Genomic DNA, 56,219 nt, shown 5'->3' with positions numbered 1-56,219 from the left:
GTTGGCCAGGGCTTTTGCGTGTCACGGCGGCGATCAAACGCCGCCGGTCCCTGCCGTCCGGCTAAGGGATGGGAACAGGCGTGACGCCCAGCGGCACTAGGTGCTCCGCGCCGCCGTCGGGGGCCGAAAGGACCCAGATGCCCTTCTCATGCACCGCTACCGAATGCTCCCACTGGCAAGACCGCTTGCCGTCGGTGGTGACCACGGTCCAGTCGTCGTCCAGGACCGCCGTGTCGATGCTGCCGCGAACCAGCATCGGTTCGATGGCAAGGCATAGGCCCGGCTTGATCTTGGGGCCGCGGTGGTTGGTGCGGTAGTTCAGCACGTCCGGGGCCATGTGCATCTCGGAGCCGATGCCGTGGCCCACGTAGTCCTCCAGGATGCCCAAGGGCTTGCCCGGTACGGAGGAAACGTAGTCGTCGATGGCGGCACCGATGTCACCCACATGGCTTCCTGTGGCCAGGGCTGCGATGCCACGCCACATCGCCGCCTGGGTGACGTCGGAGAGCCGCTGGTCCTCGGGATCCGCGGTTCCCACGATCACGGTCCGGGCGGAGTCGGAGTGCCAGCCGTTGACGATCGCTCCGCCGTCGATGGAAATGATGTCACCGTCCTGCAGGACCCGGCTGCCCGGGATGCCGTGGACCACTTCCTCGTTCACCGAGGTGCAGATGGTGGCCGGGAAGCCGTGGTAGCCCAGGAAATTGGACTTGGCACCTGCTTCGTTGAGGACCGCCGCGAAAACGTCGTCCAGGTGCTTGGTGGTGACCCCCGGTACCGCGGCGGCGACGGCGGCGTCCAACGCGCGGCTGAGGACCAGTCCGGCTTCCTGCATGGTGCGCATCTGGGCATTGTTCTTGAATTCGATGCGGGGTTGGCCGAAGGCCATGATGTGTCCTTTCAAATGGCTGAGGCTCCTCCCGGATTCCGGGAGGAGCCTCGATAACCGTGGCGCCTTGGGTCAGGCTGCCTGTGCGGCCTTGATGGCCTGCATCACGCGGTTCGTAACTTCGTCAATGGGACCGATCCCGTCCACCTGGGTCAGGATGCCGCGCTCGGCGTACTTCGCCACCACGGCCTCCGTCTGCTCGTGGTAGAGGTCAAGGCGGTGGCGGATGACGGCTTCGTTGTCGTCGCTCCGGCCCGTTTCCTTGGCCCGGCCCAGGAGGCGCTGGACCAGCTCTTCGTCGTCGGCCGTCAGCTGCAGCACCACGTCGAGCTTCTCGTCGCCGTCGGCGAGGATCTCGTCAAGGTAGTCAACCTGCGCGGTGGTGCGCGGGTAGCCATCGAGCAGGAAGCCGTTGTCGACGTCGGATTCGCCCAGGCGGTCACGGACCATTTTGTTGGTCACGCTGTCCGGAACGAAGTCGCCGTTGTCCATGTACTTCTTGGCCTCGATGCCGAGCGGGGTTTCGCCCTTCACGTTGGCACGGAAGATGTCGCCGGTGGAGATGGCCACAACGCCGAGGCGTTCTGAAATCCGCTCCGCCTGCGTTCCTTTTCCGGAACCGGGAGGTCCAATAATCAGCATTCTCGTCATCGCAAAAGCCCTTCGTAGTGACGTTGTTGTAGCTGCGCATCAATCTGCTTGACGGTCTCCAAGCCAACGCCCACCATGATCAGGATCGAGGTGCCACCGAACGGGAAGTTCTGGTTTGCGTTGATCAGTACCAGTGCCACCAGCGGAATCAGTGCCACGAAGCCCAGGTAGAGGGCGCCGGGCAGGGTGATCCGTGACAGCACGTACTGCAGGTAGTCCGCGGTCGGCCGGCCGGCGCGGATACCTGGAATGAAGCCGCCGTACTTCTTCATGTTGTCCGAGACTTCTTCAGGGTTGAAGGTAATCGCGACGTAGAAGTAGGTGAAGAACACGATCAGGAGGAAGTAAACCGCCATGTAGATCGGGTGGTCACCGCGGGTCAGGTTGTTGTTGATCCATTCAACCCACGGCTGGAGTGACTCGCCATTCTTGGGCTGGTTGAACTGTGCAATCAGCCCGGGAATGTAGAGCATGGAGGAAGAGAAGATCACCGGGATAACACCGGCCATGTTCACTTTGATGGGGATGTAGGTACTGGTGCCGCCCACGGTGCGCCGGCCGATCATGCGCTTGGCGTACTGGACCGGAACACGCCGCTGGGACTGTTCGACGAAGACCACCAGGGCCACGGTGAGGAGGCCAACCACCAGGACGAGGAAGAAGGTCCCCGGTCCCTGCGAGGTCCAGATCGCGCCAAGAGAGGTGGGGAACTGCGCTGCGATGGAGGTGAAGATCAGCAGCGACATGCCGTTGCCCACCCCCTTTTCGGTGACGAGCTCGCCCATCCACATGATCAGGCCGGTGCCGGCCGTGAGGGTGATGATGATCAGGATGGTGGTGATGATGCTCGTGTCCGGGATCACCGGGAGCTGGCAGCCAGGGAGCAGCTGGCCGGAGCGGGCCAGGGACACCAGGGTGGTGGCGTTGAGCAGGCCCAGGGCAATGGTGAGGTAGCGGGTGTACTGGGTCAGCTTGGACTGGCCCGACGCGCCCTCGTCGTAGAGCTCCTGGAACCGGGGAATGACCACCCGGAGCAGCTGAACGATGATGCTGGCCGTGATGTACGGCATGATGCCCAGGGCGAAGATGGACACCTGGAGCAACGCGCCGCCGCTGAAGAGGTTGACAAGCTGGTACAGCCCGCCGGCAGTCTGACCGTTATGCAAGCATTGCTGGACATTCTGGTAGTTCACACCAGGCGAGGGAATGAACGCACCCAAGCGGAAGATGGTGATGATTGCCAGCGTGAACAACAACTTGCGTCGCAGATCAGGCGTGCGAAAGGCCCGGCCAAATGCGCTAAGCAAGCGTCCTCCTGTGGTGTCAATAAGAGTGGGGTTGCGGAATTTGATAAATCCCGACATCCGAGTCTAACGGTTGGATGCGCCATGCGAACAATCCGTACCGGCCAGGGTGCGCCGGAAGGCAGGAAAAATTCGCCCGGCGGATATGAAAAACTCCCGGTATCCGGGGCCGAAGCCCGCGGATACCGGGAGTCCAACAGCTGGCGCCGTCCCTTTAGAGGGCGGTGGTGCTTCCGCCTGCTGCAGCAATCTTTTCTGCGGCGCTGGCCGAGAATGCGTGGGCGGTGACGTCAACCTTGACGGTGATGTCGCCGGTGCCCAGCACCTTGACGGGCTGGTTCTTGCGAACGGCACCCTTTTCGACCAGGTCCTCCACGGTGACTGCGCCACCTTCCGGGAACAGCTCGTTGAGCTTGTCCAGGTTTACAACCTGGAACTCAACCCGGAACGGGTTCTTGAAGCCGCGCAGCTTCGGCAGGCGCATGTGCAGCGGCAGCTGGCCGCCGGCAAAGCCAGCCTTCACCTGGTAGCGGGCAGCCGTACCCTTGGTGCCACGACCGGCGGTCTTACCCTTGGAGCCTTCACCACGACCAACACGGGTCTTGGCGGTCTTGGCACCCGGAGCGGGACGCAGGTGGTGAACCTTCAGGGCGTTCTGCTTCTCAGCAGCCTGCGCCTTATCAGCAGTGTTCTCTGCCATTTACTTCGCCTCCTCTACCTTTACCAGGTGCGGAACCGTGTTGATCATCCCGACGGTCACGGCGTCGGCGGTGCGGACAACGGTGTGTCCGATCCGCTTCAGGCCGAGGGACCGCAGGGTGTCGCGCTGGTTCTGCTTGCCGCCAATGGCGGACTTGATCTGAGTGATCTCCAACTGAGCGTCGGAGGGGACCAGGTTCTTAGCCATGACTAGGCACCTGCCTTCGGTGCGAGAAGGGCCTTCACCAGTGCCGCCGGGGCAACCTCGTCCAGCGGCAGGCCGCGGCGTGCTGCCACGGATGCCGGCTCTTCGAGGCGCTTCAGGGCATCAACGGTCGCGTGAACGATGTTGATGGCGTTGGAGGAACCGAGCGACTTGGAGAGGATGTCGTGGATACCCACGCACTCCAGTACTGCACGGACCGGACCACCGGCGATAACACCGGTACCGGCGGAAGCCGGACGCAGCATTACGACGCCGGCAGCGGCTTCACCCTGAACGCGGTGCGGGATGGTGTTGCCAACGCGGGGAACGCGGAAGAAGGACTTCTTGGCCTCTTCAACGCCCTTGGCGATAGCAGCGGGAACTTCCTTGGCCTTGCCGTAGCCGACGCCAACCATGCCGTTACCGTCACCAACGACCACCAGAGCGGTGAAGCTGAAGCGACGACCACCCTTGACGACCTTGGAAACGCGGTTGATGGTGACAACGCGCTCTACGAACTGGTTCTTCTCGGCTTCACGGCCACCATCGCGGCCACCACGGCCACCGCGGTCGCCGCGGCCCTGGCCACGGTCTCCACGCTCGCCGCGACGGGCGCCACCACGGCGGTCATCGGCAGCGGGGGCAGTGGTCTCAGCAGCTGCGGCTTCGGGGGCCTTCTGATCTGCAGACACAGTGTCCTTTTCCTTGTTTGCTTCGGTCACAGTGACAGCCCACCTTCGCGTGCACCGTCGGCGACAGCGGCGATCCGGCCGTGGTACTTGTTACCACCACGGTCGAAAACGACAGCCTCGACGCCGGCAGCCTTGGCACGTTCGGCAACGAGCTCGCCAACGCGCTTGGCCTTGGCAGTCTTGTCACCGTCGAATGCACGGAGGTCGGCTTCCAGAGTGGACGCGCTTGCTACGGTCTGGCCAATGGTGTCATCGACAACCTGGACAAATACGTGGCGTGCGGAACGGTTGACCACCAGACGGGGGCGGACAGCCGTACCGGAAATGCGCTTGCGGATACGAAGCTGGCGGCGGCTGCGACCAGCAGCCTTGCTCTTGTTCGTACGCTTCTTGTTAATGGAGATGGCCATGGTTACTTACCAGCCTTTCCGACCTTGCGGCGGATGACTTCGCCTGCGTAACGGATGCCCTTGCCCTTATAGGGGTCCGGCTTCCGCAGCTTACGAATGTTGGCAGCAACTTCGCCGACCTGCTGCTTGTTGATGCCTGAGACAGAGAGCTTGGTCGGACCCTCTACTGCAAAGGTGATGCCGGCCGGAGCAGAAACGCTGACCGGGTGGCTGTAGCCGAGAGCGAACTCAAGGTCTGATCCCTTGGCCTGAACGCGGTAACCGGTACCGACGATTTCAAGCTTCTTCTCGTAGCCTGCGGTGACGCCCTGGATCATGTTGGCGATCAGGGTGCGGGTCAGGCCGTGGAGTGAACGGGAGGCGCGCTCATCGTTCGGGCGGCTAACGGTCAGGGTGTTCTCGTCCAGGGCAACCTCGATGGGGCTGGCCACAGTGTGGCTCAGCTCCCCCTTGGAACCCTTGACGCTGACGACAGAGCCGTCAACCTTGACCTCAACGCCGGCAGGAACGGTGATGGGGAGACGTCCAATACGTGACATTATTCTCTTCCTTTCCCGTTACCAGACGTACGCGAGGACTTCGCCGCCCACGCCCTTCTTGCCGGCCTGCTTGTCAGTCAGGAGGCCGGAAGAGGTGGACAGGATTGCGATACCCAGGCCACCGAGCACGTGCGGGAGGTTGGTGGACTTCGCGTAAACGCGGAGACCCGGCTTGGAGATCCGGCGTACACCGGCGATGGAACGCTCGCGGTTCGGACCGAACTTGAGTTCGAGGGTCAGCTTCTTGCCAACCTCAGCGTCCTCTTCCTTCCAGCCGGCGATGAAACCTTCGGCCTTGAGGATGTCGGCAACGCGTGCCTTGAGCTTGCTGTACGGCATAGTCACGGAGTCGTGGTACGCCGAGTTTGCGTTACGCAGTCGCGTAAGCATATCTGCGACAGGATCTGTCATTGTCATGTGGGCTCATGCCCTTCCTCGTAACGGTTTCCGCCGGTCCGTCCCTTGGGGAGCGGAGCAGCCGGACCTTTTACGTAGTTAATTAAGCTTCGGTTTTGAACGGGAAACCAAGCGCCTTGAGCAGCGCGCGGCCTTCGTCATCGGTCTTGGCAGTGGTGACGACCGTGATGTCCATACCGCGGACGCGGTCGATCTTGTCCTGGTCGATTTCGTGGAACATAACCTGTTCGGTCAGACCGAAGGTGTAGTTGCCATTGCCATCGAACTGCTTGCCGCTGAGGCCGCGGAAGTCGCGGATACGGGGCAGTGCCAGGCTGACCAGGCGGTCCACGAATTCCCACATGCGGTCGCCACGCAGGGTTGCGTGCGCACCGATGGGCATGCCTTCGCGCAGCTTGAACTGTGCGATCGACTTGCGGGCCTTGGTAACCTGCGGCTTCTGGCCGGTGATCTGGGTGAGGTCGCGGACAGCGCCGTCGATCAGCTTGGAGTCCTTGGCGGCATCTCCAACACCCATGTTCACAACGACCTTCACCAGGCGGGGTACCTGGTTCACGTTCGAGTACTTGAATTCATCCTGGAGCTGGCCCTTGATGGTTTCGGCGTACTTGGTCTTCAGACGAGGAACGATCTTCGTTGCCGGGGTCTCGATAGTCTCGGTCATTAGATGTCCTTCCCGGTGCTCTTGGACACGCGGATGCGGACGGTCTTCTTGACGCCGTTCTTCTCCACAGTGTCGAGGCGGAAGCCCACGCGGGTCGGCTTCTTGGTCGACGGGTCAACCAGGGCCACGTTGGAAACGTGGATCGGGGCCTCTACGACCTCGATGCCGCCGGTCTTGGTGCCGCGCTGCGACTGTCCAACCCGAGTGTGCTTGGTGACGCGGTTGACGCCCTCAACCAGCACGCGGTTGGTGTCGGTGAAGACACGCAGAACCTTGCCCTGCTTGCCGCGGTCGCCGCCGCGCTCAGCCTTGGCGCCAGTGATGACCTGAACCAGGTCACCCTTCTTGATCTTTGCAGCCATGGACTAGAGCACCTCCGGAGCCAGAGAAACGATCTTCATGAACTTCTTGTCACGCAGTTCACGACCAACCGGTCCGAAGATACGGGTACCGCGGGGGTCACCGTCGTTCTTCAGGATCACAGCTGCGTTCTCGTCAAACTTGATGTAGGAACCATCCGCACGGCGGCGTTCCTTCTTGGTACGGACGATGACGGCCTTGACCACATCGCCCTTCTTTACGTTGCCGCCCGGGATTGCATCCTTGACGGTGGCGACGATGACGTCACCGATGCCTGCGTAGCGACGGCCGGATCCACCGAGAACGCGAATGGTAAGGATTTCCTTAGCACCCGTGTTGTCGGCGACCTTCAGTCGCGACTCCTGCTGAATCACTATTTACTCCTTGCGTCGCGCCGGTTCTCAGGCCGTGGTCTTGCTACGGAATGAGCCTTGCGGAACGGTTGATCGGGGTGTCTCTTGACCTGCCTGGATTTTGCCAGACCAGGCCTAAACGCCCGTGCCAGAAGCAGTTGCTCCCATCCGGTCCGGGACGGATCCCGGGCGCACAGGGGCACTATGCTGTGGCACGCTTGTTTACGAGGTTGATGACGGCGCACGAAAGGCGCCATACAAACTCAATATCCTAGCACGTTTTCCGCCAGTCCCCATATCACCACCCTCCCCCGCCCCGCAACCGCCGGCCCCTTCCCCGCAGGACGGACGACGGCGTCACGCACGGCAGCCTTTCAGCCCACCCAAAGTGCCGTTCCCCCGCAACCCCGGGTCCCGGCGTCGTCCGTTCTTGGGAAAACCTGCCTGGCGTGACGCGCGCGTTAAACGAGGAAGCCCCCGCTCCCGAGAAGGGAGCAGGGGCAACAGCGAAGCAGCAGGTGCTACTTGGCCTTCTCGAGGATTTCCACGAGCCGCCAGTTCTTGGTGGCGGACAGCGGACGGGTCTCGGCGATGACTACGAGGTCGCCAATGCCGGCGGTGTTCTCTTCGTCGTGTGCCTTGACCTTGGAGGTACGGCGGATAACCTTGCCGTACAGGGCGTGCTTTACGCGGTCCTCAACCTCGACAACGATGGTCTTTTCCATCTTGTCGGAGACCACGTAGCCGCGACGCGTCTTGCGGTAACCGCGCTCCCCAGCCTTGGCGGCGGTAGCAGTTTCCGTCACGTTCTCGTCCTTTTCACTCACTTGGCATCCTCCTCGGTCTCAACCGTTTCAGCCTTGTCGGCCTTCTTGGTTGCAGCCTTCTTGGACTTCTTTTCTTCCTTGGCTTCCACAACCGGTGCGGCAACCTCGGCACGAATGCCCAGCTCGCGTTCGCGGAGAACGGTGTAGATGCGGGCAATGTCCTTCTTTACTGCACGCAGGCGACCGTGGTTCTCCAGCTGTCCGGTGGCGGACTGGAAACGCAGGTTGAACAGCTCTTCCTTCGCCTTGCGGAGTTCTTCAACGAGACGCTCGTTGTCGAAACCGTCCAGCTGCGCGGGAGCCAGATCCTTGGATCCTACTGCCATTTCTACTCACCACCTTCGCGACGCACAATGCGTGCCTTCAACGGCAGCTTGTGGATTGCCAGGCGCAGGGCCTCGCGAGCTACCTCTTCATTGACACCGGAGAGTTCGAACAGAACCCGGCCCGGCTTGACGTTGGCGACCCACCATTCCGGTGAACCCTTACCGGAACCCATGCGGGTTTCGGCCGGCTTCTTGGTCAGGGGACGGTCCGGGTAGATGTTGATCCAGACCTTACCGCCACGCTTGATGTGGCGGGTCATCGCGATACGGGCAGATTCGATCTGACGGTTGGTGACGTATGCCGGGCTCAGAGCCTGGATACCCCACTCACCGAACGAAACCTCGGTGCCGCCCGTGGCAGCGCCGGAACGACCCGGGTGGTGCTGCTTACGGTGCTTGACTCGACGTGGGATAAGCATTTAAGCCTGTCCTCCTTCTGCTGCTGCAGGTGCAGCTTCAGCTGCCGGAGCTTCGGCAGCAGGAGCTGCGTCAGCGGCCGGGCGGTCGTTGCGACGGCGGCGGTCACCGCGGTCGGCGCCACCCGGACGGCCGGGACGGTCGCCACGGTTGCCGCGGGACGGTGCCGAGGCAGCCTGGGCGGCCAGTTCCTTGGCAGTGACGTCGCCCTTGTAGATCCAGACCTTCACACCGATGCGGCCGAAGGTGGTCTTGGCTTCGTAGAAGCCGTAGTCGATGTTCGCGCGGAGGGTGTGCAGGGGCACACGGCCTTCGCGGTAGAACTCCGAGCGGGACATTTCAGCGCCACCGAGGCGGCCCGAGCAGGCGATACGGATACCCTTGGCACCGGCACGCTGTGCGGACTGCATGGCCTTCTTCATCGCACGGCGGAATGCCACGCGGGAAGTGAGCTGCTCTGCAACGCCCTGGGCAACAAGCTGGGCTTCCATCTCGGGGTTCTTGACCTCGAGGATGTTCAGCTGGACCTGCTTGCCGGTGAGCTTTTCGAGCTCGCCGCGGATGCGGTCTGCTTCTGCTCCACGGCGGCCGATGACGATGCCGGGACGGGCCGTGTGGATATCCACGCGGACACGGTCACGGGTGCGCTCGATTTCAACCTTGGCGATACCGGCGCGCTCCATGCCCGTGGACATGAGCTGGCGAATGCGGATGTCTTCGCGAACGAAGTCCTTGTACCGCTGGCCGGCCTTGGTGCTGTCAGCGAACCAGTGCGATACGTGATCGGTGGTGATGCCGAGTCGGAACCCGTGCGGGTTTACTTTCTGTCCCACTTAGCGAGCCTCCTCTTTCTCCGGGGTAGCGACTACCACGGTGATGTGGCTGGTGCGCTTCTTGATCTGAAATGCACGACCCTGGGCACGCGGCTGGAACCGCTTCATGGTCGGGCCTTCATCAACAAACGCTTCGCTGATGATGAGGTCACCTTCGTCAAACGCCACGCCGTCGCGGTCCGCGAGGACCCGGGCGTTGGAGATTGCCGACTGAACTACCTTGAATACCGGCTCCGAAGCTGCCTGGGGGGCAAACTTCAGAATTGCCAGAGCCTCATTCGCTTGCAATCCACGAACAAGGTTGACGACGCGCCGGGCCTTCATAGGCGTTACGCGGATGTGGCGCGCAATTGCCTTGGCTTCCATTGCTTTCCTTCTCTCGTCTTTGACGTAAACGCAGGCGCCTAGCGGCGCTTGCCCTTACGGTCGTCCTTGACATGGCCGCGGAATGTCCGCGTGGGAGCGAATTCGCCGAGCTTGTGCCCGACCATCGACTCAGTGACAAACACCGGGATGTGCTTGCGTCCGTCGTGTACGGCGATCGTGTGCCCGAGCATGTCGGGGATGATCATCGAACGGCGGGACCAGGTCTTGATGACGTTCTTGGTGCCCTTTTCGTTTTCCCTGGCGACCTTCACAAAGAGGTGCTGGTCAACGAAAGGACCTTTTTTCAGGCTGCGTGGCATGTGTCCAGGCTCCTATCGCTTGTTCTTGCCAGTACGACGGCGACGCACAATAAGCTTGTCGCTCTCTTTGTTCGGGCGGCGGGTGCGGCCTTCACGCTTACCGTTCGGGTTGACGGGGTTACGTCCACCGGACGTCTTACCCTCACCACCACCGTGCGGGTGGTCGACCGGGTTCATGGCGACACCACGGACGGTCGGGCGGACGCCCTTCCACCGCATACGGCCGGCCTTGCCCCAGTTGATGTTCGACTGCTCGGCGTTGCCGACCTCGCCGATGGTGGCGCGGCAGCGCACGTCAACGTTGCGGATTTCGCCGGAAGGCAGGCGCAGCTGGGCGAAGCGGCCTTCCTTGGCAACGAGCTGGATGGATGCACCGGCGGAGCGGCCCATCTTGGCGCCGCCGCCCGGACGCAGTTCAACTGCGTGGATGACGGTACCCACCGGGATGTTGAGCAGGGGCAGGTTGTTACCGGGCTTGATGTCAGCACCGGCACCTGCCTCAACAACGTCACCTTGGGAGAGCTTGTTGGGGGCGATGATGTAACGCTTGGTGCCATCAACGTAGTGCAGGAGGGCGATGCGAGCCGTGCGGTTCGGATCGTACTCGATTTCGGCAACGCGGGCGTTGACGCCGTCCTTGTCGTGGCGACGGAAGTCGATCAGACGGTACTGGCGCTTGTGTCCACCACCCTTGTGGCGGGTGGTGATCTTACCGGTGTTGTTACGGCCGCCCTTTTTGGGCAGCGGACGTACCAACGACTTTTCCGGCGTCGACCGCGTGATTTCGATAAAGTCCGCTACGCTCGAGCCGCGACGGCCCGGGGTAGTCGGCTTGTACTTACGGATTCCCATAATTTATTTCCTCGTTAAAGTGGTCTCCGCTACGCGAGCGGACCGCCGAAGATGTCGATGGTGCCTTCTTTGAGGGTGACAATCGCACGCTTGGTGTTCTTGCGGGTACCCCATCCGAATTTGGTGCGCTTGCGCTTACCGGCACGGTTGATGGTGTTGATCGATTCGACCTTGACGGAGAAAATCTTCTCCACGGCCAGCTTGATCTCGGTCTTGTTCGAACGGGGGTCCACCAGGAAGGTGTACTTGCCCTCGTCGATCAGGCCGTAGCTCTTTTCCGACACGACGGGTGCAAGCACGACGTCGCGGGGATCCTTGATGGTGGCTGCGCTCACTTGGCATCCTCCTCGTTCTTGGCTGCCTTGGCGGCCACGAATGCTTCGTAGGCTGCCTTGGTGAAGACAACGTCATCGGAGACGAGAACGTCGTAGGTGTTCAGCTGGTCTGCGTACAGAACGTGAACGCCGGCGAGGTTGCGCACGGACAGTGCGGCAACGTCGTTATCGCGCTCGATGACGACCAGCAGGTTCTTGCGGTAGGAAACACCGCGGAGCGTTGCCAGTGCGGTCTTGGCGGAGGGCTTGGAGCCTTCAACCAGTTCAGCGACAACGTGGATGCGTCCGTTGCGGGCCCGGTCGGAGAGTGCGCCGCGCAGTGCAGCAGCAATCATCTTCTTGGGGGTGCGCTGGCTGTAGTCACGCGGGGTGGGACCGTGGACAACGCCACCGCCGGTCATGTGAGGAGCACGGATGGAACCCTGACGGGCGCGGCCGGTACCCTTCTGCTTGAACGGCTTGCGTCCTGCACCGGAAACTTCAGCGCGGGTCTTGGTCTTGTGGGTTCCCTGGCGTGCAGCAGCGAGCTGGGCAACGACAACCTGGTGCAGCAGCGGCACGTTGGTCTGGACGTCGAAGATCTCTGCAGGCAGGTCAACCTGGACAGTGTTAGCCATTGAACTAGGCTCCCTTCACGGCGGTGCGTACAAAGACGACCTGGCCGCGGGCACCGGGAACGGCACCCTTGATCAGGAGCAGCGACTTCTCGACGTCAACCGCGTGAACGGTGAGGTTCAGCGTGGTGTGACGAACGGCGCCCATGCGGCCGGCCATTTTCATGCCCTTGAAGACGCGGCTCGGGGTGGATGCGCCACCGATTGAACCGGGCTTACGGTGGTTCTTGTGGGCACCGTGGGAAGCTCCAACGCCGTGGAAGCCGTGACGCTTCATAACACCGGCGAAGCCCTTACCCTTGGTGGTGCCGATGACGTCGATCTTCTGGCCGGCTTCGAAGACCTCTACGGAGAGCTCCTGGCCCAGCTCGTACTCGGCAGCATCTGCGGTACGGAGTTCGACGACGTGGCGGCGAGGCGTGACGCCTGCCTTTTCAAAGTGACCAGCCAGCGGCTTGGTGACCTTGCGGGGATCGATCTGGCCGTAGCCGATCTGAACGGCGACGTAGCCATCGGTCTCAGCGTTGCGCAGCTGGGTGATGACGTTCGAGTCTGCCTGGACCACAGTGACGGGGATGAGCTTGTTGTTCTCGTCCCAGACCTGGGTCATGCCGAGCTTCGTGCCCAGCAGGCCCTTTACGTTACGGGTTGCGGTCATAGTTTCTCAGCACCTCCCTACAGCTTGATTTCGATGTTCACGTCAGCCGGCAGGTCGAGACGCATGAGCGAGTCGACGGCCTTCGGCGTGGGATCGATGATGTCGATAAGACGCTTGTGCGTGCGCATTTCAAAGTGCTCGCGGCTGTCCTTGTACTTGTGCGGAGAGCGGATCACGCAGTACACGTTCTTCTCCGTCGGCAGCGGCACGGGGCCAACTACCGTTGCGCCTGCGCGCGTGACCGTCTCAACGATCTTCCGTGCTGAAACGTCAATGACCTCGTGGTCGTATGACTTCAGCCGGATGCGGATTTTTTGTCCCGCCATGTCGCCTGACTCTCTTTCAGTCTGTGCTTCCCCGGTTTAGGGCTGCCCTGTTCACTTACCTGTTGTATGGCTGCCGAAGCATTTGAGGTCGTAACCACCATCCGCCGCACAAACTGAATCCGGATAAATCCGGGTTCCTCACCTTGCCGGCGTAACCGACCCCCGCGGTCGGGCGTGTCGCGCTGGGCGCGCATATGAATCCGCAGTTCCTTGGGGGTGGGTTATGTTTGGTCTTCAGCTTGGACCCTGCACCCGGCATTATCCGGATCGGGACGCGAAGAAGCGCTTGAACAACTCATCTAGTATGCCGGAAAACCGGGCCAGAAGCGAATCGCCGCTTTTCAGGCCCGTGAACTGCCATTGCCGTGCGCGGGACGGCACAGGAAGATAGGGGCATGACCATGGAAGGCACGGAATCGGTGACCGAACTGGCCGGGCGCGTGCCGCCGTCGTTCACCCTGGGTGTTGCGGCAGCGGCGTTCCAGATCGAAGGCGCACTGAAGGCGGACGGCCGGGGACCCTCCGGGTGGGACGCCTTCGCCGAAAAACCGGGGGCGATCCTGGACGGCCACTCCCCCGCCGTCGCGTGCGATCACTACAACAGGCTGCCCGAGGATGTGGCCCTGCTCAAGGACCTGGGCGTTGGCTCCTATCGTTTCTCCCTCTCCTGGCCCCGTATCCAGCCCGATGGCCAGGGCAGCTTCAATGCCCAGGGCCTGGATTTCTACGACCGCCTGATCGACCAACTCCTCGAAGCCGGCGTTTCGCCCATGGCCACCCTCTACCACTGGGATACCCCGCTGCCGCTCGAGCACCGGGGCGGCTGGTTGAACAGGGACACGGCGCATCGGTTTGCCGAGTACGCAAGGGCAGCCGGCGAGCGCTTCGGGGACCGGGTGGCGCAGTGGGTCACCCTCAATGAACCTGTTTCGGTGACCCTGAACGGCTACGCCCTGGGGGTGCATGCACCGGGGCGCCGCCTGATGTTCGATGCCCTGCCTGCCATCCACCACCAGCTCCTGGCACACGGCCTGGGCGTCCAGGCCCTGCGCGCGGCCGGGGTTGCCGGCGGGATCGGCCTGACCAACCTGCACTCTCCGGTCAGGCCCGCGTCAAGGAAGATCGGCGACCGGATGGTTTCCCACCTGTACGACCTTCTGATGAACAGGCTCTACGCCGATCCCGTCCTGCTGGGCCGCTACCCTACCCTGCCCCTGTACGCCAGGCCATGGCTGCGCTCCATTGGCAAAATCTCCGACGCGGACCTGAAGACCATCCACCAGCCGCTGGACTTCTACGGGCTCAACTACTACTTCCCCGTCAAGGTGGCGCTCGGGCCCGGCATCACGCCCCTTCCCGCGGACATACACCAGGAACTGGCCAAGCTTCCCTTCCATGAGGTGGGGTACCCGGAGTACGGCAGCACCGGTTTCGGTTGGCCGGTGGCACCGCACCATCTGGGCATCCTGCTGAAGGAAATGCGGGACCGCTACGGCGATGCCCTGCCGCCGGTGTACATCACCGAGGGCGGGGCGAGCTTCCCCGAGCCCGACCGCGTATCCGAGACATTGGACGACGCCGACCGGGTGGACTATCTGGCAGCGCACCTGGGAACTGCGCTGGAGGCCACGGCGCCCGGCGGCATTGCCGATGGCGTGGACCTGCGCGGCTACTACGTGTGGACGCTGATGGACAACTTCGAGTGGGCCGCCGGCTACTCGCAGCGCTTCGGCCTGGTGCATGTGGACTTTGAGACCCTGGAACGGACCCCTAAACGGTCCTTCTACTGGTACCAGGCCCTCTCGCGGGCCCGGGCACGCCGGGAGAGCTAGCGCAGGGCAGTCCGCCGCTGATCAGGCATGTCCGGACACTGTGAGGACAATCAGCACGCAGTTGAGTCCCACGATCAGCGCGGCGCTGGTCCAACCTGCAATCCGCAGCGGCTTGGAGTCCACATGGATGCCCATCACTTCCCGGCTGCCGGTGAGCCGGATCAGGGGGATCAGCGCGAACGGAATCCCGAAGCTGAGGAGCACCTGGCTAAGGACCAGGGCGAGCGTCGGTTCAATCCCCGCGCCCAGGACCAGCAGTGCCGGGATCAGGGTAATGATCCGCCGGACCAGGAGGGGCACCCTCATCTTCAGCAGGCCCCCCATGATCGTGGCCCCGGCGTAGCAGCCCACCGATGTAGAGGCCAGGCCTGAGGCCAGCAGGCCCACGGCAAAGACGACGCCGATCACGGGCCCGAGTGCCGACGTCACCGCGGCATGCGCCCCGGCAATGGTGTCGGTTCCCTCCACGCCGCGAAGGCTGGTGGCAGCCAGCAGCAGCATGGCGATGTTGACGATCCCGGCAAGAAGCAGGGCCCCGGCGACGTCAACCCGAGTGGCCTTGATCAGCCTGGACCTGACCCCGGGATCCGGCGAGAAGCCATGGCGGTCCCGCGCCAGGGCTGAGTGCAGGTAAATCGCGTGCGGCATAACCGTTGCCCCAAGCATGCTGGCGGCCAGCAGGACCGTATCCGTTCCCTCAAACCGCGGAATCAGGCCCGCCAGGGCACCCCCAGCGTCAGGCGGGCTGACGAACAGACCCGAGACGAACCCCACCGCTATGACACCCAGGAGCGCCAGAATGGCAACCTCGAAGGACTTCTGTCCGTGGCGTGACTGGAGGGCCAGCAACATCATGGAGGCCAGGCCAACGATGAATCCACCGGCGAGCAAAGGCACTCCGAAAAGTAGGTTGAGCGCCACTGCTCCGCCGATCACTTCGGCCATGTCCGTAGCCCCGGCCACAATCTCTGCCTGCGCCCAGTAAGCGCGGCGGCGCCGGGTGCCCAGCCGCTTGCCCAGGATTTCCGGCAGGCTCATGCCGGTGGCGAGCCCAAGCTTCGCGGACTGGTACTGGATCAGCACGGCCATGGCGTTGGCTGCCACGAGGACCCACACGAGAAGGTACCCGAAGTTGGCCCCGGCGGTCAGGTTTGCGGCAACATTTCCCGGATCCACGTAAGCGATGGCCGCCACGAAGGCGGGTCCGAGCAGCAGGAGCCGGGACCAGGCCTTGGGGGCGGCAGGTCCGGCCGTCAGTGTTGGAGCAGCCATCACGTGTCCTCGTCGTTGCGGGCATCAATAAGACGAGGATAGCGCCAATTTAGGCATACCGAAAAGTAGGACTACGGCGTACCGGCAAACCTGCCGTGGATTGTGTTACGGGTTCTTGTTGGACCTGTTGATCCGCTTGGCACGATCGATCTCGTGCCGGAAATACTTCTTGGCCCAGAACGCCCCGGCAACGACGGCAACCGCGATGATCAGGAAAATAAGCCACCCCATGATGGACTCCTTTCAGTGCTGAAACAGTATCAGGGGGCGTTCCGGGCCTTATCCGCCGCGGCCGTACTCCGATTAAGGCGCCAGACCGCGAAGGCAATAAGGCCGACGGCCACAACTGCCAGGAGCGCAAACGTGTACTGCCGCATTGCCCACAGGATGCAGACGGCAATCCCGACCGCACCCCACCTCACAAAGAGCCTGTCACCAATGACCAGCCCGGCAACCAGGAGAACGGCCAGCCATACCAGCAGCCACAACTGCCGGGGGGCGTCGCCGCCGAAGACGGTGCCCACCCCCGACAGGCTGAGCAGCCCGGCGGCCGCACACGCATAGCGCCGGCCGGTGGTGGGACTCCCCATCAGGTATCGCAGGCCGGCAAGCACAGCCGCCAGCAGCATGTACCACTGCGCCACCCAGAAGGGGTCAACGTGGGACACTGCATGCCACGGCTGGTGTCCCCCGGCGGCGCTGAACTCGAACAGGGCCGCCCGCTGGACAGCAGCCACGACAAGGATGGCGGCCATTTCCGCCGCAAGCCTGCGATGGCGGGGTGAAGCTTCGAAGACCGCAACAGCGGCGGCGGCACCGAGGGCGCCCACACCGGCCCACGCGGTGTCATCTCCGTATAGGCCCGCGAATGCGGCCAAGAGGAGGCCAACGACTGCACCGCCCGCCAGGGACCAGCGCCGGATCGGATCATCCGCCAGCGCGGCGGAGCGTGCCCGGCGCGCAGCGTAGAGCCCCGCTGCCGCCACGCCCAGTCCGGCCAACCACGGCAGATAACCAGCCCACTCCCCCGGGACATCGCTCCCTTGTTCTCCCAGCCAGGCGGTCGCCAGCAAGAACGCTCCGCCAAGGACGCCGGCCACCGCGGGCGGATAGAGGACCGGCCAGGCTTCCACATGGGAAGCCGTCAGCAGGACTGCGGCAACAGCCAGCACGGCTACGCCCGGAACCCAGTCAGCCGCTAGTGGCGACACAACCAATACCGCACCAGTGAACGTTCCTGCGGCGGCGAGCCACAGGCGGCGCTCCGGGGCCGCTGAGGTATTGCGCCGCCGCCACTCCGGACCGGTGGCAGTTGCCGCAAGACCCACGAGCAGAAGCACAACGGCTGTTCCGGTGAAGCTGAGCGCCGCCACGTCCCCGAAATAAACCACCGGGCTGAGGGACAAAATACCCAAAAGAAGCCCGTAAACGCCGAAGTAGAGCGCACCTCGGGCAACGAACAACCTGCGGGCCACGACAGCCGAAACCACCAGAAGGCCCAACTCAAGGAGCAATACCCAACGGCCGGCATCGCCCATCCCGCTGCCGCCGCCCGGCAGCGGAGTGCTGAAGTGCGTGCCACGCCACAAAGCCCCGTGCTGCGCAGCGTAGGCCAAAGGCAGAAGGGCCTGGCCTGCGAGGGTGATCCACACTGCGGCCTGCTGGAACGGCACGGCAGCGAGCCGATAACGCATCATCCAGCGGACCACATGCTGGGCGGCAAGGACGAGCGCAAACGTTACGGAGCCAGCCGTAGGTGACGCCGTCACGTCGTCACTGAGTACCAAGGCAAGGCTGGCGGTGAGTACGCGCGCGGCAACGAAGTACCACCCTTTGCTCCGGGCCTGCTGAACCGCCACCACCATGACGGCGGCGAAGACGGCGAAGACACCCAGCAATACCTCTACCACCCGGGCATTTCCCAGCGAGAGGCCCGCCAGGACCAGGAAGGCCACAGGGGCAAACACCACTGTGGCCGCCTTAGTCCGAAGGACGTAGGCCGCCACCGCGGCAGAAATTGCAGCTCCGGACACGACAGCGAGGTGCTGCCAGCTCCCGGAGGATTGCTGCGCCAGGACAGCACAGGCCGCAAACTGCAGCAGGATCACACCGGCGGCATCGGACACTACGCCCGCAGGAGCCCGCCTCAACAGTTGACCGCCCAGCGGCAGTGACAGCTGGACAAGAAGGGCGGCGAAGAGAACCGTGGCGGGATGCAGCACCTCCCCGCCGACAACAAGGCTGCCGCTGCTGTGCTGGAACTGCCGGAACGCTGTCAGCACCAGAACGGTTCCTGTTACCCGGGCTGTCCACCAATAGGCCCACCGGTGCTCTATTGCCGGGAGCCTGGATGCAGAAGCCACCAGGTACGCCAGCAGCAGCAGGAGCACCAGGTTGCCGGCGCCTTCGGTAAGCCTCACGAACGAAAAGGCCGCAAGGATCGCGGCCATCACCGGTGCGAGGATCTCGCCGACGCCGGGCCGCCAGTTGCGCCCGACCGTCGGTTTGCCGGTCAGCAACAGGCCTATGACGATGACAGTTGCCAGCTGGATCAGCACTGCCGCCCACGTCAGCCCTTGGGACCCACGGCCCTCAAATGACGAGATGGTGGCGATGCTTCCGAGGCCGACCAGTGCGAAGCCGGCCAGGCTCACGCCGGATGCGGGGGCGCTTATAGCGAGGCGCTGCATTGCGGCGGAGAGAAGTTGTTGCGCGGCGGCCGCGATCAACAACACGAACCATACGGCCCGGTCCTGCTCCGCGCCGTCGGTCACGGCTGCTGTCACGGCAGGACCCAGCAGCATGCCGGCCAGCCGCGCGTTCAGCACCATGCGGTGCCGCAATGGCCCCTCCGCAGCGTAGGCCCTGGCTGCCCAGAAGCCGGCGGCCAGGGCGAGGAGCGCCGCAAACACTCCCTCACCGATGTGATGGGTGACGCCGGCTGCCAGCAATAGGGCAGGAACCGGGGCGAGCTCTGCGCGGCCGCGGAGCCTGGCAGCCAGGGCAAAGCCCGTGACAAGGCTGAGCAGGACCGGAAGCCACAAGGGCACAGCAGTCACAGCCATCCTGGCCGGTAGGAGGAAGCCCGCGAGGACGACGGCCAGCGCAAAGGCGGCCGTGGCCGCGAACTGGACGCCGAACGTGACGAAAGCGTCACGGCGCCAGCGTGCCGTGCCGCCATGGGGACCGGCGCCGGCCACCGTCTGGTGCCCGCCCGATGCGACGGCAGCGCCTGCGAGCCACGCGTCCAAGCGCCCAGCCAGGAATACAACGGCTACTGATTGGGCGCCGGCCAGGCAGGCAAGCGTGAACAGGGCGTCTGTCCCGCGGCCTATCAGGTGCCAGATCCCGACGACGGACGCGACCGTCAGCGCCACCCTCGCGGCCCTGAAATAGGCCAGCCGAAGACCCACCGCCGCCACTGCAAACACGGCGAAGTATGCCCCACAGGCGCCGAGGACGAGCGCATACTCTGCCTTGCTCAACGCCGCGCCAGTCGGCAGGAACGGTGACAAGGTGGCACCGGCGGCGACACCTGGAACCAGATAGGGGTGCAAGACGGCAAGCGGCCCTGCGAAGAGTGCCGGGAGCCACGCCGGGCGCACGTGAGATAGAAGCGTGAAGGCCACGGCCACGCTGATTATGGCGGCGAAATACCAAACGAGTGCTCCCCCAAGGACCGCAACCCCCGACCAAGCACTCGACACCACGAACGTCAAGGAGAGGTATGTCAGGACTTTGCTCTCCAACCTGATGGCGGCCGCCACGTAGGCGGCGGTTCCCACCAGCGACGTCAGAAGCCAGGTGGCGGGCCCGTTATGCCACGCGAAGTTGTACAGCGCCAGACCCGAAACCGGCACCAGCGCCAGTCCGGTCCCCGTAAAGGCGACGGCGGCGGGCCTCAGGCGGGCGATCTTCGAATGCAGACCCATGCCCAGGCAGTAGAACATGGCGGTAAGGGCTCCGACGCCGGCAAAGCGCAGCATCGGGGGCAAGCTGCTGCCGACGAAGAGAGCCGCAGCCGCTACCAGGAGCAGGCTCGCGACGTAGAGCGTGATGTTGATGTTCTGCCGGTCCCGGCGTTCGCGCCGCGCCTGGCGCTCGGCCGGCGTTGCCCCTGGTGCCGCTGCACGGACACTTGATGCCACAGGCGCGGAGGGCCGTGGCCGCACCTCCCGTGCGAGGCCAACGACGTTTCCCGACGCGCCGGCGTCGGCTTGGCTGGTCCGGGCGGAGGGCGCCGGCACCGGCTGCCTGGCGGGGGCTGCCGGAGCGAATGCCGGGCGGGCTGGTGCAGGCGGCTGGATGGGTTGCTCCATAACGGCCTGCGCCAGGTTCACTCCCTCCGGCGCGGGCTGCTCAACTCCGGTCTCCTGCCGCATCCGGTCTATTTCCGCTATGGCATCCATCCACCCCTGGAAGTGTCCGGCGCGGTACCCTGCGGCATACGACTCGTCCCTCATGTCCGGCCTTCTTCCAACAGACAACGGTTACCCACAAATTAATCCAACGTCTGGATAAATGCTAGCAAAAGAAAACCCCGCTGCGCAGGGCAGCGGGGTTTTCTGTGGATTACCGAATCAATGATTCGGATGGTCCGTGATCAGCAGAAACTACTTGATGATCTTGGTGACACGTCCCGAACCAACGGTGCGGCCGCCTTCACGAATTGCGAAGCCGAGGCCCTCTTCCATTGCGATGGGCTGGATGAGCGCAACGGTCATCTCAGTGTTGTCGCCGGGCATAACCATTTCCGTGCCCTCGGGCAGGGTGATAACGCCGGTAACGTCCGTCGTACGGAAGTAGAACTGCGGGCGGTAGTTGGAGTAGAACGGGTTGTGACGTCCGCCTTCGTCCTTGGAGAGGATGTAGACGTTGGCCTCGAAGTCGGTGTGCGGGGTGATGGAACCCGGCTTGACGACAACCTGGCCACGCTCGACATCGTCGCGCTTCAGACCGCGGAGCAGGAGGCCACAGTTCTCGCCGGCCCATGCTTCGTCGAGCTGCTTGTGGAACATCTCGATACCGGTAACCGTGGTCTTCTGGACCGGGCGGATGCCGACGATCTCGACCTCGGAGTTGATGGCGAGGGTTCCACGCTCGGCGCGGCCCGTAACAACGGTGCCACGACCGGTGATCGTGAAGACGTCTTCGATCGGCATCAGGAACGGCTTGTCGCGGTCACGTACGGGGTCCGGAACGGACTCGTCGACAGCAGCCATCAGGTCCTCAACGGACTTGACCCACTCGGGGTCGCCTTCCAGGGCCTTCAGGCCGGAAACGCGGACAACCGGAGCGTTGTCGCCATCGAAGCCCTGCGAGCTCAGGAGCTCACGAACTTCCATTTCGACGAGGTCGAGGAGCTCTTCGTCGTCAACCATGTCAGCCTTGTTCAGCGCGACCAGCAGGTAGGGAACACCAACCTGGCGGGCGAGCAGAACGTGCTCGCGGGTCTGAGCCATCGGGCCGTCGGTAGCAGCAACCACGAGGATTGCGCCGTCCATCTGGGCAGCACCGGTGATCATGTTCTTGATGTAGTCAGCGTGGCCGGGGGCGTCAACGTGTGCGTAGTGACGCTTCTCGGTCTGGTACTCCACGTGGGAGATGTTGATGGTAATACCGCGCTGACGCTCTTCGGGTGCAGAGTCGATCGACGCGAAGTCACGCTTCTCGTTGAGAGTCGGGTACTTGTCGTACAGCACCTTGGAAATGGCGGCCGTCAGCGTCGTCTTACCGTGGTCAACGTGACCAATGGTGCCGATGTTGACGTGCGGCTTAGTCCGCTCGAACTTTGCCTTTGCCACAGGTTCCTCCTAGAACGTTTTCAAATGACATACCCTTCTGCCGCTCTTGTCGCGGCAGAAACTCAGGTAAGTCTACTTGGGGGGCTTTGGATTGGTGAAATTGCAGATTCAGGAACTAATACTAGTCCCTAGAGCCTGTTCGTGCAGATGGCCGGAATCCGGTCTGGACCGTAGCCGGCCATCTGCACCGGCTGTGCTTTCCGTTGCCGGCAAGCGCACCCGAGTTTGTTGCTTTGAGAAGTCCGGAGACTATTCGCCGCGGGTCTTCTGGATGATCTCGTCGGCAACTGCCTTCGGGACCTCGGCGTAGCTGTTGAAGGTCATGGAGTACACAGCGCGGCCCTGGGTCTTGGAGCGCAGGTCACCGATGTAGCCGAACATGCCGGACAGCGGAACGTGCGCGCGGATGACCTTGACGCCCTGTGCATCTTCCATGGACTGCATCTGGCCACGGCGGGAGTTGAGGTCACCGATAACTTCACCCATGTATTCCTCAGGGGTGCGGACCTCTACATCCATCAGCGGTTCAAGCAGTACAGGGTTCGCCTTGCGTGCAGCTTCCTTGAAAGCCATACGGCCGGCGATCTTGAACGCCATTTCCGAAGAGTCAACATCGTGGTAGGCGCCGTCAATAAGCGTGGCCTTGATGCCGACGACCGGGTAGCCGGCCAGGACGCCGTCGTTCAGCGCATCCTGGATACCCGCGTCAACAGACGGGATGTACTCGCGGGGAACGCGGCCACCGGTGACCTTGTTCTCGAACTCGTACAGCTCGCCTTCGGCAGTGTCCAGCGGCTCGATCGCGATCTGGATCTTTGCGAACTGGCCCGAACCACCGGTCTGCTTCTTGTGCGTGTAGTCGTGGCGTTCGACGGCGCGCTTGATGGTTTCGCGGTAAGCAACCTGCGGCTTGCCCACGTTGGCCTCGACCTTGAATTCGCGGCGCATGCGGTCCACCAGGATGTCCAGGTGGAGTTCGCCCATGCCGGCGATGATGGTCTGGCCGGTGTCTTCGTTGAGGGACACCTGGAAGGTGGGGTCCTCAGCGGAGAGCTTCTGGATGGCCGTGGAGAGCTTCTCCTGGTCACCCTTGGTGTTCGGCTCGATAGCAACCGAGATCACGGGCTCCGGGAAGCTCATGGACTCGAGCACGATCTGGTTGTTGGAATCACACAGGGTGTCACCCGTGGTGGTGTCCTTCAGACCGATGGCTGCGTAGATGTGGCCGGCGGTAGCGCCCTCAACGGGCATTTCCTTGTTGGCGTGCATCTGGAACAGCTTGCCGATGCGCTCCTTCTTGCCCTTGGTGGAGTTGACCACCTGGGCGCCTGCTTCCACGTGACCGGAGTACACGCGGATGAAGGTGAGCTGGCCGAAGAAGGGGTGCGCAGCAATCTTGAACGCCAGTGCCGAGAACGGCTCGTCGGCGGAAGGCTTGCGGGTCAGTTCCTTCTCTTCGTCGCGAGGATCGTGGCCGACCATCGGGGGGACGTCGAGCGGGTTCGGCAGGTAGTCCACAACTGCATCGAGCATGGGCTGAACGCCGCGGTTCTTGAAGGCGGAGCCACAGAAGATCGGGTACAGCTCAGAGTTGATGGTCATCTTGCGGATGCCGGCCTTGAGCTCGTCGATCGAGATCTCTTCACCCTCGAGGTACTTCTCCATGAGTTCCTCGGAGGACTCGGCGACCGTCTCAACGAGGTTCGCGCGGTACTCTTCGGCCTTTTCCTGGAGGTCAGCGGGGATTTCGCGGATCTCGTACTTGGCACCCATGGTCACGTCGCCCTTGGCGTCGCCCGGCCAAACCAGGGCACGCATGTAAAGCAGGTCGACGACGCCGATGAAGTCGTTCTCGGCACCGATGGGGAGCTGCATGACCAACGGCTTGGCACCGAGGCGGCTGATGATGGTGTCTACGGTGAAGTAGAAGTCAGCACCGAGCTTGTCCATCTTGTTGACGAAGCAGATACGCGGAACGTTGTACTTGTCAGCCTGGCGCCATACCGTCTCCGACTGCGGCTCAACGCCTTCCTTGCCATCGAAGACGGCGACTGCACCGTCGAGGACGCGCAGGGAGCGCTCAACCTCAACCGTGAAGTCCACGTGGCCGGGAGTGTCGATGATGTTGATCTGGTTGTTCTCCCAGAAGCAGGTCACGGCGGCAGACGTGATGGTGATGCCGCGTTCCTTTTCCTGTTCCATCCAGTCAGTGGTCGAAGCGCCGTCGTGCGTTTCGCCGATCTTGTGGTTCACACCCGTGTAGAACAGGATGCGCTCGGTTGTGGTGGTCTTGCCGGCATCAATGTGGGCCATGATGCCGATGTTGCGGACCTTACTAAGGTCGGTAAGCACGTCCTGTGCCACGGGGTCTCCTTTTGGGATGGACTACACGTTCGCCGCCGGCTCTGTTGAGCCGGCGGCGCCCGGGGAGTATTACCAGCGGTAGTGTGCGAAGGCCTTGTTGGACTCGGCCATCTTGTGGGTGTCTTCGCGACGCTTCACAGCGGCACCGAGACCGTTGGACGCATCCAGGATTTCGTTCTGGAGACGCTCGGTCATCGTCTTTTCGCGGCGGGCCTTGGAGTAGCCAACCAGCCAGCGCAGGGCGAGTGCGGTGGAACGGCCCGGCTTGACCTCAACCGGAACCTGGTAGGTGGCGCCACCGACGCGGCGGGAGCGAACCTCAAGCGACGGCTTGACGTTGTCCATGGCCTTCTTCAGCGCTGCGACGGGGTCGCCACCGGACTTGGCGCGTGCGCCCTCGAGGGCACCGTAGACGATGCGTTCTGCAGTGGACTTCTTGCCGTCAACAAGCACCTTGTTGATGAGCTGGGTTACCAGCGGGGAACCGTAAACCGGATCCGAAACGAGCGGCCGCTTGGGGGCCGGACCCTTGCGAGGCATATTACTTCTTCTCCATCTTTGCGCCGTAGCGGCTGCGGGCCTGCTTACGGTTCTTCACACCCTGGGTATCAAGGGCGCCACGGACGATCTTGTAGCGGACACCGGGGAGGTCCTTAACACGACCACCGCGGACGAGCACAATGGAGTGCTCCTGCAGGTTGTGGCCAACACCGGGGATGTAGGCGGTAACTTCCACGCCGCCGTTGAGGCGAACACGCGCCACCTTACGCAGAGCCGAGTTCGGCTTCTTCGGGGTGGTGGTGTAAACGCGGGTGCAAACACCGCGGCGCATGGGGCTGCCCTTAAGCGCGGGAGCCTTGGTCTTTGAGACCTTAGGCGTGCGGCCCTTGCGGACCAGCTGGTTAATCGTAGGCACTCTCGTGTTCTCCGTTTTATCCGGAGTGGCTGTTTCCGGCCACTCTCCTGTTGCGTTGCCCCGCCGCCCGGGCCCTGAAGAGGATCTCCATGGCGGCGAAGGCGAAGCCTTTAATAGTCGGATCGCATACCGGGAAGGAGCTTGCGATCCTATCAGTCCCTAGGCATGCAAAAATGTGGCATACGTTGCACAAGAACCCTGCAAACCGGAAACGTCGCTCTGGTTCAGCCTTTCAGCTGGTACCGGCGCACTCATCCACTGCCACAATAACAATTGGTAACTAGTCTACCACGGACACTGTCCAAGCCTTAATCGACGCCTCCCCCTGCATCGATTGCTCCGTACTTGTCGTTATGGGCCGCCAAAACGACAAGTACGGAGCAATCGACGGGTTAAACGGGGATGGTCCCCCACCTTGCGGTGCGGGACCATCCTTCGTCAGGCTTCCGGGTCAGCGGAAGTCGTTGCCGAGATCGTAGTCATCCAGCGGGATGGCGTGGAACTCGGGAGCTCCGTCACCGCCCAGGGTGTCGTACGAGAAGTCACTGAATGCGCTGGGGCCGGTGAACAGGTTGGCCTTCGCTTCTTCAGTGGGCTCGACAGTGACCTCGGTGTAGCGCGGGAGGCCCGTGCCGGCCGGGATCAGCTTACCGATGATGACGTTTTCCTTCAGGCCCAGCAGCGGGTCGCTCTTGCCTTCCATGGCCGCCTGCGTCAGGACGCGGGTGGTCTCCTGGAAGGAAGCTGCCGACAGCCAGGACTCGGTGGCCAGCGACGCCTTGGTGATGCCCATGAGCTCGGGACGTCCGGAAGCCGGAGTCTTGCCCTCGGACACAACGCGGCGGTTGGCCTCCTCGAAGCGGCTGCGCTCGGCGAGCTCGCCGGGCAGCAGGTCGGATTCACCGGATTCGATGACCGTGACGCGACGCAGCATCTGGCGAACGATAACCTCGACGTGCTTGTCGTGGATACCGATGCCCTGGCTGCGGTACACGCCCTGGACCTCGTCCACCAGGAACTTCTGTGCCGCACGCGGGCCCATGATGCGCAGGACCTGCTTGGGGTCCACCGGGCCGTTGATCAGCTTCTGTCCGACGGCGACGTGGTCGCCGTCTTCGATCAGCAGGCGTGAACGGCGCAGGACCGGGTAAGCGATCTCTTCCGATCCGTCATCCGGGGTGATGACCAGGCGCATCTGGCGCTCGGACTCTTCGATGGTGATGCGGCCGGCTGCTTCAGCAATCGGTGCAACACCCTTCGGAGTACGGGCTTCGAAGAGCTCCTGGATACGGGGCAGACCCTGGGTGATGTCGTCGCCACCGCCGGCGGAAACAGCACCACCGGTGTGGAACGTACGCATGGTCAGCTGGGTACCGGGTTCACCGATGGACTGTGCGGCGATGATGCCCACGGCCTCGCCGATGTCCACGGTCTTGCCGGTGGCCAACGAACGGCCGTAGCACAGGGCGCAGGTGCCAACGCTGGACTCACAGGTGAGTACGGAGCGGACCTTGACCTCGGTGATGCCTGCCTTGAAGAGCTCAGCGATCACAACGTCGCCGCAGTCGGTGCCGGCGGCTGCGAGGACATTGCCCTCGGAGTCGACGACGTCGACGGCCAGCGTACGTGCGTAGGCGCTGTTCTCGACGTTCTCGTCCAGGACGAGCTCACCGTTGGAATCGGCGACGGCGATGGGCGTGACCAGGCCACGCTCGGTGCCGCAGTCCTCTTCGCGGACGATGACGTCCTGCGAGACGTCCACCAGACGACGGGTCAGGTAACCCGAGTTGGCGGTACGCAGTGCGGTATCGGCCAGACCCTTACGGGCACCGTGCGTGGCGATGAAGTATTCCAGCACCGACAGGCCCTCACGGTAGGAGGACTTGATGGGGCGCGGGATGATCTCACCCTTCGGGTTGGCCACCAGGCCACGGATACCCGCGATCTGGCGGACCTGCATCCAGTTACCACGTGCACCGGAGGACACCATGCGGTTGATGGTGTTCATCGGCGACAGGCTCTCGCGCATCACTGCAGCGATGTCGTTGGTGGCCTTGTTCCAGATCTCGATCAGTTCCTGGCGACGCTCGTCGTCGTCGATCAGGCCCTTGTCATACTGGCCCTGGATCTTGGCGGCGCGTTCCTCGTAACCGGCAAGGATTTCCGGCTTGGCCGCCGGAACCTCGATGTCGGAGATGGCGACGGTGACGCCTGAGCGGGTGGCCCAGTAGAAACCGGCATCCTTGAGGTTGTCCAGCGTTGCCGCGGTGACGACCTTCGGGTAGCGCTCGGCAAGGTCGTTGACGATGCGGGACAGTTCGCCCTTGTCGGCAACAGCCTCAACCCAGGGGTAGTCCTCAGGCAGGGTCTCGTTGAAGAGGACCTGGCCCAGGGAGGTCTGGACGAGAGCAGGCTGACCCTGCTCCCAGCCTTCCGGAGCTTCCCAGCCGGCGTAGGGCACGAAGCCTTCGAGGCGGATCTTGACCTGCGAGTTCAGGTGCAGCTCGCGGGCGTCGAACGCCATGATGGCTTCCGAAACCGAACCGAAGATGCGGCCCTCACCGGCTGAACCCTTGCGCTTGGTGGTCAGGTGGTACAGGCCGATGATCATGTCCTGCGAAGGCAGGGTGACCGGACGTCCGTCAGACGGCTTCAGGATGTTGTTCGAGGACAGCATCAGGATGCGGGCCTCAGCCTGCGCCTCGGGGCTCAGCGGCAGGTGGACTGCCATCTGGTCGCCGTCGAAGTCGGCGTTGAACGCGCCACAAACCAGCGGGTGCAGCTGGATTGCCTTGCCTTCAACAAGCTGCGGTTCGAACGCCTGGATGCCCAGGCGGTGCAGGGTAGGTGCACGGTTGAGCAGCACCGGGTGTTCGGTGATGATCTCTTCGAGCACATCCCAGACCTGCGGGCGGTAGCGCTCCACCATCCGCTTGGCCGACTTGATGTTCTGGGCGTGGTTGAGGTCAACCAGGCGCTTCATCACGAACGGCTTGAAGAGCTCCAGCGCCATCTGCTTGGGCAGGCCGCACTGGTGCAGCTTCAGCTGCGGGCCGACAACGATGACCGAACGGCCGGAGTAGTCGACGCGCTTGCCGAGGAGGTTCTGGCGGAACCGGCCCTGCTTGCCCTTGAGCATGTCGCTCAGGGACTTCAGCGGACGGTTGCCCGGTCCGGTGACCGGACGGCCGCGGCGGCCGTTGTCGAAGAGGCTGTCAACAGCTTCCTGAAGCATGCGCTTCTCGTTGTTGACGATGATCTCCGGGGCACCGAGGTCAAGCAGGCGCTTGAGGCGGTTGTTCCGGTTGATCACGCGGCGGTAGAGGTCGTTGAGGTCGGAGGTCGCGAACCGGCCACCGTCCAGCTGGACCATCGGGCGCAGTTCCGGCGGGATCACCGGTACGGCGTCGAGCACCATGCCGAGCGGGCTGTTGTTGGTGGTCAGGAACGCGTTGACCACCTTCAGGCGCTTGAGGGCGCGGGTCTTGCGCTGACCCTTGCCGTTGGCAATGATGTCGCGCAGCAGGTCGGACTCGGCCTGCATGTCGAAGTTCTCAAGGCGCTTCTTGATGGCTTCGGCACCCATGGAGCCTTCGAAGTACATGCCGTAGCGGTCGCGCAGTTCGCGGTACAGCCCTTCGTCACCTTCAAGGTCGGCGACCTTGAGGTTCTTGAAGCGGTCCCAGACCTGCTCGAGGCGCTCGATGTCGGCGTCGGCACGCTTGCGGACGTTGGCCATCTGGCGGTCGGCGGAGTCGCGGGCCTTCTTCTTGTCGGCAGCCTTGGCGCCTTCGCCCTCAAGGCGTGCGATTTCGCCTTCGAGGTCGCGGGCGATCGCGGCGATGTCGGCGTCGCGGTTGTCGATCAGCTGCTTCTTCTCGATGTCGTGCTCAACCTGGAGGTTGGGCAGTTCTTCGTGGCGGGCGGCCTCGTCGACGCTGGTGATCATGTAGGCAGCGAAGTAGATGACCTTCTCGAGGTCCTTCGGGGCCAGGTCAAGGAGGTAGCCCAGGCGGGACGGAACACCCTTGAAGTACCAGATGTGCGTGACCGGGGCGGCCAGCTCGATGTGGCCCATGCGCTCACGGCGGACCTTGGCGCGGGTGACTTCGACGCCACAGCGCTCACAGATGATGCCCTTGAAGCGCACGCGCTTGTACTTGCCGCAGTAGCATTCCCAGTCCCGGGACGGGCCGAAGATCTTCTCGCAGAAGAGTCCGTCCTTCTCGGGCTTGAGGGTGCGGTAGTTGATGGTTTCCGGCTTCTTAACCTCGCCGTAAGACCAGCCGCGGATGTCTTCCGCGGTGGCGAGGCCGATCTGCATGAGGCCGAAGGAGGATTCGCTGGACATATGGTCCCTGTTCTCTCTTGTTCTCTAAATTCTGAAGTCTTGACGAATGAGGGAGGTGGGGTACGACGGCGGGTGGGCACCCGCCGTCGTACGCCCGCCTGCTAGACCTCTTCTACGGAGCTGGGCTCTGCGCGAGACAGATCGATGCCCAGTTCTTCCGCAGCCGTGAAGACTGCGTCATCAGAGTCACGCATTTCAATTGTGGTTCCGTCCGTGGAAAGCACTTCCACGTTCAGGCACAGCGACTGCATTTCCTTGATCAAGACCTTGAAGGATTCGGGAACGCCCGGCTCGGGGATGTTCTCGCCCTTGACGATCGCTTCGTAGACCTTCACACGACCGTGGATATCATCCGACTTGATCGTGAGGAGTTCCTGGAGGGTGTAGGCGGCGCCATAAGCTTCGAGCGCCCACACTTCCATTTCACCGAAGCGCTGGCCACCGAACTGCGCCTTACCACCCAGCGGCTGCTGCGTGATCATGGAGTACGGGCCGGTGGAGCGCGCGTGGATCTTGTCGTCCACCAGGTGGTGGAGCTTCAGGATGTACATGTAGCCGACCGAGATCGGATCCGGGAACGGCTCGCCGGAGCGGCCGTCAAACAGGCGGGTCTTGCCCGAGGAGTTGATCAGGCGGTCACCGTCGCGGGTCACGTTGGTGGAATCCAGCAGGCCGGTGATTTCCTCTTCACGGGCACCGTCGAATACCGGCGTTGCAACAGTGGTGGGACCACTCTCGCGCGGCAGGTTCGGCAGCTGCTTGACCCATTCGGGCTCGCCTTCGATCTTCCAGCCGGTCTTGGCAACCCAGCCGAGGTGCGTTTCGAGCACCTGGCCCACGTTCATACGGCCCGGAACACCCAGCGGGTTCAGGACGATGTCAACGGGGGTGCCGTCAGCAAGGAAGGGCATGTCCTCGATCGGGAGGATCTTGGAGATAACACCCTTGTTGCCGTGGCGGCCGGCGAGCTTGTCGCCGTCAGTGATCTTGCGCTTGGCGGCCACGTAGACGCGGACCAGCTGGTTCACGCCCGGGGGCAGTTCGTCGTCGTTGTCGCGGTCGAAGACGCGCACGCCGATGACGGTGCCGGACTCGCCGTGGGGAACCTTCAGGGAAGTGTCGCGGACTTCGCGGGACTTCTCGCCGAAGATGGCGCGCAGCAGGCGCTCTTCCGGGGTCAGTTCGGTTTCACCCTTCGGGGTGACCTTTCCGACCAGGATGTCCCCTGCTTCAACCTCGGCACCGATGTGGATGATGCCGCGCTCGTCCAGGCCTGCAAGGACTTCCTCGGACACGTTGGGGATGTCACGGGTGATTTCCTCGGCACCAAGCTTGGTGTCGCGGGCATCGATCTCGTGCTCCTCGATGTGGATGGAGGAAAGGACGTCCTCGGCAACGATGCGCTGCGAGAGGATGATAGCGTCCTCGAAGTTGTGGCCTTCCCATGACATGAATGCCACGAGCAGGTTCTTGCCCAGTGCGAGTTCACCCTGGTCCGTAGCCGGGCCGTCGGCGATGATGCCGCCAACTTCCAGGCGCTGGCCTTCGTTCACCAGGACGCGGTGGTTGTAGCAGTTGCCCTGGTTGGAGCGGGCGAACTTGTTGATGCGGTAGTTGGTCTCGGTGCCGTCGTCGTTGAGCATGATGACGAGCTCGGCGGAAACCTCGGTGACCACACCGGCCTTCTTGGCGATGACAACGTCACCTGCGTCGACGGCGGCAGCACGTTCCATGCCGGTACCCACGAACGGGGCCTCGGAACGGACCAGCGGCACGGCCTGGCGCTGCATGTTGGCACCCATGAGTGCACGGTTGGCGTCGTCGTGCTCCAGGAACGGGATCAGGGCGGTTGCCACGGACACCATCTGGCGCGGGGAAACGTCCATGAACTCGACGTCCGCGGCCGGAACCAGGACGGGCTCGCCTCCACCACCGCGGGCACGGACCAGGACGGTCTCTTCGGCGAACTTCTTGTTCTCGTCCAGCGGGGCGTTGGCCTGGGCGATCAGGACCTCTGCCTCGTCGTCGGCCGTCAGGTACTGGACGTCGTCGGACACGACGCCGTCCTTGACCAGGCGGTACGGGGTCTCGATGAAGCCGAACGGGTTGATGCGGCCGTAGGATGCCAGCGAACCGATCAGGCCAATGTTCGGGCCTTCAGGAGTCTCGATGGGGCACATACGTCCGTAGTGGGACGGGTGCACGTCACGGACTTCCATGCCGGCGCGGTCACGGGACAGACCACCGGGGCCAAGGGCCGACAGGCGGCGCTTGTGGGTCAGGCCCGAGAGCGGGTTGTTCTGGTCCATGAACTGCGACAGCTGGGAGGTTCCGAAGAACTCCTTGATGGCTGCAACCACGGGGCGGATGTTGATCAGGGTCTGCGGCGTGATGGCCTCGACGTCCTGGGTGGTCATACGCTCGCGGACGACGCGCTCCATACGGGACAGGCCGGTGCGGACCTGGTTCTCGATGAGCTCGCCGACGGCACGGATGCGGCGGTTGCCGAAGTGGTCGATGTCGTCGATTTCGACGCGCAGGTCCACTTCCTGGCCATCGCGGGTGCCCTTGATGGTCTTCTCGCCGGCGTGCAGCGCGACAAGGAACTTGATCATGGCAACGATGTCTTCAACGTGCAGAACCGAAGCTTCCTTGTCACCAAGGGAGCGGTCGATGCCGAGCTTGCGGTTGATCTTGTAACGGCCAACCTTGGCCAGATCGTAGCGCTTGGAGTTGAAGTACAGGTTGTCCAGCAGGGACTGGGCAGCCTCGACGGTGGGCGGCTCGCCCGGACGCAGCTTGCGGTAGATGTCCAGCAGGGCGTCTTCGCGGGTTTCGGTGGCGTCCTTCTCCAGGGTTGCCCGCATGGAATCGTACTGGCCGAACTCTTCGAGGATCTGGCCTTCGGTCCAGCCGAGGGCCTTCAGCAGGACGGTGACCGACTGCTTGCGCTTGCGGTCGAGGCGGACGCCGACCTGGTCGCGCTTGTCGATTTCGAGCTCGAACCACGCACCGCGGGACGGGATGATCTTGGCGGTGAAGATGTCCTTGTCGCTGGTCTTGTCGGCAGCGCGCTCAAAGTAGGCGCCCGGCGAACGGACCAGCTGGGAGACGACGACACGCTCCGTGCCGTTGACCACGAAGGTGCCCTTCTCGGTCATCAGCGGGAAATCGCCCATGAACACGGTCTGCTGCTTGATTTCGCCCGTGTTGTTGTTCATGAACTCGGCCTTCACGTACAGCGGAGCCGAGTACGTTGCGTCCCGGTCCTTGCACTCGGCCATGGTGTACTTGGGGTCAGCGAACTCCGGATCGGAGAAGCTCAGGGACATGGTGCCCTGGAAGTCCTCGATCGGGGAGATCTCTTCGAAGATGTCCGACAGGCCGGACGTGGTGGCGACGCTGAGATCGTTTTCTTCGACAGCCTTTGCCACGCGTGCCTGCCAGCGCTCATTGCCGACCAGCCAGTCGAAGCTGTCTGTCTGCAGGGCAAGCAGATTCGGAACGTCAAGAGGTTCGTGAATCTTTGCGAATGAGAGCCGGCGAGTGGCACCATCAGTGCTGTCGGCGGTGTTAGCGGTTTCGTTATTAGAGGTGCTCGAGGCGACCAAGAGGGATCCTTCCACAGACCTTCAGGCGTTTTCAGATCTCCCCCGCTGTGCACCCTGCGAAAGTGACTCCGCAGCGCTACCATCCGGTTCCGCTATATGACCCGGGACCCGCGCTGACGATGCTGTGACGTTGTCACGGCACGTTGATTGCCAGCTGCCAGGCAAAGCCCACCGCTATATGAAGGCTGAAGGTAAACAGGGAAGACGCAAATATCTACGATACGGCAAAACAACCTACGTGTCTACCCCACATCCGGCCGGATTGCAAGCACCTGTTTTCCCGCTGTGTGCCTGTGTGCCGTACTTTACCTAGAGGCGCAGCGTGACACCTTCGGCAGTGCAGGTCCCCGAGTTGGCGAAGACGGCGTCCCGCACTGCATCCTTGGACTCTTGGGCAGGCGTGCTGCCGGACTCCGCTGCGGCCGAGTGGTCGATTGCGAGCAGGCTGAGCGAGGCAAACAGCCCCTCCAGGTCCCCGGAAACGGTGTCCTTGGCGTCCTGGGCTTTCAGGTACACGTCTTCATAGCCCTTTGCGTCGGTGGGCGAAACCGCGGCGTAGTCGGCGAAGAGTTTGTTGAAGAGTTCGCAGGCTTCCTTGGCCCCCGCACCCTGGGCGACGGAGCCTGATGCTGACGCACGGGGCGTGCTGCCGTCGCTGGGCCGGACGGCGGGCGAAGCGGCCGCCTGCGTTGACTCCGTCGGCTCCGGCGCCGGCGTCGATACCGAGCAGCCGCTCAGCGCGGCAATGGCGGCAAGGGCCGCTGCGGCAATTCTCGTCTTCATGATCTCGCTCCGTCCGTCACGGCCCCGGACCCGGTGTCCCCCTGAAAAGCCTCGCCCACCACCCTACGCAAGCCGCCGCCGTCGTGCACGCCGGCGGGATGGGGACCTCTCCCCTGCCCCGCCCGGCGGCCTCCCGCCCCGGCCGCGAACCCGCAGCAGCCGCGGCGCCGGAATGCGCACAGGCGTCCGGGCGTTTGAGTAGATGGGTGACCAGGCTCACGATAGCCTTGGTGGCTTACACCTGAACCGGATTGAAAGTGATGACCATGGGCAACTCTCCTGACAACAGTGACGTCGTCATCCTCGCGGCAGCGCGGACCCCGCAGGGCCGCATCAACGGCCAATTGTCCAGCCTGACGGCGGTGGACCTGGGCGCCCACGCCATCAAGGCTGCTTTGGCGGCCAGTGGCGTCGACGCCGCCGATGTGGAAGCCGTAATCATGGGACAGGTACTGCAGGCGGGTGCCGGCCAGAATCCCGCGCGACAAAGCTCCATCGGCGCCGGGATCGGCTGGAACGTCCCCGCCGTGACCGTCAATAAAGTGTGCCTCTCCGGGCTCACCGCGGTGATCGACGCCGCCCGTATGATCCGTTCCGGCGAGGCCTCCGTGGTGGTGGCCGGCGGCCAGGAATCCATGAGCCGGGCACCGCACCTGCTCCCCGGGTCCCGGCAGGGATGGACCTACGGCTCGATCCAGACACTGGATGCAGCCGCGCACGACGGCTTGACCGACGCCTTCGACGGTGAGTCCATGGGGTTGTCCACCGAAACGCGCAACCTCACCCTGGGCATTGACCGCACCTCCCAGGATAACGTGGCGGCGCAGTCTCACCAGCGCGCCGCCCTCGCCGCGAAAAACGGAACGTTCGACGGCGAAATCGCCCCGGTCAGCGTCAAGCAGCGCAAGGGCGACCCCTTGGTGGTGGACACCGACGAAGGCGTGCGCCCCAACACCTCGGTGGAATCGCTCGCGGGCCTGCGGGCCGCCTTCGTTACGGACGGCACCATCACCGCCGGCAACTCGTCCCCCCTGTCCGACGGCGCCGCCGCCCTGGTGCTTTCCTCCCGCGCCTACGCCGACGAACACGGCCTGGAGTACCTGGCCGTCGTCGGGAAACCGGGCCAGGTTGCCGGACCGGACAACTCACTGCATTCACAGCCTTCGCACGCGATCATGAATGCCCTCGGCAAGGCCGGTTGGGGCACGGCGGACCTGGACTTCATCGAAATCAACGAAGCCTTCGGTTCCGTTGCCGTGCAGTCGCTCAAGGACTTGGATTACCCCCTGGAAAAGTGCAACATCCACGGCGGGGCCATCGCCCTGGGGCATCCGATCGGCGCTTCGGGAGCCCGGCTGGCCGCCCACGCCGCCCACGAGCTGAAGCGCCGCGGGACTGGCAAGGCCGCCGTAGCGCTGTGCGGCGGAGGAGGGCAGGGCGAAGCGCTCCTGCTCTACCGCGACTAGTGGCGGGCACCGCCGTAAACGGTACGGACGGCGCCGGGCGGGAACGTTTCCTGGCCGACGCCGCCGCCCGCGGGCTGCACGTTGACGTCGTGGAACGCCCGCCGGCCCGCAGCCTGGAGGAAGCCGCCGGCATTCTGGGCATCACGCCGGCCGACATTGTGAAGTCACTGGTGGTCAAGCACAAGGACGGTACGTTCCTGTTCGCCCTGATTCCCGGCGACCGGCAGATCTCCTGGCCCAAACTCCGGTCCCTGGTGGGCGTCAACAAGCTCTCGCTGCCGCCGGCAGACATCGCCCTCGACGCGACAGGATACGAACGTGGCACCATCACGCCGCTGGGCAGCACCACGGCCTGGCCCGTCTACGCCGACGCCACGATCACCGGCCGCCGGATCTCCATGGGCGCCGGAGCCCATGGATACAGTGCTTTTGTTGACGCCGACTCGCTGACCAAGGCCCTGGGCGCCGTCGTCGCCGACATCTCAGAACCCGGCTGAGCCTCCCGGCCCGCTTAAAGCAGGAAACCCCGCCCACCGAAGTGGACGGGGTTTCCGAAAGGAAAAGGCGTTGTTACTTGAGGGTAACGGTGGCGCCTGCAGCCTCGAGCTGCTCCTTGGCCTTCTCGGCAGCTTCCTTGTTGGCGCCTTCGAGAACAGCCTTGGGGGCGCTGTCAACCAGGTCCTTGGCTTCCTTGAGGCCGAGGGAGGTGATGGCGCGAACTTCCTTGATGACGGCGATCTTCTTGTCACCGGCAGATTCGAGGATGACGTCGAAGTCAGTCTTCTCTTCAACCTCTTCAGCAGCTCCGCCACCGGCAGGGCCGGCAACTGCAACAGCAGCGGCGGTAACTTCGAAGGTCTCTTCGAAGAGCTTGACGAACTCGGAGAGCTCGATGATGGTCAGTTCCTTGAAAGCTTCAATGAGCTCTTCGTTGCTGAGCTTCGCCATGGTTGGCGTCCTTCCTGTTGTGGTGTCCGAACGGCGCGGAGCCGGACCTGACACCGGAGTCTGGTGGGGTAAAGAGAATTAGTTCTCTTCGGCAGCGGGAGCTTCGGCGGGTGCCTCGGCTTCAGCGGCGGGAGCTTCTTCAGCGGCAGGCGCTTCGGCAGCTGCCGGTGCACCGTTCTCTTCTTCAAGCTTGAGGCGCAGTGCGTCGATGATGCGTGCAGCTGCGGCGGCGGGTGCCTTGAGGACGCCTGCAACCTTGGCGAGCTGCAGCTCACGGGACTCGAGGGCAGCCAGGGCTGCAACCTCGGTGGCGTCCAGTGCCTTGCCCTCGAAGTAACCGGTCTTGATGACCAGCTGCTTGTTGGCCTTGGCAAAATCCGTCAGGCTCTTGGCAGCGGCAACTGCGTCACCCTTGATGAACGCGATTGCAGTGGGGCCGGAGAGCTGGCCGTCGAATGCTTCGACGCCGGCTTCCTTGGCTGCAATGGCGGTCAGGGTGTTCTTGACGACCGCGAACTTGGTGTCCTGGCCGAGAGAAACACGCAGCTGCTTGAGCTGTGCAACGGTGAGCCCGCGGTATTCGGTCAGGACAGCGGCGTTCGATTCCTTGAAATCGTTAGTGATCTCAGCTACTGCTGAAACCTTGGTAGGCGTTGCCATAACCCTCCTTCCGGGGATAGTGCCGGTATTCGACGGTCCCCGCTCAAGAGAGCTAAAACTAAAAACGCCCCGCGCAGATGCACGGGGCTTGGCTCAACACGGCTTTGCCGCGGAGCTTTGCTTCGTTCACCTGCGCCGGCCGCCCTGCGTTGAGGGTCCTTCGTCCGGAAAGCCACTGTGGTCTCCGGCGCACAACTGCAGAGTTGAGCCATGTACAGGAGAGTGGATTTCCAACAACCGACGGTCTTTGGTCCACCCAGCTTACGCGAGGTGACGCCGGTCCGCCAAATCGGGCGTCAACTGGTGCTGGTCCGCATCGTGGGAAGTTCCTTTTGCCATATACCGGTCACCCCGGCCGTCTGGAACCCAAGCTGTTTGTTGACCGTCAGGAGGTACCGGTTCTCGGGGGCGTTCCAGGTGTAGATGATGCGTGCATCCGGGAACTGTTCGCTGAGCCGCTCCATGTTGGCCACCTTGATCAGCAGGCCAAGCTTGTTGCCCCGGTGCTCCTGCAGGACCAGGGTATCGTCCTGGAAAACGACGTCGGCGCGGTGGGCCAGCACGGTGATGGTGGTCAGTCCCACGAGCGAACCTGTGGCGATGTCTTCGACGGCGGTGACCACCGTCCGCCTTCCCTGCGCGATGGCGACGTCTTCGGCCTCACGCAGGATCCCGCCGTCGAACACCATGTCCTGCTCCACCGGCACGTCCAGTGAGGGGTCGACGTCGGCACCCGCCTGGTTCTCCAACACCGCCACGGCCTCCAGCCATTGGTCCGGGCAGCGGTCCGTCCAGTGGTGCAGCCGGTACCTGCCGCCGTTGGCTTCGTCGGCCTCGCCCTGGAGGTCTGCCACCAGTTTGGTGTCCAGGGGAAGGAGGCAGGAGCTGAACTGCTCAATGTGCTGGAGCGTGTAACCGGTCCGCTGCGCGAACTCCACCTCCCGGCTTTCCAAGGGAACGAACCCCTGGCCGGTGCCCGGGACCAGCTGGGCCTGCCCGAACTCGTGCAGCGAAGCGCCGGGGTGGTTGGTGTCCACCAGGATCATGGTGCGGCCCTCACCCCGGGCCAACTGCTCGGCCGCTTCGAGCAGGCGCCGCCCCACGCCCTGGCGCTGGAACTCGGGCAGGATGTCCAGGGTGAGTTCGGCGAGGTCCAGGTGGTCTGTCAGTGGCAGCGCGATGTCCACGGTGCCCACGATGTCGCCGTCCACCTTGGCGACGAGGATCAGCTGGCGCTCATAGGGATCAGCGAACTCAAGCAGCTTCTCCAACGGACCGTAGGCGAGATCGTCACTCCCCCAAGTCTGCATCCGCACTTTGCGGCCCACTTCGACGGCGGCGAGGAAGTCCGCTGCGTCGGGGGTGTCCAAAGAATCGGGGATCCACAGCTGCTCGATCTTCACGTCTATTGCCATACGGGCATCATCCCAGCCGTTTCTTCCACTCACCTTCATAGCCAGCGGGCTTGAATCCAAGTGCGGTATTTATCGCCAGCATATGCTGGTTTTCGCTGGCATTCCATGTCAGGACCGAGCGCGCCGGGGGCCACTTTTCCTGGGCACGGCGGAGGTTGGCCGCTTTGACCAGCATGCCCAACCGGTGGCCGCGGTGCTCCGCCGCCACCAGGGTGTCCTGCTGGATGAGCGACCCCGGCACCTCCGGGCGCCAAGTCAGGACCGTATACGCCACCAGCTCGCCGGTATGCCGGTGCAGGGCGGCCGCCACGGATGACTGGACGCCGCCGCGGCCGAGCGCCGACTCGTCCTCCCGGACCCGGGCGGCATCCCAGTCCTCACGTTGCCAGTCCATACCCGCCGTGGGAGCATCCGTGCTCATCCGCACCCTGAGCCGGGCATAACCGGCAACGAGCCCTTCCGGGCAATGATCGTCCCAGGACGTCAGCGTGTAATGCGCTGCATGGGCATGCCCTTCCGCCTCCAGACGGGCGAGCAGGTCTCGGGGCACGGGAAGCGCGAGCCGGCTGGAGCGCTCCACCTGTTCCAGTTGGTAGCCGTGTGCAACGGCAAACGCGGTTGCGGGGTGGTCCATGGGCAGGTGCCCGCTGCCGGACTTCGCGGCCAGCATACGGGCACCCTCCGGTGGGTCCAGTGGCAGTTCGTGGTAGCCGTCCAGGGATGACCGGCCGCGGGTGCGGGCCACGGTTTCGGCGTGACCCAGCAGGGCACGGCCGATCCCCCGGCGGCGCCAGCGGGGAACCACCAGGACGTCAATGCCTGCCGTGGCCGTGTTGTCCTGCAACGGCAGGGTGACCGAGCACAGACCCACTGGTTCGCTGCCGATCCGGGCCAGGAAGAGATGCCGTTCTTCGTATCGGTTGCCAGGCCAGTACTCCAGCGCTTCCCTGTCTGTCAGGCAGCGGTCCAGGTTTCCCCACACCGCCATGTCCTGCGCCGCCCTCATGGCCTGGCAATCCCGGAGGTCCCCGGACACCCGGGCGGCATCCGGGGCGCCTCCGGCGGGTGGCACCACGACGGCGGCAATCACCAACGCATCGGGCGCCGGCAAGGACGGGACTCCATCGGGATCCGGATTATCCATGCAGCCAGCTTAGGCAAAACACCCGGACAACAAAGGAGCCCGCCACGACGCATAAGCGTTGTGGCGGGCTCCTGACGCACCGGAATCAGCCCGGAGCAGGAACTTCAGTCAAGGACTACGCCTCGGTGAGCACCTTGGTGACGTTGGGGTCGACAGAGATGCCGGGACCGAACGTGGTGGCAACGGTGGCCTTCTGGATGTAGCGGCCCTTGGCAGCGGAAGGCTTCAGGCGAAGCACCTCTTCGAGTGCTGCTGCGTAGTTCTCGGCAAGCTTGATGGCGTCGAAGGACACCTTGCCGATGATGAAGTGCAGGTTGGAGTGCTTGTCGACGCGGAAGTCGATCTTTCCACCCTTGATGTCGTTGACGGCCTTGGTGACATCGGGGGTCACGGTGCCCGTCTTCGGGTTCGGCATCAGGTTACGCGGACCCAGGACCTTACCGAGGCGGCCAACCTTGCCCATGAGGTCAGGGGTGGCAACGGCTGCGTCGAAGTCGGTCCAGCCGCCGGCGATCTTTTCGATCAGGTCGTCGGAACCAACGAAGTCGGCGCCGGCTGCGATTGCGGCCTCAGCCTTGTCGCCCGTGGCGAAGACCAGGACGCGGGCGGTCTTACCGGTGCCGTGGGGCAGGTTGACCGTACCGCGGACCATCTGGTCGGCCTTACGGGGGTCAACGCCCAGGCGGAAAGCCACCTCGACGGTTGCGTCGAACTTGGACGGGTTGGTTTCCTTGGCCAGCGTTACTGCCTCGAACGGTGCGTAGTGCTTCTCCGCGTCGATCTTGGCGGCTGCTGCCTCATATGCTTTGCTGCGCTTTGCCATGCTGCTTATTTCTCCTTGTGCAGTTGTGGTCTGCGGACCGCGCTGGGCCCTGCCACAGTCGGTGGTCCGGTTCGTTATCCGGCCCGGATGCCCGACATTTCAATTGTTGTGGTGCCGGTGTCCCGGCGGTGCGGCCCGTCGTCGTAATCCCGACGCAGGACAGCGGTAGGGGTAATTAGCCCTCGACGGTGATACCCATGGAGCGGGCGGTGCCGGCGATGATCTTGGCTGCGCCTTCGAGGCTGGTGGCGTTGAGGTCTTCCATCTTGGTGGAGGCGATCTCGTTGACCTGGGCCTGGGTCAGCTTGGCAACCTTGACGGTGTGCGGGGTGGATGAACCCTTGGCAACGCCTGCAGCCTTCTTGATGAGCTCTGCAGCCGGCGGGGTCTTGGTGATGAACGTGAAGGAACGGTCCTCGTAGACCGTGATTTCCACGGGGATGACGTTTCCGCGCTGGGCTTCCGTCGCAGCGTTGTACGCCTTGCAGAATTCCATGATGTTGACACCGTGCTGGCCAAGTGCAGGACCGATCGGCGGGGCCGGGTTGGCGGCACCTGCCTGGATCTGCAGCTTGATGAGGCCGGTGACCTTCTTCTTGGGAGCCAATGTAGGGTCCTTCTCTCAATAACGTCCTGGGGCACAGGAGCGTGCCTCAGGTTTTTGGCCGCCATGGCGAGGCGGCCGGCCGTTCCGGTGCCGCTAAGCAGGCGGTGCCGGAACGAATTCTCGGGTTGTCAGATCTTGGTGACCTGGTTGAACGCCAGGGTAACGGGCGTTTCGCGCTCGAAGATCGAAACCAGCACCACGAGGGTCTGGGACTCGGGCTTGATCTCGGAGATCGTGGCGGGGAGGGTCTCGAACGGACCTTCCTTGACGATGACGGACTCGCCGACCTCGAAGTCGACGGCCACGGGAGCCTGGTTCTGCTTGTTGACCGGCTTGCCCTTCTCGGCCTGTTCCTCCTCGAAGACAGGGGCGAGCATGGAGAAGACCTCGTCCAGGCGCAGCGGAACCGGGTTGTGGGCGTTGCCCACGAAGCCGGTGACACCAGGGGTGTGGCGGACGGCGCCCCAGGAGGCGTCGGTCAGGTCCATGCGGACCAGGACGTAACCGGGGATGCGGACGCGGTTGATCACCTTGCGCTGGGCATTCTTGATCTCCACGACTTCTTCCATGGGCACCTGGATTTCGAAGATGTAGTCTTCCATGTCCAGGGTCTGGATGCGGGTTTCAAGGTTGGCCTTCACGCGGTTCTCGTAACCGGCGTAGGAGTGGATGACGTACCAGTCACCCTCCTGGCGGCGCAGCTTGGCCTTGAATTCCTCGGCGGGATCAACGGCTGCAGCGGCCGCTGCGGCGGCGAGGGCGTCGGTGGACTCGTCGTCGTCGCCGTCTGCGGCGTCGGCTTCTTCACCGGCGACGTCGTCAGCATCGGAGCCGGCGTCGTCGGATTCGGGCGCGAAGGACTCAACCTCGGACTCTTCACCGGCTTCTGCCGCGACGTCCTGGGACTCTTCCAGCCCAGACTCGGTTACCTCGAGCTCCTGCTCAGACACTTGGTCTCCTGCTTCCTCATTGCCTAACATGCCTATTTAAATGGCTCAATTCCGCACGCCGGCGCTTCCCTTCCGGTTTCCCGGACGAAACACGCGGCCTGCGGACCATCCAGCCTTAGCTGTCCGTCGAGCCGGTACCGCCGAAGATCCAGCTGACAGCGGTTCCGAAACCAATGTCCAGCAGGCTGACGATGACCATCATGATGGCCACGAACACCAGCACCACGAGCGTGTAGTTGATCAGTTCCTTGCGGGTGGGGGCCACAACCTTCTTGAGTTCGCCAATGATCTGGCGGACAAAGAGAGCAATGCGGGCGAAGAAGCTTGCCTTGGCTTCCTTCTTAGCTGGGCGGCCCTTGGAGCTGCTGGCAGCTGTTTCGGTCACCTGGTCCTCGCTCATCTTTGCAATGGTGGATTACCCGGCCCTGATCAGAACCATGGTTACTGCGCCTGCCCCGGGCTTTCGCCCGGAGACAGCTTGCGCAGGGCAGACAGGACTCGAACCTGCAACCTGCGGTTTTGGAGACCGCTGCGCTACCAATTGCGCCACTACCCTATGGAGTGAATGCCACTCTTTGACGACTCATGCACCAGTTTGAACTGGGGCGCACGCCATCATCCGTGTTTCAACACCGGTGAACCAGTCTACGCAAGAAGTCCGCGTAGGTAAAACCGGCCCGAACCGGCCCAACCGCCGGCCGGTCCGACATGTGCAGCAGCTAGCAGTCACAAAACCAAACCGGCTCCCCGGAGGGTCCGCTGAACAGCATAGAGTAGAACTCGTCGAAACCCACATTCCAGCCTTCCGGCTGCAAGCGAAGAACGGACCTGCCATGTCTGCCGCCCGCGTTTCCAAGCGCATATCCGCAATTGCCGAATCCGCAACCCTTGCCGTTGATGCGAAGGCGAAGGCGCTCAAGGCAGCAGGACGGCCGGTTATTGGCTTCGGTGCGGGCGAACCCGACTTCCCCACCCCGGACTACATTGTCCAGGCCGCCATCGAAGCGGCCAGCCAGCCCAAGTACCACCGTTACTCACCCGCGGGCGGCCTGCCGGAGCTGAAGAAGGCCATTGCCGAAAAGACCCTCCGGGACTCCGGCTACACCGTTGATCCCTCGCAGGTGCTGGTCACCAACGGCGGTAAGCAGGCCGTTTACAACACCTTCGCCACCCTGGTGGATCCGGGTGACGAAGTGATCGTGCCCACCCCGTTCTGGACAACCTATCCCGAGGCGATCCGCCTGGCCGGCGGCGTGCCCGTTGAGGTTTTCGCCGGGCCGGAGCAGGACTACCTGGTAACCGTCGAGCAGCTCGAGGCGGCTGTCACGGACAAGACCAAGATCCTTTTGTTCGTCTCGCCGTCGAACCCCACCGGCGCCGTCTACTCCCCCGAGCAGGTGGCCGAGATCGGCAAGTGGGCAGCGGCAAAGGGCCTGTGGGTTGTCACGGACGAGATCTACGAGCACCTGACCTACGACGGCGTCCCCTTCACCTCCATCGCCACAGCGGCCCCCGAACTTGCTGACAAGGTGGTCATCCTCAACGGCGTCGCCAAGACGTACGCCATGACGGGCTGGCGCGTGGGCTGGATGATCGGCCCCGCCGACGTCATCAAGGCCGCCACCAACCTGCAGTCGCACGCCACATCCAACGTCTCCAACATCATGCAGATCGCGGCCCTCGCCGCTGTCTCCGGGCCTCTGACCGCGGTGGATGAGATGAAGGTGGCCTTCGACCGCCGCCGCAAGGCCATCGTTGCCGGCCTGAACGCCATCGACGGCGTGGAATGCCCGACGCCGAAGGGCGCCTTCTACGCCTACGCGGACGTCCGGGGGCTGCTGGGCAAGGAATTCCCGACTGCGTCCGGCACCGCCACACCGCAGACTTCTGCCGAACTGGCCGCCCTGATCCTGGATGAGGTCGAGGTTGCGGTCGTTCCCGGCGAGGCGTTCGGCCCGTCCGGATTCGTCCGCCTCTCCTACGCCCTGGGCGATGACGACCTCGCCACCGGCGTCCAGCGCCTGCAGGACTTCCTGGGCAAGGCCCAGTAACGCCCCATCACCTTTTGCAGGAAAAACCAGAACGCCCCATCACCGAGTGATGGGGCGTTCTGGTTTATGGCCCGAAAGGTGTTGGGGCGTTTGGATGTAATGCGCGGGAGGTGATGGGGCGTCTAGAGGAGGCGGCGCTCGGCGGCCCACTTGGTCAGTTCGTGGCGGCTGGAAAGCTGCAGCTTCCGCAGCACCGCGGACACATGGGTTTCGACCGTCTTGATGCTGATGAAGAGTTCTTTGGCCACTTCCTTGTAGCTGTAGCCCCGGGCGATGAGCCGCATGACCTCCAGCTCGCGTGCGGAGAGCTTGTCCAGTTCGTCGTCGGCAATGTCCGCGGGGGCGGTTCCGAACGCGTCGAGGACGAACCCGGCCAGGCGCGGCGAGAATACGGCGTCGCCGCCGGCCACCCGGAACACGGCATCGGTGATCTCGGCGCCGGAAATGGTCTTGGTGACATAGCCCCTGGCGCCGGCGCGGATCACGGCCACCACGTCCTCCGCCGCGTCGGAAACACTCAGGGCCAGGAAGCGGGTGGCGGACAGGAGCGCTGCGGAACCTGCGATGACTTCCCGGCCGCCGCCGCCCAGGCCGCCGGGCAGGTGTACGTCCAGGAGGACGACGTCGGGCCGCTGTTCGGCGATCACGGCGATGGCCTGCTCCACGGTGGCGGCCTCCCCCACCACGTGGATCCCGGCATCAAGGTCCGCCTTCAGCCCGGACCGGAAGATCGCATGGTCGTCCACGATCACCACCCGCACGGACTTGGCCGGCCGGGCAGCTGGGCCCCCTGTTCCCTGGATGGTGCTCATGGTTTTCCTTCCGCGTTGTCCGCCGCCGGCAGCCTCAGCCGAACCTCGGTGCCGCCATCAGTACTGAGGATGACGGCCGAGCCGCCATGCCGTTTCATTCTGCCGATGATCGATTCCCGCACGCCAAGCCTGTCTGATGGGACGTTTCCGAGCTCAAAACCGGGGCCCCTGTCCTTGATGAAGATTTCGGCCTGCGCGTCAGAAGCCTCAAGGTACACAGACACCGTTCCGCCGCCGTGCCGGGACGCGTTGAGCATCGCCTCACGGCTGGCCTGGACCAGGGCTTCATGGGCCTCCGTCATGGCGGCGTCGCCCACGGTGACCACCTCCACGGCATTACCAAGCAGGTCCTCCACCTCGGCGGCTGCGGCCTTGATCCGGTCCGAGAGCTGGCCGCTTTCCCGTCCATGGTCCTGGAAGAGCCAGCCACGCAACTCGCGCTCCTGCGCGCGGGCGAGGCGGACGACGTCGTGCTCGCTGCCCGCCCGCCGCTGGATCAGGGCGAGCGTCTGCAGGACGGAGTCGTGCAGGTGTGCGGCAATCTCCGCGCGTTCCGTTTCCCGGATCCGGCCCGCCCGCTCGGCTTCGAGGTCGCGCCAGAACTTCAACGCCCACGGCAGCAGCACAAGCACCACACCGCCCAGGACGGCCACGGAAGCCAGCAGCGCGAGCCACGTCTGTTCCCAGGAACCCGAACCGGACACCATCACCAGGACACCGGCAACCACCAGCGCCAGTCCGGCTGCCAGCCGCCCCCACCCGCCGGCCTGGTCCGCTTTGGTCTTGTCCAAGAGTCCCGCACGCCGGGTCTCATCCAGCTGCATCCAGGCGATCGAGGCGCCGCCCAGGACGGCGGCGGCGGGGATGAGGGTCCCGAGGGACACGTCTACTCCCAGCAACTGGGCGATCATGATTGCGGCGACCAGCAGGAGTCCGCAGCCGAGCAGGATTTCCTTGCCGTAGCGCATCCCCTGCACCCGGAACCAGGGTGCGGCGGGCGGAGCACCGGTGCCGGACGGGTCGGGGCCCGCGGCACCCATGGGACTCCCGTCGTCGGCAGCTGTTGCGGCGGGTGGCCGGCTCACCGCCGGGGCAATGGGCGACGCCGGGCGGCGGGCATTGCGCCGGGCGGCTTCATCCGCGGTGGGAACCATGATCCAGAGCCAGGCGTAAAACACCAGGCCCGCTCCGCCTGCGAAGGACGCGAGGACCATGCCCCAGCGGACGGTCTTCACGGGCCACCCCAGATGCAGGGCCAGGCCGGAACATACGCCGGCGATGATCCGGTCACTGCTCCGGGCCAGGGGCGGCCGCACCGGGAGGGTTGTCATGGATCAATCCAAGCATGGATCAGGGTTGCCCGGACGGCGTTCCGCGCTTTCCCGGGGGTCGCTCAGGGACCGTTCAGGGTTTCCCCCAGTAGAGCGGGGACGGGCCTGGACGGGAGGATCGAGGTATGAACTCGCAGACCCCTTCCCCCGACGACGAACACCCAACCGAGCCGCTGCCCGGTTCCGGCAGCCAGCGGCCCACCGAGCCGCTGCCGGCTTCCGAGGCGGCTCCTCCGCCCTCGGCGTCGGGCCCCGCCGAAGGCATCCCCGGCGGTTCGCAGGGCGGCCCCACCGCTCCTCCCGCTGCCGACCCCGCGCAGGGCTACGCATTCCATGCCGGCCCCACCCCGCCTGCGCCCTCAAACGACTTCTTTGGCTGGATCCGCAGCCAACGCATCTCCCGCGGCAACGACCGCTGGATCGGCGGCGTCTGCAGCGGCATTGCCCACCGGCTCGGCGTGGACCCCATCATCATCCGCGGCGCCCTTGTTGTCCTGACCCTCCTGGCAGGCATCGGCGTACTGCTCTACGGCCTGGCCTGGGCGTTCCTGCCGGAACCGGACGGCAGGATCCATGTCCAGGAGGCCGGCGCGGGCCGCTGGTCCAGCGGCATGACGGGCGCCCTCATCGCCACGGTCCTGGGATTCACCGGCCTGGGCGGAGGGTTCTGGGGGTGGAGCCATAACGGCTTGAGCGGGCTCCTCTGGACCGTGTTCTGGGTGGCCGGCGCGATCTTCCTGATCTACCACCTGTCCCAGCGCAATAAGGCCCGTCCCACCATGGCCGGCCACGCGCCGGCGGCTCCCGGGGTGCCGTACACCGCGGGACGGCCGGGTTCCGGCCACACGTCATCCTTCTCTGCGGGCACCACATCCGGACCCACCCAGGAATTCCCTCCAGCGCCCGCCTATGGCGGTACCTCCGGTGGGCCTGCCTGGAATAGCCCGGGGGCGGCCGGCGGGACCGGCGGGACCGGCGGCCCCAGCGTGCCCGGCGGCGGAGTTCCCGGCGCGGCCGGATCCCCGGCACCGTGGGTTCCGCCACGGCCGCCCAAGCCCCGGCCGGCCGGCCCGGGGGCGCCCGCCGTCGCCATCGCCACCGGTTCTGCCCTGCTGGTAGGCGGGGGCCTCAAGGCCTTGGACGCGGGGCACGTGATAAACCTCGGCGGTGCCGGCAACGCGGTTGTCTGGGCCAGTGCCGCTGCAGTCCTGGGCCTGGGCATCCTGGTGGCGGGGCTGCGGGGACGGACCTCGGGGATTCTGAGCCTGTTCGCAGTGATCGCCCTGGTCACCGGCGGCGTCTACAACCTGGCGAACGACGGCAGGATGCGTTTCCAGCAGGTGGACTGGAACCCCGCCAGCATCGAGGAGGCCCGCGGCGGGATCGACATCACTGCCGGACGGGGAACCGTGAACCTCACGGCACTGTCCCCCTCCGCCCCGCTGACCTCCGACGTCGTGGTGCCCCTCGATATCACCGCCAGCAACGTAACCGTGGTGATCCCGCAGAACGTGCCCGTGGATATCAAGGCTGACATGACCATGGGGAACCTGAACGAGGTCACCGGCCAGCGCGGCGGGACCACCACACGCGAGAGCAGCTACAACACGGGCAAACCCGGCAACCACCTGGTGGTGCGGATCGATGGCACCTTCAGCAACGTCACTATCCAGGAAGGCAACTGACATGGACAGCAATATTCCGACGACGACGGGCCAAGACCCTGCCGGAGCGGCACCCGCCAGGGTGGGAACCGTGGTGTGGGGCCTGATCGTCCTGGCCTTGGCTGCCCTGATCATCGTGGCGCAACTGGGCATCGTCAGCCTCAACGGGACCTATGTCCTGATCGGCCTCATGATCGGCGCGGGCGTGGCCCTGGTGGCGGGCGGCCTGCTCTCGGCCCGCAAACGTGACAACGACCCAATGAAAAGGAAGTCTTGAACCATGGATAAGTTCTTCGGCATTGTCAGGGGCCTTGGCCTGAAGCGCGGCCCGCAGCGGTGGCTGGGCGGGGTGTTGGGCGGCATCGCGGCCAAACTGAACGTGGACGTGGCCTATGTCCGTATCGCGTTCCTGCTGTTCTGTCTCCTCCCGGGGCCCGCCGTCGTCTTCTACCTGCTGGCGTGGGTGGTGCTGCCGGACCAGCGCGACGGGATCGTGCTGCAAAACTTCCTTGAGCGCCGCTCAATCAACGGGCCCCGCATGTAGCCACGGAAGGCGTCTCACCCCAAGGGGACCGGGCCCCCGCAGTCGTGAACCAATCACGGACGCGGGGGCTTTTTCCTGCCCGAGGTCACCCTGGGGACAGGCACCGCATGTAACCAGTTTGTGTCGTACCCCACACACCCCATTACACTTCTAGGTGAGCTCAGCGTGGCGCTCTGCCTGTAAACCTTCTCCCAGGATTTGAGCTGAACATGAAAATTGGAATCCTTACCAGTGGTGGCGACTGCCCCGGCTTGAACGCCGTGATCCGCGGCGCCGTGCTGAAGGGCATCGCCATCCACGGCCACGAATTCGTCGGATTCCTCGATGGCTGGCGCGGTGTGGTGGAGGGTGACATCATCGACATCCCCCGCACCATGGTCCGCGGCATCGCCAAACAAGGTGGCACCATCCTGGGCACCTCCCGCACCAACCCGTTTGAAAACGGCGGTGGTCCCGAGGCCATCAAGGCCCACATGGACCGGCTGGGCATCGACGCCATCATCGCGATCGGTGGTGAGGGTACGCTCGCTGCCGCCAAACGCCTGACCGACGCCGGGTTGAAGATTGTCGGTGTCCCCAAGACCGTGGACAACGACCTCGACGCCACCGACTACACCTTCGGCTTCGATACGGCCGTCCAGATCGCCACCGAAGCGATTGACCGGCTCCGCACCACCGGCGAATCGCACCACCGCTGCATGATCGCCGAAGTCATGGGCAGGCACGTGGGCTGGATTGCCCTGCACGCCGGCATGGCCGCGGGTGCGCACGCAATCCTCATCCCGGAGCAGAAAGTCAGCATCGAGCAGATCACCGAGTGGGTCAATGAAGCCCACGCCCGCGGCCGCGCACCCTTGGTGGTCGTGGCTGAGGGCTTTGTCCCCGAGCACATGGAGAGCCCGCACTCCGAGCGCGGCCTGGACACGTTCGGCCGGCCCCGGCTGGGCGGCATCGCCGACCAGCTGGCACCCGAGCTGGAGGCCCGGACCGGCATCGAGACCCGTGCAACCATCCTGGGCCACATCCAGCGAGGGGGCGTACCGTCCGCCTTCGACCGCGTCCTGGCCACCCGGCTGGGCATGGCAGCCATCGATTCCGTGGTGGAAGGCTACTGGGGCACCATGGTGGCGCTGAAGGGAACCGACATCCACCACGTCGCCTTCCAGGAAGCCCTGGGCCAGCTGAAGACCGTCCCGCAGAACCGGTACGACGAGGCCGCCGTCCTGTTCGGATAAGCCGCCGGGCCGCCCTAGGCTGGGACCATGACACTCGATCCCGGCTCTGCTGCCATCATCCAGTTGGCGTGGGCGCGCCGGCTGGGCCTCGACGACGACGCATTCGGGACCGCGCTTGCCTCGAGCGAACGGATTGTCCGGGCCGACGAGTCTGCGCGGACCGTTGAGTTCGTTCGGCTTTTCGGAAGTTCGGTTCTGGTTGGGCCGCAGAGCGTGATCGACGCCGCCGCCGGCATCCCGGACGAAGAGATGGCCCAGCACGTGACTCTTCTTACCTTGACCAGGGACCAGGGCGGTTACGGCCTGGGCGCGGCAGCCCTGTTCTTCGCCGACGATTTGCCCCTGCAGCAGCCCGCCGAGGAGCTCACTGTGTCCCACGGCAATCCCGAGGCCATTGAGCTTGAGGGCCGCTGCCCGCCGGATGATGTCAACGAAGTTGGCCTCTCCGACCTGGAGAACCGGTACACGATCGTCCACGAGCAGGACGGCAGGCGCGTTCCCCTGGCCTGCGGTGCCTACGGCGAGTGGGAAGGCCTGCTGGCCAATATGGGTGTATTGGTGGACCCCGAGTGGCGCCGCCGCGGCCTCGGTTCCCTGGCGGGCTCCATTGCAGCCCATGAAGCACTCGCAGCGGGGCTCACCCTGCAGTGGCGTGCGGACGTCAGCAACACCGGATGCCTCGCGCTGGCCCGGAAGCTGGGCCTCTCAGCCGGCGGAATCCAGACCAGCGTCCACCTTCGCTGACGGCTGGCCCTGGGCCGGCGCGCCCCAACCCTGCACAGGCTGCGGCTTTGCGAAGAACAACGCCACGGCTGCGCCCACCAGGATCACCCCGGCGGGAAGCAGGATGGACTGGCCCATCGCCGTCGAAAATCCGCTGTGCAGGAACTCGGGCAGGGAGCCGCCCATCGCCAGGCCCTCGCCGGCAGAACCGCCGGGGCCTCCCGCGGGGAGTTCGGCCGCGAGCCGCGACTGGATGAGCACCGCGATGGCGGCGCTGCCCAGGACCGCGCCGATCTGGCGGGTTGTGTTGTAGACACCAGATCCGGCCCCTGCCTGCCGTGGCGGCAGGTTCCTGGTGGCGGTGGTGCTCAACGGCGCCCAGATGCCCGCGTTGGCGAAGCCCAGGACGGCGCTGGGCAGCAGGAACATGAGGATGGGCGTGTCGGGCTGCATCAGGGCTGAGTTCCAGAGCAGCGCCACAGCCATCAGGACGAGCCCGGTGGCGGTGATGTATTTGGGGTTGACGCGGTCCACCAGCTTGCCCACGACGGGCGCCAGGCCGCCGGAAATCAGTGCCATGGGCACCATCATCAGGGCGGACTGGGTGGGAGTCAGGCCCCGGACCAGCTGGTAGTAGAAGATCAGCGGCAGGCTGAAGGCGGTCACCGTGAAGCCCACCGTGGTGATTCCGATGTTGGCGAGCGAAAAGTTCCGGTCCTTGAAGAGCGCCAGGGGCAGGAGCGGCTCACCCTTGTTGAAGCGCTGCCACGCCACGAAGGCCGCAAGCACCACGATGCCGGCGATGATCAGGCCCCACACGCTGATGGGACCGGTGATGGTGCCCCAGTTGTAGGTCTCGCCTTCCTGGATGCCAAACACCAGCAGGAACAGGCCGACGGCGCTGAGCAGTACCCCGGGGATGTCGAACTTGTGCGGGTGGGTGCTCAGTGCCGGGACGTTGCGCCATGCCAGGATGAAGCCGACCAGGCCAACCGGGACGTTGATGAAGAAGATCCACTCCCAGCCGAGCCCGTCCACCAGGACGCCGCCCAGGATGGGCCCGACCAGGGTCGCCATGCCGGCGGTGGCACCCCAGACCGCCATGGCGGAGCCGCGGCGGTCCGGCGGGAAGATCCGGGTGATGACCGCCATGGTCTGCGGGGTCATCATGGCGGCGCCGAGCCCCTGGAGCACACGGGCAGCGATCAGGACCCGGACGTCGCCGGACAGGCCGCACCACAGCGACGCGAGCGTAAAGACCACCAGGCCGGAGAGGTACAGCTTCTTCGGCCCGAACCTGTCGCCGAGGCGGCCCGTGATCAGCAGCGGAACAGCGTAGGCCAGCAGGTAGGCGCTGGTGACCCAGATGACCGCGTTGATGTCCGCATGCAGGCCTTCCATGATCCGGGGATTGGCCACGGAAACGATGGTGGTGTCGATCAGGATCATGAAGAACCCGATCACCAGGGACCACAGTGCCGGCCAGGGCTTCGCTACGTTTTCCACTTGGTCATCCTTTGAAAGTTTCGTGTTGGTGCCGGGCGCGCCCGGCGTCTTCGCTAGCCCAGCAGATCCAGGATTTCCGCGCGGGCAAACATCTGCGCGGCGGCGCGTGCCGACGGCGTTCCAGCGTCGGGATCGGCTCCCGCGCCCAGGAGGGCCCGGGCCACGTCCGGGTAACCCTTGAAGGCTGCCCCGGCAAGCGGGGTCTGGCCCCGGTCATTGGCGGTGTTGGGGTTGGCGCCGTGCTGCAGGAGCAACACCACCGTATCCGCGTGGCCGTGGTAGGCGGCCAGCATCAGCAGGGAGTCGCCTGTGGCGTTGGTCATGGTTGCCGGCGCCCCGGCTTCAAGGTAGGCGCCGAGCAGGGCGTCGTTGCCGTCGCGGGCGGCCTGGAACAGCGTGTGCGCCAGCGCCACCGCGGCGTCGTTGTCCTCCATGGCCTCTGCCGCTGTTCCCGGTGCGGTGTGGTCTGTCATCAGCGTGGGCCTCTCAGGAATCCGGTCTGCCGCCCGACAACCTGGCCGGCGTCCGGGGCGACAATGAGCTCCTGGACAGCCGGATACGGTTCATCGCCGTCCAGGACCGTCAGTATTTCATCCGGCGCCACGGAGCGCTTTATGACCGCGAGCGCCACGGGACCCATTTCATGGTGTTGTGCCACGGAGGTCACCGCTCCTACCTTGCGCTCCCCTGCCATGACCGGGCTGCCGGCGGCGGGCAGTGTGTGCTGTGAACCGTCCAGCTGCAGGAAGACAAGCCGGCGCGGGGGGTGGCCCAGGTTGTGCACGCGGGCGATGGTTTCCTGCCCCTTGTAGCAGCCTTTGGCCAGGTGCACTGCGGTACGCAGCAGGTCGAGTTCGTGCGGAATGGTCTTGTCATCGGTTTCGGCGCCGATCCTGGGACGCCAGGCGGCGACGCGGAGGGCTTCGGCTGCGAGTACTCCGGCCAGCGGACGGCCATCGACGGCGGCCTCGAGTTCCGCGGCCGGGATGAGGTATTCGAACCAGGGACGCTCGAGGCCCGGGTGGCTTTCCTCGGAGACAGTGGCGTAGGAGTAGCCTCCCGCCGAAACGTGCGGCCAGGGGTCCTGCCAGGCGAGGCGGCCGGACCAATCGGGAACGGCTTTGGTGCTCCCCACCACCGCCCATTCGGCGGAGGCGTCGGCGATCTCCACGCGCAGCATGAACTTCATCCGGTTCAGGTACTCAGCCAGCGGTGCAGCCTCGGCGGCCTCCACGATCAACCAGGTGGTCACGTCGTCGTCAACAACCCGGGCATCAAAGTCGATGCGCCCCTGGACGCTGAGGAGCAACAGTTCGCTGGACTCACCCGGCGCCAGGGCTGCCACCTGCTGGGACGAGAGGGTATTGAGCCAGCTCAGCCTGTCCGGTCCGGTGACGGTGACTACACCGCGGTGTGACAGGTCGACGACGGCGGTTCCGGCAGCGAGGGCGCGCTGCTCGCGCAACGGCTCGCCGTAGTGGGCGGCGACACCGGCGTCGGGGCCGGCGGCCTCAACGGCGCCGGGACGCGACAACAAAGGGCTGGGCGTACTCATATTGGCGGCAACGTCCTTTAGCAGCGGGGTATTCCGGGGTGTGCAGGTTCAGCCAACGCTAGCGGTATTCCGGGTTCTCAAAATCGAACCGCGTACCGGCCGCCCATTCACCCGGCAGGTTGCCGTAGGCCGGGTAGCCTCCGGCATCCTTGAGGATCCTGGCCAGGTGCAGGAGGTTCCACGTCATGAACGTCGTGTTCCGGTTGGTGAAGTCTGTCTTCGGGCCACCGGAGCCCTCGTCCAGGTAGCTGGGGCCGGGTCCTACCGGCCCGATCCACCCGGCGTCGGCCTGCGGCGGGATACTGAAGCCGATGTGTTGGAGGCTGTAAAGGACGTTCATGGCACAGTGCTTGATGCCGTCCTCGTTCCCGGTGATCAGGCAGCCGCCCACCTTCGGGTAGAACGCCCACTGGCCCTGGCTGTTGAGCTGGCCTGAGTGGGCGTAGAGGCGCTCGATCAGCTTCTTGGTCTGGGACGAGTTGTCGCCCAGCCAGATGGGGCCGGCCACCACCACGATGTCCGCTTCCTGGACGGCGGGGTAAATCTCCGGCCATTCATCGGTGGCCCAGCCGTACTGGGTCATGTCCGGGTAGACGCCCGTGGCAATGTCGTGGTCGACAGTGCGGATGAGCTTGGTACTGACGCCCTGCTTCTCCATGATCCGGCGGCTGATGGTGATCAGCCCTTCGGTGTTGGAGGTCTGGGGTGACTTCTTCAGGGTGCCGTTGAAGAAGACGGCCTTGAGGTCGCTGTAGCTGGTGGGCTTGCCTACGTGTTCCGTTCCGTCTTCCATGGCGGGGCCTTTCCGGGTCAGGAAACTCTTTTCAGGAATGCAGAGGCGTGGGCCTCCAGCCCTTTTCCGGCCTCTCCACCCGTTGCCACGTCCCACCGCCACAAAAGGTTCCCGTCCACCAGGCCGAAGATCCGGGTAGCGGCACTGTAATCCTTGGAATGGCTGCCGCGCATCACCATGTCGGTGGTCAGCTGGATCTGCGGTCCCTTGATCTGGCCGTAGTACAGCTCCGTGATGCCGCCGGGATGGGCGATGGATACGGAGATGTCGAAGCCGCCGTCCTTGTTGCGCAGCGCTTCCACCTCGTCGGCGCTCTTCAACACGGGAACGATGTCTGCCGGCACCAGCCCCGGGCCGCCGTCGGCGTCCAGCTGCTTGCGCTCCAGCGCCCAGAAGCCGGTCTCGACGGTGAGCGGCCGCAGCCGCGTTCCCTCGTCGTCGGTCAACCAGCTTTCGGCGCGGTACTGGAGGTACGGCAGTCCGTTGTGGGTGAAGGACACGTGCTGCAGGAAGTGCTCGGAATCCTCGTCACCGCTGCCCAGCCGGCCGCGTCCCTCCCACTCACCAATGAGCCAGGAAAGGGGGACGAGTTCGGGGGTCAGGTCTGTTGGAATCTCAATGGGCACTGTCTATTACCTCGAGATACGGCGGTGGGAAAGGATGTGGCTACTTCTGGCCTTTGAAGAGGCGGTAGACCACGAAACCGGCAAACCAGGCCATGGAAACGCTCGCGATACCGAGCAGGACGAGGAAGAAGATTTCAAATGCAAGTACGGACATGGTGCAATCCTAACCCGTTAGTAGATGAGTAGTTTGTCTATGAAGTACGCCAGGGATCCGACAGCTGAGACCGGCGCCAGGCCCATGCTCAACGCTGCCAGCATATTCAATGGTGCCCCCCGGAGCGTGGCGAGCCTGCGGAAGCTGGCCAGGACCGCCCCGACAATGACGCCGAAGACGGCGGCCGGCAGGACGGCAATGTCCGAGAGGACCAGCCCGGCAAGCGGTCCGGCAAGTCCGGCCAGGACTATGCCCAGGGGCGCGATGATGCTGTCCGGCCATTGGATGAGTCCGGCAAGCAAAGCCACGGCGGCGCTGATCGCGGCCACCAGGAGCATTTCGCGGACGCCGTTGAACCGGGCGCCTGCTATCCAGCCCGCGCCGAGGCAGGACAGGAGGACACCGACGCAGCACCCGAGCGTGGACTCCAGCCGTTGCGCCTGCCCGGTTCCGCGGATGAGTTGCACTACGAAGACGGCCATCATGCCCAAGGCGACGAAGGCGGGGGTCCAGTCGAGGTAGCCGGGCGGGGGCGCCACGGAGGCGGAGACCGCGGCCGCGGCGCCCGGCAGGGCGATGACGGCGGCCAGGGTCTTTTTCGCGGGGATGCGCAGGAAATGGGGCCACCCGATGCCTACGGCTGCTGCGATCAGGATGCCGACGGCGGCCAGGGCTTCCGAGGAGGCATAGACACCGGCGATGATCGCGATGAGCCCGGCGATCCCGACGACTCCGATGGTCCAGGAACCAAGGGACCGCACAGGTGACTGCAGTTCCGCCGTCATCCGGGGCCCGGCCTGTGCGTTGTCGGTGCACTCACTGCGCTGATTTCCCATCCTGGCGTCGGGTGGAAGGCTGGTCCGCCCCCTCATGGCAGGGCTGGTCCGCCCTGGTCCAATCCTGCCCTATGTGAACCGCTTATGTCGCAAAACGTTCCTGTCCAGGCCCCGAATCTGTGGCTTGGAAGGGGGCGCCGGGTATACTCAAAGTTCAGCTACGCTCCCTGCTGAGGTGGCTGGCCGGCGGCTTGCTGACGGACCAAAACCTCCCGCAGGAAGCCAGTACCGGCCGGTGAGAATCCGGTTCAGTCGCCCAATGATGCGCGGACGGCCCTTGGAGGAACAATGTCGCACATCCTGTTACTGACGAACAGCACCGGTTCTTCGGTGGACATCCTGCCTGCCCTCGAGCTGCTGAACCACCGGGTCCATATCCTTCCCGC

59 protein-coding genes and 1 tRNA gene (1 of these 60 running past the window's edge) are annotated in these 56,219 nt (G+C 64.3%); 10 read left to right on the top strand and 50 right to left on the bottom strand.

Going from position 1 to position 56,219, the window contains the following annotated elements; all coding sequences use genetic code 11:
* Positions 1-61: 61 nt before the first annotated feature.
* The 23 genes from map to rpsJ form a co-directional block, all read right to left on the bottom strand.
* Positions 62-889, bottom strand: a complete 828-nt coding sequence (map, locus tag QRN53_RS16720) for a type I methionyl aminopeptidase (RefSeq protein WP_285244942.1) — start codon at positions 887-889, stop codon at positions 62-64.
* A gap of 72 nt (positions 890-961) precedes the next feature.
* Positions 962-1,531 (bottom strand): adenylate kinase, encoded by a 570-nt coding sequence (locus tag QRN53_RS16715; RefSeq protein WP_285244941.1) that lies wholly within the window; start codon positions 1,529-1,531, stop codon positions 962-964.
* Between the two features lie 5 nt (positions 1,532-1,536).
* Positions 1,537-2,847: a preprotein translocase subunit SecY gene (gene secY / locus QRN53_RS16710; protein ID WP_285244940.1), complete on the bottom strand. Its 1,311-nt coding sequence runs from the start codon at positions 2,845-2,847 to the stop codon at positions 1,537-1,539.
* 211 nt (positions 2,848-3,058) lie between these two features.
* Complete coding sequence (gene rplO, locus QRN53_RS16705) at positions 3,059-3,544, bottom strand: 50S ribosomal protein L15 (RefSeq protein ID WP_285244939.1); 486 nt, start codon at positions 3,542-3,544, stop codon at positions 3,059-3,061.
* Complete coding sequence (gene rpmD / locus QRN53_RS16700; RefSeq protein WP_018760444.1) at positions 3,545-3,751, bottom strand: 50S ribosomal protein L30; 207 nt, start codon at positions 3,749-3,751, stop codon at positions 3,545-3,547. It abuts the gene before it with no gap.
* A gap of 2 nt (positions 3,752-3,753) precedes the next feature.
* Positions 3,754-4,470: a 30S ribosomal protein S5 gene (gene rpsE / locus QRN53_RS16695; protein ID WP_285244938.1), complete on the bottom strand. Its 717-nt coding sequence runs from the start codon at positions 4,468-4,470 to the stop codon at positions 3,754-3,756.
* The gene (gene rplR, locus QRN53_RS16690) at positions 4,467-4,850 is read right to left on the bottom strand and encodes a 50S ribosomal protein L18 (RefSeq protein WP_159631366.1); all 384 of its coding nucleotides are present in this window, start codon (positions 4,848-4,850) and stop codon (positions 4,467-4,469) included. Before rplR ends, rpsE begins: the two co-directional genes overlap by 4 nt.
* A gap of 2 nt (positions 4,851-4,852) precedes the next feature.
* Positions 4,853-5,389: a 50S ribosomal protein L6 gene (gene rplF, locus QRN53_RS16685; RefSeq protein WP_285244937.1), complete on the bottom strand. Its 537-nt coding sequence runs from the start codon at positions 5,387-5,389 to the stop codon at positions 4,853-4,855.
* An 18-nt stretch (positions 5,390-5,407) separates the two neighbouring features.
* Positions 5,408-5,806, bottom strand: a complete 399-nt coding sequence (rpsH, locus tag QRN53_RS16680) for a 30S ribosomal protein S8 (protein ID WP_018760448.1) — start codon at positions 5,804-5,806, stop codon at positions 5,408-5,410.
* A gap of 82 nt (positions 5,807-5,888) precedes the next feature.
* The gene (gene rplE / locus QRN53_RS16675) at positions 5,889-6,470 is read right to left on the bottom strand and encodes a 50S ribosomal protein L5 (protein WP_285244936.1); all 582 of its coding nucleotides are present in this window, start codon (positions 6,468-6,470) and stop codon (positions 5,889-5,891) included.
* The gene (rplX, locus tag QRN53_RS16670) at positions 6,470-6,832 is read right to left on the bottom strand and encodes a 50S ribosomal protein L24 (RefSeq protein ID WP_018760450.1); all 363 of its coding nucleotides are present in this window, start codon (positions 6,830-6,832) and stop codon (positions 6,470-6,472) included. Before rplX ends, rplE begins: the two co-directional genes overlap by 1 nt.
* A gap of 3 nt (positions 6,833-6,835) precedes the next feature.
* A complete protein-coding gene (rplN, locus tag QRN53_RS16665; protein WP_003803789.1) occupies positions 6,836-7,204 on the bottom strand; it encodes a 50S ribosomal protein L14 in 369 nt (122 codons plus the stop codon).
* A gap of 500 nt (positions 7,205-7,704) precedes the next feature.
* Positions 7,705-8,010 (bottom strand): 30S ribosomal protein S17, encoded by a 306-nt coding sequence (gene rpsQ, locus QRN53_RS16660; protein WP_018760451.1) that lies wholly within the window; start codon positions 8,008-8,010, stop codon positions 7,705-7,707.
* On the bottom strand, positions 8,007-8,336 hold the full coding sequence (gene rpmC / locus QRN53_RS16655; protein ID WP_163161897.1) for a 50S ribosomal protein L29: 330 nt from the start codon (positions 8,334-8,336) through the stop codon (positions 8,007-8,009). Before rpmC ends, rpsQ begins: the two co-directional genes overlap by 4 nt.
* Positions 8,337-8,338: 2 nt before the next feature.
* A complete protein-coding gene (gene rplP, locus QRN53_RS16650) occupies positions 8,339-8,755 on the bottom strand; it encodes a 50S ribosomal protein L16 (protein WP_015937848.1) in 417 nt (138 codons plus the stop codon).
* On the bottom strand, positions 8,756-9,586 hold the full coding sequence (gene rpsC, locus QRN53_RS16645) for a 30S ribosomal protein S3 (RefSeq protein ID WP_018760453.1): 831 nt from the start codon (positions 9,584-9,586) through the stop codon (positions 8,756-8,758).
* Positions 9,587-9,952: a 50S ribosomal protein L22 gene (gene rplV, locus QRN53_RS16640; protein WP_009358304.1), complete on the bottom strand. Its 366-nt coding sequence runs from the start codon at positions 9,950-9,952 to the stop codon at positions 9,587-9,589. It abuts the gene before it with no gap.
* A 38-nt stretch (positions 9,953-9,990) separates the two neighbouring features.
* Complete coding sequence (gene rpsS, locus QRN53_RS16635) at positions 9,991-10,272, bottom strand: 30S ribosomal protein S19 (RefSeq protein WP_003803803.1); 282 nt, start codon at positions 10,270-10,272, stop codon at positions 9,991-9,993.
* 12 nt (positions 10,273-10,284) lie between these two features.
* Positions 10,285-11,124 (bottom strand): 50S ribosomal protein L2, encoded by an 840-nt coding sequence (gene rplB / locus QRN53_RS16630; protein ID WP_285244935.1) that lies wholly within the window; start codon positions 11,122-11,124, stop codon positions 10,285-10,287.
* Positions 11,125-11,153: 29 nt separating this feature from the next.
* Positions 11,154-11,459, bottom strand: a complete 306-nt coding sequence (gene rplW / locus QRN53_RS16625; RefSeq protein WP_011692807.1) for a 50S ribosomal protein L23 — start codon at positions 11,457-11,459, stop codon at positions 11,154-11,156.
* Positions 11,456-12,076, bottom strand: coding sequence for a 50S ribosomal protein L4 (rplD, locus tag QRN53_RS16620; protein WP_285244934.1), 621 nt, complete (start codon positions 12,074-12,076; stop codon positions 11,456-11,458). Before rplD ends, rplW begins: the two co-directional genes overlap by 4 nt.
* 4 nt (positions 12,077-12,080) lie before the next feature.
* A complete protein-coding gene (rplC, locus tag QRN53_RS16615; RefSeq protein ID WP_285244933.1) occupies positions 12,081-12,731 on the bottom strand; it encodes a 50S ribosomal protein L3 in 651 nt (216 codons plus the stop codon).
* 17 nt (positions 12,732-12,748) lie between these two features.
* Positions 12,749-13,057, bottom strand: a complete 309-nt coding sequence (gene rpsJ / locus QRN53_RS16610) for a 30S ribosomal protein S10 (RefSeq protein ID WP_003803825.1) — start codon at positions 13,055-13,057, stop codon at positions 12,749-12,751.
* A gap of 395 nt (positions 13,058-13,452) precedes the next feature.
* On the opposite strand from rpsJ, the gene QRN53_RS16605 reads away from it, so the two are divergent.
* Positions 13,453-14,889 carry a GH1 family beta-glucosidase gene (locus QRN53_RS16605; protein WP_285244932.1) on the top strand — a complete coding sequence of 479 codons (1,437 nt, stop codon included), beginning with the start codon at positions 13,453-13,455 and terminating at the stop codon, positions 14,887-14,889.
* Positions 14,890-14,910: 21 nt separating this feature from the next.
* Here the strand turns inward: QRN53_RS16605 and QRN53_RS16600 are convergent, their stop codons facing one another.
* The 10 genes from QRN53_RS16600 to QRN53_RS16555 all read right to left on the bottom strand — a co-directional run bounded on the left by QRN53_RS16600 (position 14,911) and on the right by QRN53_RS16555 (position 33,990).
* Positions 14,911-16,161, bottom strand: a complete 1,251-nt coding sequence (locus QRN53_RS16600; protein ID WP_285244931.1) for an Nramp family divalent metal transporter — start codon at positions 16,159-16,161, stop codon at positions 14,911-14,913.
* A gap of 105 nt (positions 16,162-16,266) precedes the next feature.
* Complete coding sequence (locus QRN53_RS16595; RefSeq protein WP_285244930.1) at positions 16,267-16,392, bottom strand: hypothetical protein; 126 nt, start codon at positions 16,390-16,392, stop codon at positions 16,267-16,269.
* Positions 16,393-16,421: 29 nt separating this feature from the next.
* A complete protein-coding gene (locus tag QRN53_RS16590; RefSeq protein ID WP_285244929.1) occupies positions 16,422-20,624 on the bottom strand; it encodes a hypothetical protein in 4,203 nt (1,400 codons plus the stop codon).
* 150 nt (positions 20,625-20,774) lie between these two features.
* Complete coding sequence (gene tuf, locus QRN53_RS16585; protein ID WP_018760460.1) at positions 20,775-21,965, bottom strand: elongation factor Tu; 1,191 nt, start codon at positions 21,963-21,965, stop codon at positions 20,775-20,777.
* A 249-nt stretch (positions 21,966-22,214) separates the two neighbouring features.
* Positions 22,215-24,329, bottom strand: coding sequence for an elongation factor G (gene fusA, locus QRN53_RS16580; protein ID WP_285244928.1), 2,115 nt, complete (start codon positions 24,327-24,329; stop codon positions 22,215-22,217).
* A gap of 69 nt (positions 24,330-24,398) precedes the next feature.
* Positions 24,399-24,869, bottom strand: coding sequence for a 30S ribosomal protein S7 (gene rpsG, locus QRN53_RS16575; protein ID WP_003803829.1), 471 nt, complete (start codon positions 24,867-24,869; stop codon positions 24,399-24,401).
* Position 24,870: 1 nt separating this feature from the next.
* Complete coding sequence (gene rpsL, locus QRN53_RS16570; protein ID WP_009358312.1) at positions 24,871-25,245, bottom strand: 30S ribosomal protein S12; 375 nt, start codon at positions 25,243-25,245, stop codon at positions 24,871-24,873.
* A 451-nt stretch (positions 25,246-25,696) separates the two neighbouring features.
* Positions 25,697-29,596, bottom strand: a complete 3,900-nt coding sequence (locus tag QRN53_RS16565) for a DNA-directed RNA polymerase subunit beta' (protein WP_285244927.1) — start codon at positions 29,594-29,596, stop codon at positions 25,697-25,699.
* A gap of 101 nt (positions 29,597-29,697) precedes the next feature.
* Positions 29,698-33,207, bottom strand: a complete 3,510-nt coding sequence (gene rpoB / locus QRN53_RS16560) for a DNA-directed RNA polymerase subunit beta (RefSeq protein ID WP_175316311.1) — start codon at positions 33,205-33,207, stop codon at positions 29,698-29,700.
* A gap of 309 nt (positions 33,208-33,516) precedes the next feature.
* A complete protein-coding gene (locus tag QRN53_RS16555; protein ID WP_285244926.1) occupies positions 33,517-33,990 on the bottom strand; it encodes a hypothetical protein in 474 nt (157 codons plus the stop codon).
* A gap of 266 nt (positions 33,991-34,256) precedes the next feature.
* Here QRN53_RS16555 and QRN53_RS16550 point away from each other — a divergent pair, with 266 nt between their 5' ends.
* The gene (locus QRN53_RS16550; protein WP_285244925.1) at positions 34,257-35,456 is read left to right on the top strand and encodes an acetyl-CoA C-acetyltransferase; all 1,200 of its coding nucleotides are present in this window, start codon (positions 34,257-34,259) and stop codon (positions 35,454-35,456) included.
* Positions 35,456-35,953, top strand: a complete 498-nt coding sequence (locus tag QRN53_RS16545; RefSeq protein WP_285244924.1) for an aminoacyl-tRNA deacylase — start codon at positions 35,456-35,458, stop codon at positions 35,951-35,953. The genes QRN53_RS16550 and QRN53_RS16545 overlap by 1 nt, the downstream gene beginning before the upstream one ends.
* Positions 35,954-36,026: 73 nt before the next feature.
* On the opposite strand, the gene rplL is transcribed toward QRN53_RS16545, so the two are convergent.
* From rplL to QRN53_RS16500, 9 genes are all read right to left on the bottom strand, one after another.
* On the bottom strand, positions 36,027-36,404 hold the full coding sequence (gene rplL / locus QRN53_RS16540) for a 50S ribosomal protein L7/L12 (protein WP_018760467.1): 378 nt from the start codon (positions 36,402-36,404) through the stop codon (positions 36,027-36,029).
* Between the two features lie 78 nt (positions 36,405-36,482).
* The gene (gene rplJ / locus QRN53_RS16535; protein ID WP_285244923.1) at positions 36,483-37,064 is read right to left on the bottom strand and encodes a 50S ribosomal protein L10; all 582 of its coding nucleotides are present in this window, start codon (positions 37,062-37,064) and stop codon (positions 36,483-36,485) included.
* A gap of 296 nt (positions 37,065-37,360) precedes the next feature.
* Positions 37,361-38,479, bottom strand: a complete 1,119-nt coding sequence (locus tag QRN53_RS16530; protein ID WP_285244922.1) for a GNAT family N-acetyltransferase — start codon at positions 38,477-38,479, stop codon at positions 37,361-37,363.
* 7 nt (positions 38,480-38,486) lie between these two features.
* Positions 38,487-39,623 (bottom strand): GNAT family N-acetyltransferase, encoded by a 1,137-nt coding sequence (locus QRN53_RS16525; RefSeq protein ID WP_285244921.1) that lies wholly within the window; start codon positions 39,621-39,623, stop codon positions 38,487-38,489.
* Between the two features lie 115 nt (positions 39,624-39,738).
* Entirely contained in the window at positions 39,739-40,446 is a 708-nt protein-coding gene (gene rplA, locus QRN53_RS16520; RefSeq protein WP_285244920.1) for a 50S ribosomal protein L1, read from the bottom strand.
* A 175-nt stretch (positions 40,447-40,621) separates the two neighbouring features.
* The gene (rplK, locus tag QRN53_RS16515; RefSeq protein WP_018760472.1) at positions 40,622-41,053 is read right to left on the bottom strand and encodes a 50S ribosomal protein L11; all 432 of its coding nucleotides are present in this window, start codon (positions 41,051-41,053) and stop codon (positions 40,622-40,624) included.
* 128 nt (positions 41,054-41,181) lie between these two features.
* Positions 41,182-42,003: a transcription termination/antitermination protein NusG gene (gene nusG, locus QRN53_RS16510; protein ID WP_285244919.1), complete on the bottom strand. Its 822-nt coding sequence runs from the start codon at positions 42,001-42,003 to the stop codon at positions 41,182-41,184.
* 115 nt (positions 42,004-42,118) lie between these two features.
* The gene (gene secE, locus QRN53_RS16505) at positions 42,119-42,403 is read right to left on the bottom strand and encodes a preprotein translocase subunit SecE (protein ID WP_018760474.1); all 285 of its coding nucleotides are present in this window, start codon (positions 42,401-42,403) and stop codon (positions 42,119-42,121) included.
* Between the two features lie 83 nt (positions 42,404-42,486).
* Positions 42,487-42,559, bottom strand: a tRNA-Trp gene (locus tag QRN53_RS16500).
* Positions 42,560-42,836: 277 nt separating this feature from the next.
* On the opposite strand from QRN53_RS16500, the gene QRN53_RS16495 reads away from it, so the two are divergent.
* Positions 42,837-44,054, top strand: a complete 1,218-nt coding sequence (locus QRN53_RS16495; RefSeq protein WP_285244918.1) for a pyridoxal phosphate-dependent aminotransferase — start codon at positions 42,837-42,839, stop codon at positions 44,052-44,054.
* A 122-nt stretch (positions 44,055-44,176) separates the two neighbouring features.
* Here the strand turns inward: QRN53_RS16495 and QRN53_RS16490 are convergent, their stop codons facing one another.
* A complete protein-coding gene (locus QRN53_RS16490) occupies positions 44,177-44,866 on the bottom strand; it encodes a LuxR C-terminal-related transcriptional regulator (RefSeq protein ID WP_285244917.1) in 690 nt (229 codons plus the stop codon).
* A complete protein-coding gene (locus QRN53_RS16485; RefSeq protein WP_285244916.1) occupies positions 44,863-46,197 on the bottom strand; it encodes an ATP-binding protein in 1,335 nt (444 codons plus the stop codon). The genes QRN53_RS16490 and QRN53_RS16485 overlap by 4 nt, the downstream gene beginning before the upstream one ends.
* Before the next feature lie 125 nt (positions 46,198-46,322).
* On the opposite strand from QRN53_RS16485, the gene QRN53_RS16480 reads away from it, so the two are divergent.
* The 5 genes from QRN53_RS16480 (at position 46,323) to QRN53_RS16460 (ending at position 50,384) form a co-directional block, all read left to right on the top strand.
* Positions 46,323-47,882, top strand: coding sequence for a PspC domain-containing protein (locus QRN53_RS16480; protein ID WP_285244915.1), 1,560 nt, complete (start codon positions 46,323-46,325; stop codon positions 47,880-47,882).
* Between the two features lies 1 nt (position 47,883).
* A complete protein-coding gene (locus QRN53_RS16475) occupies positions 47,884-48,138 on the top strand; it encodes a hypothetical protein (protein WP_285244914.1) in 255 nt (84 codons plus the stop codon).
* 3 nt (positions 48,139-48,141) lie between these two features.
* Entirely contained in the window at positions 48,142-48,405 is a 264-nt protein-coding gene (locus tag QRN53_RS16470; protein WP_285244913.1) for a PspC domain-containing protein, read from the top strand.
* A 209-nt stretch (positions 48,406-48,614) separates the two neighbouring features.
* Positions 48,615-49,640, top strand: a complete 1,026-nt coding sequence (locus QRN53_RS16465; RefSeq protein WP_018760481.1) for an ATP-dependent 6-phosphofructokinase — start codon at positions 48,615-48,617, stop codon at positions 49,638-49,640.
* Between the two features lie 27 nt (positions 49,641-49,667).
* On the top strand, positions 49,668-50,384 hold the full coding sequence (locus QRN53_RS16460; RefSeq protein WP_285244912.1) for a GNAT family N-acetyltransferase: 717 nt from the start codon (positions 49,668-49,670) through the stop codon (positions 50,382-50,384).
* Here the strand turns inward: QRN53_RS16460 and QRN53_RS16455 are convergent.
* From QRN53_RS16455 to QRN53_RS16430, 6 genes are all read right to left on the bottom strand, one after another.
* Positions 50,346-51,869 carry a DHA2 family efflux MFS transporter permease subunit gene (locus tag QRN53_RS16455; RefSeq protein WP_285244911.1) on the bottom strand — a complete coding sequence of 508 codons (1,524 nt, stop codon included), beginning with the start codon at positions 51,867-51,869 and terminating at the stop codon, positions 50,346-50,348. The two genes, QRN53_RS16460 and QRN53_RS16455, sit on opposite strands and share 39 nt — an antisense overlap.
* A gap of 53 nt (positions 51,870-51,922) precedes the next feature.
* Positions 51,923-52,342, bottom strand: coding sequence for an ankyrin repeat domain-containing protein (locus QRN53_RS16450; RefSeq protein WP_285244910.1), 420 nt, complete (start codon positions 52,340-52,342; stop codon positions 51,923-51,925).
* Positions 52,342-53,424 (bottom strand): CAF17-like 4Fe-4S cluster assembly/insertion protein YgfZ, encoded by a 1,083-nt coding sequence (gene ygfZ / locus QRN53_RS16445; protein WP_285244909.1) that lies wholly within the window; start codon positions 53,422-53,424, stop codon positions 52,342-52,344. Before ygfZ ends, QRN53_RS16450 begins: the two co-directional genes overlap by 1 nt.
* A gap of 58 nt (positions 53,425-53,482) precedes the next feature.
* Positions 53,483-54,217, bottom strand: coding sequence for a flavodoxin family protein (locus QRN53_RS16440; RefSeq protein ID WP_285244908.1), 735 nt, complete (start codon positions 54,215-54,217; stop codon positions 53,483-53,485).
* 17 nt (positions 54,218-54,234) lie between these two features.
* On the bottom strand, positions 54,235-54,843 hold the full coding sequence (locus QRN53_RS16435; protein ID WP_285244907.1) for a nitrobindin family protein: 609 nt from the start codon (positions 54,841-54,843) through the stop codon (positions 54,235-54,237).
* Between the two features lie 171 nt (positions 54,844-55,014).
* On the bottom strand, positions 55,015-55,782 hold the full coding sequence (locus QRN53_RS16430) for a permease (protein WP_285244906.1): 768 nt from the start codon (positions 55,780-55,782) through the stop codon (positions 55,015-55,017).
* A gap of 339 nt (positions 55,783-56,121) precedes the next feature.
* Between QRN53_RS16430 and QRN53_RS16425 the strand changes: the two genes are divergently transcribed.
* Positions 56,122-56,219 carry the start of a winged helix-turn-helix transcriptional regulator gene (locus QRN53_RS16425; RefSeq protein ID WP_018769102.1) on the top strand. 601 nt of this gene lie beyond the right edge of the window, so 98 of the gene's 699 nt are visible here — the first part of the coding sequence; the start codon lies at positions 56,122-56,124; its stop codon lies beyond the right edge, outside the window.

This window comes from Pseudarthrobacter sp. fls2-241-R2A-127, assembly GCF_030209355.1.
Classification (GTDB): domain Bacteria; phylum Actinomycetota; class Actinomycetes; order Actinomycetales; family Micrococcaceae; genus Arthrobacter.
This window is presented reverse-complemented; position numbering and strand designations above follow the sequence as displayed.

What these genes read in the sequence shown, in the direction of transcription:
- map (WP_285244942.1), bottom strand. Translation starts at nt 889, where the DNA reads ATGGCCTTCGGCCAACCCCGCATCGAATTCAAGAACAATGCCCAGATG.
- QRN53_RS16715 (WP_285244941.1), bottom strand. Translation starts at nt 1,531, where the DNA reads ATGCTGATTATTGGACCTCCCGGTTCCGGAAAAGGAACGCAGGCGGAG.
- rplO (WP_285244939.1), bottom strand. Translation starts at nt 3,544, where the DNA reads ATGGCAGAGAACACTGCTGATAAGGCGCAGGCTGCTGAGAAGCAGAAC.
- rpmD (WP_018760444.1), bottom strand. Translation starts at nt 3,751, where the DNA reads ATGGCTAAGAACCTGGTCCCCTCCGACGCTCAGTTGGAGATCACTCAG.
- rplR (WP_159631366.1), bottom strand. Translation starts at nt 4,850, where the DNA reads ATGGCCATCTCCATTAACAAGAAGCGTACGAACAAGAGCAAGGCTGCT.
- rplF (WP_285244937.1), bottom strand. Translation starts at nt 5,389, where the DNA reads ATGTCACGTATTGGACGTCTCCCCATCACCGTTCCTGCCGGCGTTGAG.
- rpsH (WP_018760448.1), bottom strand. Translation starts at nt 5,806, where the DNA reads ATGACAATGACAGATCCTGTCGCAGATATGCTTACGCGACTGCGTAAC.
- rplE (WP_285244936.1), bottom strand. Translation starts at nt 6,470, where the DNA reads ATGACCGAGACTATCGAGACCCCGGCAACGAAGATCGTTCCTCGTCTG.
- rplX (WP_018760450.1), bottom strand. Translation starts at nt 6,832, where the DNA reads ATGGCTGCAAAGATCAAGAAGGGTGACCTGGTTCAGGTCATCACTGGC.
- rpmC (WP_163161897.1), bottom strand. Translation starts at nt 8,336, where the DNA reads ATGGCAGTAGGATCCAAGGATCTGGCTCCCGCGCAGCTGGACGGTTTC.
- rplP (WP_015937848.1), bottom strand. Translation starts at nt 8,755, where the DNA reads ATGCTTATCCCACGTCGAGTCAAGCACCGTAAGCAGCACCACCCGGGT.
- rplV (WP_009358304.1), bottom strand. Translation starts at nt 9,952, where the DNA reads ATGGAAGCCAAGGCAATTGCGCGCCACATCCGCGTAACGCCTATGAAG.
- rpsS (WP_003803803.1), bottom strand. Translation starts at nt 10,272, where the DNA reads ATGCCACGCAGCCTGAAAAAAGGTCCTTTCGTTGACCAGCACCTCTTT.
- rplB (WP_285244935.1), bottom strand. Translation starts at nt 11,124, where the DNA reads ATGGGAATCCGTAAGTACAAGCCGACTACCCCGGGCCGTCGCGGCTCG.
- rplD (WP_285244934.1), bottom strand. Translation starts at nt 12,076, where the DNA reads ATGGCTAACACTGTCCAGGTTGACCTGCCTGCAGAGATCTTCGACGTC.
- rplC (WP_285244933.1), bottom strand. Translation starts at nt 12,731, where the DNA reads ATGACCGCAACCCGTAACGTAAAGGGCCTGCTGGGCACGAAGCTCGGC.
- rpsJ (WP_003803825.1), bottom strand. Translation starts at nt 13,057, where the DNA reads ATGGCGGGACAAAAAATCCGCATCCGGCTGAAGTCATACGACCACGAG.
- QRN53_RS16605 (WP_285244932.1), top strand. Translation starts at nt 13,453, where the DNA reads ATGACCATGGAAGGCACGGAATCGGTGACCGAACTGGCCGGGCGCGTG.
- QRN53_RS16600 (WP_285244931.1), bottom strand. Translation starts at nt 16,161, where the DNA reads ATGGCTGCTCCAACACTGACGGCCGGACCTGCCGCCCCCAAGGCCTGG.
- QRN53_RS16595 (WP_285244930.1), bottom strand. Translation starts at nt 16,392, where the DNA reads ATGGGGTGGCTTATTTTCCTGATCATCGCGGTTGCCGTCGTTGCCGGG.
- QRN53_RS16590 (WP_285244929.1), bottom strand. Translation starts at nt 20,624, where the DNA reads ATGAGGGACGAGTCGTATGCCGCAGGGTACCGCGCCGGACACTTCCAG.
- rpsG (WP_003803829.1), bottom strand. Translation starts at nt 24,869, where the DNA reads ATGCCTCGCAAGGGTCCGGCCCCCAAGCGGCCGCTCGTTTCGGATCCG.
- QRN53_RS16565 (WP_285244927.1), bottom strand. Translation starts at nt 29,596, where the DNA reads ATGTCCAGCGAATCCTCCTTCGGCCTCATGCAGATCGGCCTCGCCACC.
- QRN53_RS16555 (WP_285244926.1), bottom strand. Translation starts at nt 33,990, where the DNA reads ATGAAGACGAGAATTGCCGCAGCGGCCCTTGCCGCCATTGCCGCGCTG.
- QRN53_RS16550 (WP_285244925.1), top strand. Translation starts at nt 34,257, where the DNA reads ATGGGCAACTCTCCTGACAACAGTGACGTCGTCATCCTCGCGGCAGCG.
- rplL (WP_018760467.1), bottom strand. Translation starts at nt 36,404, where the DNA reads ATGGCGAAGCTCAGCAACGAAGAGCTCATTGAAGCTTTCAAGGAACTG.
- rplJ (WP_285244923.1), bottom strand. Translation starts at nt 37,064, where the DNA reads ATGGCAACGCCTACCAAGGTTTCAGCAGTAGCTGAGATCACTAACGAT.
- QRN53_RS16530 (WP_285244922.1), bottom strand. Translation starts at nt 38,479, where the DNA reads ATGGCAATAGACGTGAAGATCGAGCAGCTGTGGATCCCCGATTCTTTG.
- QRN53_RS16525 (WP_285244921.1), bottom strand. Translation starts at nt 39,623, where the DNA reads ATGGATAATCCGGATCCCGATGGAGTCCCGTCCTTGCCGGCGCCCGAT.
- rplA (WP_285244920.1), bottom strand. Translation starts at nt 40,446, where the DNA reads ATGGCAAAGCGCAGCAAAGCATATGAGGCAGCAGCCGCCAAGATCGAC.
- secE (WP_018760474.1), bottom strand. Translation starts at nt 42,403, where the DNA reads ATGAGCGAGGACCAGGTGACCGAAACAGCTGCCAGCAGCTCCAAGGGC.
- QRN53_RS16495 (WP_285244918.1), top strand. Translation starts at nt 42,837, where the DNA reads ATGTCTGCCGCCCGCGTTTCCAAGCGCATATCCGCAATTGCCGAATCC.
- QRN53_RS16490 (WP_285244917.1), bottom strand. Translation starts at nt 44,866, where the DNA reads ATGAGCACCATCCAGGGAACAGGGGGCCCAGCTGCCCGGCCGGCCAAG.
- QRN53_RS16485 (WP_285244916.1), bottom strand. Translation starts at nt 46,197, where the DNA reads ATGACAACCCTCCCGGTGCGGCCGCCCCTGGCCCGGAGCAGTGACCGG.
- QRN53_RS16480 (WP_285244915.1), top strand. Translation starts at nt 46,323, where the DNA reads ATGAACTCGCAGACCCCTTCCCCCGACGACGAACACCCAACCGAGCCG.
- QRN53_RS16475 (WP_285244914.1), top strand. Translation starts at nt 47,884, where the DNA reads ATGGACAGCAATATTCCGACGACGACGGGCCAAGACCCTGCCGGAGCG.
- QRN53_RS16470 (WP_285244913.1), top strand. Translation starts at nt 48,142, where the DNA reads ATGGATAAGTTCTTCGGCATTGTCAGGGGCCTTGGCCTGAAGCGCGGC.
- QRN53_RS16465 (WP_018760481.1), top strand. Translation starts at nt 48,615, where the DNA reads ATGAAAATTGGAATCCTTACCAGTGGTGGCGACTGCCCCGGCTTGAAC.
- QRN53_RS16460 (WP_285244912.1), top strand. Translation starts at nt 49,668, where the DNA reads ATGACACTCGATCCCGGCTCTGCTGCCATCATCCAGTTGGCGTGGGCG.
- QRN53_RS16450 (WP_285244910.1), bottom strand. Translation starts at nt 52,342, where the DNA reads ATGACAGACCACACCGCACCGGGAACAGCGGCAGAGGCCATGGAGGAC.
- ygfZ (WP_285244909.1), bottom strand. Translation starts at nt 53,424, where the DNA reads ATGAGTACGCCCAGCCCTTTGTTGTCGCGTCCCGGCGCCGTTGAGGCC.
- QRN53_RS16440 (WP_285244908.1), bottom strand. Translation starts at nt 54,217, where the DNA reads ATGGAAGACGGAACGGAACACGTAGGCAAGCCCACCAGCTACAGCGAC.
- QRN53_RS16430 (WP_285244906.1), bottom strand. Translation starts at nt 55,782, where the DNA reads ATGACGGCGGAACTGCAGTCACCTGTGCGGTCCCTTGGTTCCTGGACC.